The sequence below is a fragment of the Amycolatopsis sp. NPDC089917 genome (genome assembly GCF_040684635.1).
Lineage (GTDB): Bacteria > Actinomycetota > Actinomycetes > Mycobacteriales > Pseudonocardiaceae > Amycolatopsis.
The window spans coordinates 1-57,540 of sequence record NZ_JBFBGL010000024.1 but is presented as its reverse complement, the minus strand read 5'-3'; the positions used below and the strand labels follow the sequence as shown (position 1 = coordinate 57,540).

The 57,540-nt window shown below is 69.9% G+C and carries 52 protein-coding genes and 1 pseudogene (1 of these 53 only partly in view); 26 read left to right on the top strand and 27 right to left on the bottom strand.

Going from position 1 to position 57,540, the window contains the following annotated elements:
* Positions 1-722, top strand: the 3' portion of a protein-coding gene (gene thrC / locus AB0N89_RS19190) for a threonine synthase (RefSeq protein WP_364206089.1). 544 nt of this gene lie to the left of the window's left edge; the window shows 722 of its 1,266 coding nt (coding positions 545-1,266); the start codon falls outside the window, past its left edge; its stop codon occupies positions 720-722.
* 17 nt (positions 723-739) lie between these two features.
* On the opposite strand, the gene AB0N89_RS19185 is transcribed toward thrC, so the two are convergent.
* The 7 genes from AB0N89_RS19185 to nadD all read right to left on the bottom strand — a co-directional run bounded on the left by AB0N89_RS19185 (position 740) and on the right by nadD (position 7,266).
* The gene (locus AB0N89_RS19185; RefSeq protein WP_364206087.1) at positions 740-3,145 is read right to left on the bottom strand and encodes a ComEC/Rec2 family competence protein; all 2,406 of its coding nucleotides are present in this window, start codon (positions 3,143-3,145) and stop codon (positions 740-742) included.
* Entirely contained in the window at positions 3,142-3,864 is a 723-nt protein-coding gene (locus tag AB0N89_RS19180; protein WP_364206084.1) for a ComEA family DNA-binding protein, read from the bottom strand. Before AB0N89_RS19180 ends, AB0N89_RS19185 begins: the two co-directional genes overlap by 4 nt.
* Positions 3,865-4,008: 144 nt before the next feature.
* Complete coding sequence (locus tag AB0N89_RS19175; RefSeq protein WP_364206081.1) at positions 4,009-4,854, bottom strand: DegV family protein; 846 nt, start codon at positions 4,852-4,854, stop codon at positions 4,009-4,011.
* 10 nt (positions 4,855-4,864) lie between these two features.
* Positions 4,865-5,593: a diglucosylglycerate octanoyltransferase gene (gene octT / locus AB0N89_RS19170; RefSeq protein ID WP_364206078.1), complete on the bottom strand. Its 729-nt coding sequence runs from the start codon at positions 5,591-5,593 to the stop codon at positions 4,865-4,867.
* A gap of 3 nt (positions 5,594-5,596) precedes the next feature.
* Positions 5,597-6,211, bottom strand: a complete 615-nt coding sequence (locus tag AB0N89_RS19165; RefSeq protein WP_364206076.1) for a histidine phosphatase family protein — start codon at positions 6,209-6,211, stop codon at positions 5,597-5,599.
* A complete protein-coding gene (gene rsfS, locus AB0N89_RS19160) occupies positions 6,208-6,612 on the bottom strand; it encodes a ribosome silencing factor (RefSeq protein WP_364206074.1) in 405 nt (134 codons plus the stop codon). Before rsfS ends, AB0N89_RS19165 begins: the two co-directional genes overlap by 4 nt.
* A gap of 54 nt (positions 6,613-6,666) precedes the next feature.
* The gene (gene nadD / locus AB0N89_RS19155) at positions 6,667-7,266 is read right to left on the bottom strand and encodes a nicotinate-nucleotide adenylyltransferase (protein ID WP_364206072.1); all 600 of its coding nucleotides are present in this window, start codon (positions 7,264-7,266) and stop codon (positions 6,667-6,669) included.
* A gap of 161 nt (positions 7,267-7,427) precedes the next feature.
* Between nadD and AB0N89_RS19150 the strand changes: the two genes are divergently transcribed.
* The 3 genes and pseudogenes from AB0N89_RS19150 (at position 7,428) to argS (ending at position 12,210) form a co-directional block, all read left to right on the top strand.
* Complete coding sequence (locus AB0N89_RS19150) at positions 7,428-9,533, top strand: RecQ family ATP-dependent DNA helicase (protein ID WP_364206070.1); 2,106 nt, start codon at positions 7,428-7,430, stop codon at positions 9,531-9,533.
* A gap of 150 nt (positions 9,534-9,683) precedes the next feature.
* The gene (locus AB0N89_RS19145) at positions 9,684-10,970 is read left to right on the top strand and encodes an MFS transporter (RefSeq protein WP_364206069.1); all 1,287 of its coding nucleotides are present in this window, start codon (positions 9,684-9,686) and stop codon (positions 10,968-10,970) included.
* A gap of 72 nt (positions 10,971-11,042) precedes the next feature.
* Positions 11,043-12,210, top strand: a pseudogene (gene argS, locus AB0N89_RS19140) (arginine--tRNA ligase).
* Here the strand turns inward: argS and AB0N89_RS19135 are convergent.
* Positions 12,205-13,479, bottom strand: coding sequence for an NAD(P)/FAD-dependent oxidoreductase (locus tag AB0N89_RS19135; RefSeq protein ID WP_364206067.1), 1,275 nt, complete (start codon positions 13,477-13,479; stop codon positions 12,205-12,207). The pseudogene argS and the gene AB0N89_RS19135 overlap by 6 nt on opposite strands.
* Before the next feature lie 88 nt (positions 13,480-13,567).
* On the opposite strand from AB0N89_RS19135, the gene AB0N89_RS19130 reads away from it, so the two are divergent.
* On the top strand, positions 13,568-14,203 hold the full coding sequence (locus AB0N89_RS19130) for a TetR family transcriptional regulator (protein WP_364206065.1): 636 nt from the start codon (positions 13,568-13,570) through the stop codon (positions 14,201-14,203).
* 126 nt (positions 14,204-14,329) lie between these two features.
* On the opposite strand, the gene proB is transcribed toward AB0N89_RS19130, so the two are convergent.
* From proB to AB0N89_RS19105, 5 genes are all read right to left on the bottom strand, one after another.
* The gene (gene proB, locus AB0N89_RS19125; RefSeq protein WP_364206063.1) at positions 14,330-15,439 is read right to left on the bottom strand and encodes a glutamate 5-kinase; all 1,110 of its coding nucleotides are present in this window, start codon (positions 15,437-15,439) and stop codon (positions 14,330-14,332) included.
* Positions 15,436-16,899: a GTPase ObgE gene (obgE, locus tag AB0N89_RS19120; RefSeq protein WP_364206061.1), complete on the bottom strand. Its 1,464-nt coding sequence runs from the start codon at positions 16,897-16,899 to the stop codon at positions 15,436-15,438. Before obgE ends, proB begins: the two co-directional genes overlap by 4 nt.
* Positions 16,900-17,009: 110 nt before the next feature.
* On the bottom strand, positions 17,010-17,267 hold the full coding sequence (rpmA, locus tag AB0N89_RS19115) for a 50S ribosomal protein L27 (RefSeq protein ID WP_007034782.1): 258 nt from the start codon (positions 17,265-17,267) through the stop codon (positions 17,010-17,012).
* A gap of 38 nt (positions 17,268-17,305) precedes the next feature.
* Positions 17,306-17,620, bottom strand: a complete 315-nt coding sequence (rplU, locus tag AB0N89_RS19110; protein ID WP_005158538.1) for a 50S ribosomal protein L21 — start codon at positions 17,618-17,620, stop codon at positions 17,306-17,308.
* A gap of 169 nt (positions 17,621-17,789) precedes the next feature.
* On the bottom strand, positions 17,790-20,963 hold the full coding sequence (locus AB0N89_RS19105; RefSeq protein ID WP_364206059.1) for a translation initiation factor IF-2 N-terminal domain-containing protein: 3,174 nt from the start codon (positions 20,961-20,963) through the stop codon (positions 17,790-17,792).
* 537 nt (positions 20,964-21,500) lie between these two features.
* Here AB0N89_RS19105 and AB0N89_RS19100 point away from each other — a divergent pair.
* Entirely contained in the window at positions 21,501-22,931 is a 1,431-nt protein-coding gene (locus tag AB0N89_RS19100) for a S8 family serine peptidase (protein WP_364206057.1), read from the top strand.
* A gap of 1 nt (position 22,932) precedes the next feature.
* On the opposite strand, the gene AB0N89_RS19095 is transcribed toward AB0N89_RS19100, so the two are convergent.
* Genes AB0N89_RS19095 through AB0N89_RS19085 form a run of 3 tightly spaced genes read right to left on the bottom strand, consistent with a single transcriptional unit; the run spans position 22,933 to position 25,491 of the window.
* The gene (locus AB0N89_RS19095; protein ID WP_364206055.1) at positions 22,933-23,760 is read right to left on the bottom strand and encodes an ABC transporter permease; all 828 of its coding nucleotides are present in this window, start codon (positions 23,758-23,760) and stop codon (positions 22,933-22,935) included.
* A gap of 1 nt (position 23,761) precedes the next feature.
* Positions 23,762-24,577, bottom strand: a complete 816-nt coding sequence (locus tag AB0N89_RS19090) for an ABC transporter permease (protein WP_364206053.1) — start codon at positions 24,575-24,577, stop codon at positions 23,762-23,764.
* Positions 24,577-25,491: an ABC transporter ATP-binding protein gene (locus AB0N89_RS19085; protein ID WP_364206242.1), complete on the bottom strand. Its 915-nt coding sequence runs from the start codon at positions 25,489-25,491 to the stop codon at positions 24,577-24,579. Before AB0N89_RS19085 ends, AB0N89_RS19090 begins: the two co-directional genes overlap by 1 nt.
* Before the next feature lie 118 nt (positions 25,492-25,609).
* Here AB0N89_RS19085 and AB0N89_RS19080 point away from each other — a divergent pair, with 118 nt between their 5' ends.
* A complete protein-coding gene (locus tag AB0N89_RS19080; protein ID WP_364206051.1) occupies positions 25,610-26,626 on the top strand; it encodes a M14 family zinc carboxypeptidase in 1,017 nt (338 codons plus the stop codon).
* Positions 26,627-26,871: 245 nt separating this feature from the next.
* Here the strand turns inward: AB0N89_RS19080 and AB0N89_RS19075 are convergent, their stop codons facing one another.
* From AB0N89_RS19075 to AB0N89_RS19060, 4 genes are all read right to left on the bottom strand, one after another.
* Positions 26,872-30,216, bottom strand: coding sequence for a phosphodiester glycosidase family protein (locus AB0N89_RS19075; RefSeq protein WP_364206239.1), 3,345 nt, complete (start codon positions 30,214-30,216; stop codon positions 26,872-26,874).
* A 127-nt stretch (positions 30,217-30,343) separates the two neighbouring features.
* Positions 30,344-31,087, bottom strand: coding sequence for a maleylpyruvate isomerase family mycothiol-dependent enzyme (locus tag AB0N89_RS19070; RefSeq protein ID WP_364206049.1), 744 nt, complete (start codon positions 31,085-31,087; stop codon positions 30,344-30,346).
* A gap of 55 nt (positions 31,088-31,142) precedes the next feature.
* The gene (gene ndk, locus AB0N89_RS19065) at positions 31,143-31,553 is read right to left on the bottom strand and encodes a nucleoside-diphosphate kinase (protein ID WP_005158515.1); all 411 of its coding nucleotides are present in this window, start codon (positions 31,551-31,553) and stop codon (positions 31,143-31,145) included.
* 64 nt (positions 31,554-31,617) lie between these two features.
* Entirely contained in the window at positions 31,618-31,965 is a 348-nt protein-coding gene (locus AB0N89_RS19060) for a helix-turn-helix domain-containing protein (RefSeq protein ID WP_364206047.1), read from the bottom strand.
* Between the two features lie 112 nt (positions 31,966-32,077).
* Here AB0N89_RS19060 and AB0N89_RS19055 point away from each other — a divergent pair, with 112 nt between their 5' ends.
* Positions 32,078-32,938: an NAD(P)-binding domain-containing protein gene (locus AB0N89_RS19055; RefSeq protein ID WP_364206045.1), complete on the top strand. Its 861-nt coding sequence runs from the start codon at positions 32,078-32,080 to the stop codon at positions 32,936-32,938.
* On the opposite strand, the gene AB0N89_RS19050 is transcribed toward AB0N89_RS19055, so the two are convergent.
* Positions 32,939-34,495, bottom strand: a complete 1,557-nt coding sequence (locus AB0N89_RS19050; protein ID WP_364206043.1) for an alkaline phosphatase D family protein — start codon at positions 34,493-34,495, stop codon at positions 32,939-32,941. It abuts the gene before it with no gap.
* 371 nt (positions 34,496-34,866) lie between these two features.
* A complete protein-coding gene (locus AB0N89_RS19045; protein ID WP_364206042.1) occupies positions 34,867-35,970 on the bottom strand; it encodes a branched-chain amino acid aminotransferase in 1,104 nt (367 codons plus the stop codon).
* 116 nt (positions 35,971-36,086) lie between these two features.
* Between AB0N89_RS19045 and AB0N89_RS19040 the strand changes: the two genes are divergently transcribed.
* Positions 36,087-36,398, top strand: coding sequence for a hypothetical protein (locus tag AB0N89_RS19040; protein WP_364206041.1), 312 nt, complete (start codon positions 36,087-36,089; stop codon positions 36,396-36,398).
* Here AB0N89_RS19040 and AB0N89_RS19035 read toward each other — a convergent pair.
* Positions 36,395-37,021 (bottom strand): DUF402 domain-containing protein, encoded by a 627-nt coding sequence (locus AB0N89_RS19035; RefSeq protein ID WP_364206039.1) that lies wholly within the window; start codon positions 37,019-37,021, stop codon positions 36,395-36,397. The two genes, AB0N89_RS19040 and AB0N89_RS19035, sit on opposite strands and share 4 nt — an antisense overlap.
* A complete protein-coding gene (locus AB0N89_RS19030; protein ID WP_364206037.1) occupies positions 37,014-37,904 on the bottom strand; it encodes a hypothetical protein in 891 nt (296 codons plus the stop codon). Before AB0N89_RS19030 ends, AB0N89_RS19035 begins: the two co-directional genes overlap by 8 nt.
* A 111-nt stretch (positions 37,905-38,015) precedes the next feature.
* Between AB0N89_RS19030 and AB0N89_RS19025 the strand changes: the two genes are divergently transcribed.
* The 3 genes from AB0N89_RS19025 (at position 38,016) to AB0N89_RS19015 (ending at position 41,092) form a co-directional block, all read left to right on the top strand.
* Positions 38,016-39,518, top strand: coding sequence for a leucyl aminopeptidase (locus tag AB0N89_RS19025; protein WP_364206035.1), 1,503 nt, complete (start codon positions 38,016-38,018; stop codon positions 39,516-39,518).
* Positions 39,519-39,622: 104 nt separating this feature from the next.
* Complete coding sequence (locus AB0N89_RS19020) at positions 39,623-40,606, top strand: SMI1/KNR4 family protein (RefSeq protein WP_364206033.1); 984 nt, start codon at positions 39,623-39,625, stop codon at positions 40,604-40,606.
* A gap of 33 nt (positions 40,607-40,639) precedes the next feature.
* Positions 40,640-41,092 (top strand): GNAT family N-acetyltransferase, encoded by a 453-nt coding sequence (locus AB0N89_RS19015; RefSeq protein ID WP_364206031.1) that lies wholly within the window; start codon positions 40,640-40,642, stop codon positions 41,090-41,092.
* 5 nt (positions 41,093-41,097) lie between these two features.
* Here the strand turns inward: AB0N89_RS19015 and AB0N89_RS19010 are convergent, their stop codons facing one another.
* A complete protein-coding gene (locus tag AB0N89_RS19010) occupies positions 41,098-41,442 on the bottom strand; it encodes an oxidoreductase (protein WP_364206029.1) in 345 nt (114 codons plus the stop codon).
* A 214-nt stretch (positions 41,443-41,656) separates the two neighbouring features.
* On the opposite strand from AB0N89_RS19010, the gene lpdA reads away from it, so the two are divergent.
* The 7 genes from lpdA (at position 41,657) to lipB (ending at position 48,856) form a co-directional block, all read left to right on the top strand.
* Entirely contained in the window at positions 41,657-43,030 is a 1,374-nt protein-coding gene (lpdA, locus tag AB0N89_RS19005; RefSeq protein ID WP_364206027.1) for a dihydrolipoyl dehydrogenase, read from the top strand.
* 59 nt (positions 43,031-43,089) lie between these two features.
* Positions 43,090-44,856: a 2-oxoglutarate dehydrogenase, E2 component, dihydrolipoamide succinyltransferase gene (sucB, locus tag AB0N89_RS19000; protein WP_364206025.1), complete on the top strand. Its 1,767-nt coding sequence runs from the start codon at positions 43,090-43,092 to the stop codon at positions 44,854-44,856.
* A 131-nt stretch (positions 44,857-44,987) separates the two neighbouring features.
* On the top strand, positions 44,988-46,070 hold the full coding sequence (locus tag AB0N89_RS18995; RefSeq protein ID WP_364206023.1) for a serine hydrolase: 1,083 nt from the start codon (positions 44,988-44,990) through the stop codon (positions 46,068-46,070).
* A gap of 21 nt (positions 46,071-46,091) precedes the next feature.
* A complete protein-coding gene (locus AB0N89_RS18990; RefSeq protein WP_364206021.1) occupies positions 46,092-46,592 on the top strand; it encodes a helix-turn-helix domain-containing protein in 501 nt (166 codons plus the stop codon).
* Positions 46,593-46,606: 14 nt separating this feature from the next.
* Positions 46,607-47,491, top strand: a complete 885-nt coding sequence (locus tag AB0N89_RS18985) for a TIGR01777 family oxidoreductase (protein WP_364206019.1) — start codon at positions 46,607-46,609, stop codon at positions 47,489-47,491.
* A complete protein-coding gene (locus AB0N89_RS18980) occupies positions 47,488-48,102 on the top strand; it encodes a phosphatase PAP2 family protein (protein ID WP_364206018.1) in 615 nt (204 codons plus the stop codon). The genes AB0N89_RS18985 and AB0N89_RS18980 overlap by 4 nt, the downstream gene beginning before the upstream one ends.
* 10 nt (positions 48,103-48,112) lie before the next feature.
* Positions 48,113-48,856 carry a lipoyl(octanoyl) transferase LipB gene (gene lipB / locus AB0N89_RS18975; protein ID WP_364206016.1) on the top strand — a complete coding sequence of 248 codons (744 nt, stop codon included), beginning with the start codon at positions 48,113-48,115 and terminating at the stop codon, positions 48,854-48,856.
* A gap of 310 nt (positions 48,857-49,166) precedes the next feature.
* On the opposite strand, the gene AB0N89_RS18970 is transcribed toward lipB, so the two are convergent.
* Together AB0N89_RS18970 and AB0N89_RS18965 are read right to left on the bottom strand one after the other, a co-directional pair.
* Complete coding sequence (locus AB0N89_RS18970) at positions 49,167-50,102, bottom strand: LLM class F420-dependent oxidoreductase (RefSeq protein ID WP_364206014.1); 936 nt, start codon at positions 50,100-50,102, stop codon at positions 49,167-49,169.
* 24 nt (positions 50,103-50,126) lie between these two features.
* Positions 50,127-50,744: a TetR/AcrR family transcriptional regulator gene (locus tag AB0N89_RS18965; protein ID WP_181773782.1), complete on the bottom strand. Its 618-nt coding sequence runs from the start codon at positions 50,742-50,744 to the stop codon at positions 50,127-50,129.
* 132 nt (positions 50,745-50,876) lie between these two features.
* Here AB0N89_RS18965 and AB0N89_RS18960 point away from each other — a divergent pair, with 132 nt between their 5' ends.
* The 7 genes from AB0N89_RS18960 to AB0N89_RS18930 all read left to right on the top strand — a co-directional run bounded on the left by AB0N89_RS18960 (position 50,877) and on the right by AB0N89_RS18930 (position 57,131).
* Positions 50,877-51,407 (top strand): hypothetical protein, encoded by a 531-nt coding sequence (locus tag AB0N89_RS18960; protein ID WP_364206012.1) that lies wholly within the window; start codon positions 50,877-50,879, stop codon positions 51,405-51,407.
* A gap of 43 nt (positions 51,408-51,450) precedes the next feature.
* Positions 51,451-52,407 (top strand): oxidoreductase, encoded by a 957-nt coding sequence (locus tag AB0N89_RS18955; protein WP_364206010.1) that lies wholly within the window; start codon positions 51,451-51,453, stop codon positions 52,405-52,407.
* A gap of 37 nt (positions 52,408-52,444) precedes the next feature.
* A complete protein-coding gene (gene lipA / locus AB0N89_RS18950; RefSeq protein ID WP_364206008.1) occupies positions 52,445-53,446 on the top strand; it encodes a lipoyl synthase in 1,002 nt (333 codons plus the stop codon).
* A gap of 61 nt (positions 53,447-53,507) precedes the next feature.
* Positions 53,508-54,170, top strand: a complete 663-nt coding sequence (locus AB0N89_RS18945) for a DedA family protein (RefSeq protein ID WP_364206006.1) — start codon at positions 53,508-53,510, stop codon at positions 54,168-54,170.
* 9 nt (positions 54,171-54,179) lie between these two features.
* Positions 54,180-55,046, top strand: a complete 867-nt coding sequence (locus AB0N89_RS18940; RefSeq protein ID WP_364206004.1) for a patatin-like phospholipase family protein — start codon at positions 54,180-54,182, stop codon at positions 55,044-55,046.
* A gap of 92 nt (positions 55,047-55,138) precedes the next feature.
* Positions 55,139-56,344: an Ig-like domain-containing protein gene (locus AB0N89_RS18935; protein ID WP_364206002.1), complete on the top strand. Its 1,206-nt coding sequence runs from the start codon at positions 55,139-55,141 to the stop codon at positions 56,342-56,344.
* Positions 56,345-56,360: 16 nt separating this feature from the next.
* The gene (locus tag AB0N89_RS18930; protein ID WP_364206000.1) at positions 56,361-57,131 is read left to right on the top strand and encodes a Sir2 family NAD-dependent protein deacetylase; all 771 of its coding nucleotides are present in this window, start codon (positions 56,361-56,363) and stop codon (positions 57,129-57,131) included.
* Positions 57,132-57,540: the final 409 nt, after the last annotated feature.

The window sequence follows — 57,540 nt, the reverse complement described above, 5'->3', positions numbered from 1 at the left end:
TGTACGACGGCGACCTGATCGCGGTCGACGGCAACTACGACGACGTGAACCGGCTCGCCACCCAGCTCGCGGCCGAGCAGGAGACCTGGGCGTTCGTCAACGTGAACGTCCGGCCGTACTACTCCGAAGGCTCCAAGACGCTGGCCTTCGAGGTCGCCGAGCAGCTCGGCTGGCGGCTTCCCTCCCAGATCGTGGTGCCGATCGCCTCCGGTTCGCAGCTCACCAAGGTGGACAAGGGTTTCCGCGAGTTCGGGCAGCTCGGCCTCGTCGACGAAACGCCGTACAAGGTGTTCGGCGCGCAGGCCACCGGGTGTTCCCCCGTCTCGGCGGCCTTCCGCGCGGGTCACGACGTCGTCCAGCCGGTCAAGCCGGACACCATCGCCCGGTCGCTGGCGATCGGCAACCCGGCCGACGGCCCCTACGTCCTCGACGTGGTCAACCGCACCGGCGGCGCGATCGAAGACGTCACCGACGAAGAGGTCGTCGAGGGCATCCGGCTGCTCGCCCGCACCGAGGGCATCTTCACCGAGACCGCCGGCGGGGTCACCGTCGCGACGGCGAAGAAGCTCATCGAGACCGGCAAGCTCAACCCCGACGAGGAGATCGTTCTCCTGATCACCGGCGACGGCCTCAAGACCCTCGACGCCGTCGAGGACAAGATCGGCCCGAAGGCCACTGTCAGCGCCTCGGCCGACGCGGTCCGCGAGGCTCTCGGCCTCTGAGTTCCCGCCGGCCCGCCTCACGAACGAGGCGGGCCGCGGGGCTCACCCCGACGCACCAAGGCGAGGCCCCGCGCGTCGGTGACGACAGCCGTGTCGCCGTCCTTGTCCGTCCTGGCCACCGAAGCACCAACGGCCGCCAGAGTGTCCAAAGTGGACTTGTTCGGATGGCCGTAGGTGTTCCCGGCGCCGACACTCACCAGCGCGACACGTGGTGCGACGGCGTTGAGGAAATCCGGTGCCGTGTAGCGACTTCCGTGGTGCGGGACCTTCAAGATCTCGGCACGCAGGTCGGCGCCTTCCGCCATCAGGTCGGCCTGCGCGGCCAGTTCGACGTCGCCGGTCAACAGCAACCGGCCCGCCGGGGTCCCGGCACGCAGGACGACGGAACCGTTGTTGATCACCGTGCCGTCCTGTTCCCGAACCGACCGCCGGGTGACATAACGCGGCCCCAGCACGTCCAGTGAAAGACCCGGCCAGTCTAGCCGTTGTCCGATCCCCAGTTCCAGCAAGGGAATCCCGCGGCGCGCTGTCTCGTCCGCGACCTGCTGCCACGCCCAGGCGGGCGCTCTGCCCGGACCGACGGCGACAGCTCCGACCGACCGGCCCTCGAAGACGGATTCGAGGCCGCCGATGTGATCGGCGTGCAGATGGCTCAGCACGATCAGCGGAACGCGGTCGATCCCGAGTCTGCTCAGGCATTCGTCGACCGGTCCCGGTTCCGGCCCGGTGTCGACCAGGATCGCCCTCCCCGGCTCACCCGTGGCGAGAACGACAGCGTCACCCTGCCCGACGTCGCAGGCGACGGCACTCCACGACGCCGGTGGCCACGCCGGGGCCAGCACGCGAACCGGTACGAAGACGAGGAGCCCGCCCGCCAACGCGACCGCCAGCAGGATCCTGGCGTGACGCAGCCGGATGGCGACGAGCAGCACGACGAGCAGTGCGGCCGCCAGAAGCCCGCCCCACCAGCCATCCGGCCAGTCCACCACCGCTCCCGGCGCGCGGGCGCCGTGACGTGCCACGGTGATGAGCCAGCTCGCCTCGGGTTCGGTCAGCCGGACCAGCAGCCTGCCCGCCGACGGCCACCACGGTCCGACCACGGTGGCGAGCACGCCGAACACCGTGGCCGGGGCGACCACCGGCACGGCGAGCACGTTGGTCACCACCGAGACGAGACTGACCGATCCCGCCATGCCCGCGATGATCGGCGCCGTCATCACGAACGCGGCCAGCGGGATGGCCAGCCCCTCGGCGTAGCCGGCCGGCACACCGCGTCCGACCAGCCACTCGGCCCACCTCGGCGCGAGCAGGACGAGCCCGGCCGTGGCCAGCACCGACAGGGCGAACCCGAAGTCGGCGGCCATCGCGGGATCGGCCACGACGAGCCCCGACACCGCGAACGCCAGCGCGGGCAGCGCCGAACCCCGGCGTCCCAGGGCCAGCGCCAGCAACCCGACCGCTCCCATCACTCCGGCACGGAGCACACTGGGCGCGGGTCCGGCGAGGACCACAAACCCGGCGAGCCCCGCGGCGGCTGCGGCGGCGGAAGTCCGCGGCCCGACCCGGAGCACCCTCAACAGGAGAAGGATCGAGCCGCAGACGATCGCCACGTTCCCACCGCTCACGGCCATCAGGTGGGACATGCCGGAGTCGGTGAACTCGCGCTCGACTCTCGGGGACAGCGTGCTCGTGTCTCCCACGACCAGCCCGGGCACGAGACCGGCCTGCTCCTCGGGGAGGACGGAACACAGGCTCCGGAGCCCGGTGCGCAGCGATTCCGCGGCTCGCTGCCACCAGGGCGCCGATCCGAGAGCCGACGGCGGGCCTCGCACCGAGAGGACCGCGACCGTCAGTTCGGCCCCCTTCGCCGGTGCGAGCCGCCCGGAGGCGGTGACCTGCTGCCCGGGCAGCAGGTTGATCCACCCTTCGGCGGGGGCGAGCAGAAGGATCCGGCCGGCCGAATCCACCATCCGCTCACCCGTCACCACGGTGTCCACCGTCGCGGCGATGACCACCAGGCGGGTGCCTGCCTGCCGATCGGCGTAGCCGGCGCCGCGGACCGGACGTGGCCGCTCGGTGAGCACCACCCTCGCGGTGGCGTCGCTCCCCCGTGCGGCGGCGGCACGGAGGTCGTCGTGCTCGGCGGCCCGGATCCGCAGCGCCACCGGACCGGCGGTGAGCACACCGAGGACCGCGAGCGCACCCAGGCCCGCCACCCACCGGGACGCCGTCCGGCGGGCACGGACACCGGCGATGATCGCGAGCACCACGGCGGCCGCACCGCAGAGCATCGTGATCCACCAGCCGCCGAGCAGCCCGGAAAGAGTGCCGAGCCAGGCCGTCGCCGCGGCCGGTAACAGCCGCAGGTCTTGTCCTCGCCACGACGTGGTGTCCACTTCGGACGGATCGGCGGACGGGGTCATCCGACGGACACCAACTCCCGGACTTTCTTGAATTTGGATTCGCCGATCCCTTCTACGTCACGGAGTTGCTCGACCGTGGTGAACCCGCCGTGCCCGGACCGCCAGTCGACGATGCGTTCGGCCGTCACCTTGCCGACCCCGGGCAGAGTGTCGAGTTGCTCGGCCGTGGCCGAGTTCAGGTCGAGCTTTCCTGCCGGTGCCTCGGGTCCGGCCGCGGCCGGACCCGGGACACCGACGGCCACCTGCTCGCCGTCGGCGAGCCGCCGGGCCAGGTTCAACCCGGTCAGATCCGTTCCGGGCTGTGCCCCACCGGCCGCCGTGAGGGCATCGGCGACCCGTGCGCCCGGAGGGATGGTGACCAGACCGGGTTTCAGCACCCGGCCGACGACGCTGATCACCAGAGGCGCCTTGGCCGCCGCGGCGGGGACGTCTCCGGCGGCCTTCGCCGACGGCAGGGGCGGCGGGGTCTCCGCCCCCGGCCCGTGTCCGAACAAAGCGATCGCGCCGGTCACGATCGCGGCCACCGCGATCAGCGCGACCACCACGGTGATCCACCGCCTGCTCACCGGGATCCCGTCCGCCGTGAACCGGGCGGGCACCCAGCGGCGCACGAGCCTGCCCGCGGGCGGGCCCTGGGTGGGCTGCGACAGCTGCGCGGCCAGCCACGCCAGCCTGGCGTTGACGGAGGGACCCGGTGAACGGGCGGTTTGGTCGAACACGTGAACGACGCTACGGAGCGGGGGCGGCGGGCGGGAGTGGTGAATCCCGGACCTGTGGACAAGTGGGGTGTTGTGGACAACCTAGCCCCGGCCGGGATCCGATCGCCGGTTTCCGTCGGGGGCGTATGAGACGCTGGCGGGCTTCTAACCCGCCCGCTGGATCACGACGCCGAGGACCCCGGGACCGGTGTGCGCGCCGATGACGGCGCCGATCTCCGAGACCACACACCCCTCGGGGCAGCTGATGGACTCCTCCAGCCGGTTGGCCAGTTCGACTGCGCGTTCCGGTGAGGCAAGATGATGGACGGCGATGGCTGCGCGGCCACCTTCAGCCGCTTTCACGGCGAGTTCGACCAGCCGCGCCACCGCGCGATTCATCGTCCGCACCTTCTCCAGCGGCTGGATCCGGCCTTCGGACATGTGCAGCACCGGTTTCACCGCGAGTGCCGTGCCGAGCAAGGCGGCCGCCGGGCCGATCCGCCCGCCGCGGCGCAAATATTCGAGTGTCTCGACGGCGAACAGGGTCTCCGAGCGGCTCACCGCGTCGACCGCCGCGGCCTCCACCTCGGCCGGATCGGCCCCGTCCGCGGCGGCACTCGCCGCTCGCAGGGCGGCGAAACCCAGTCCCATGGCGGTGCTGCGGGAGTCGACCACACGCACCTTGTCCGGCCCGACCTCCTGGGCCGCGAGCACAGCCGCCTCCCAGGTCCCGGACAACTCACGGGACAGATGGACCGACACGACGGCGTCCGCGCCCTCGGCCAGCGCCGCGCGGAACTCCTTGACGAATTCCGCGGGCGTCGGCCTGGAAGTCGTCACCAGGCTGCGTTTGCCGAGCGCTTCGGCCAGGGCCGCGGGGCCCATTTCGACGCCGTCGAGGAAGACGACGCCGTCCACGAGGACATGCAACGGGACCACCCGGATCCCGTTCCGTTCGGCGAAGCCTTCCGGCAGGTGGGCGGTGGAATCCGTGACTACGGCGACCGACACGGCAGCCAGCCTACGTTGCCGCGGGGCGCAGCACCGGGGCCATCAGGCGGGCCATTTCTTCGCCAACGGCGGCATGTCCTTCCCAACCCCAGTGCATCCCGTCCGGATTGCCCCGGCCGCCCAGCACGTGATCGCCGACGACGGCTCCGAGATCCAGCAGCGGGACGTCCGCACGCCTCCCCCAGGCGGCGATGGCGGCGGCGGCACCGGCCCGGGCGGTGTGCACGCGGCCGTAGGCGTCGGAGCGGTGGACGGACGGCAGGATCCCGAAGATCGGCAGTTCCGGTCGCAGCACGCGCAGAGCTCCGACAGCGGTCTCGAGGTAGTGGACGGTCAGCTTCGACGGCAGGACCACCGGACGTCCTCGCAGCGCGATCGCGAGCCGCGGCTGAGCGGCGAGATACGTCTTGCGCACCACCCGCCGCAGCGGATCGGGTCGCAGGTAGCGCAGGCCGGTACGCAGATAGGTGGGCAACGGCGAAGGCAGCGTGTCCATGCTCCCGACGGCCAGCACGACGGCGTCGACGTGGTGGAGGTCGGCCCAGACACGCGGATCCCCGATCAACGACCACCAGGCGTCGCGGGCGGTCCAGCCGAATCCGGCGACGAGGTCCACCCCGCCACCGCCGAGCGCCTCGGCGGCGATGTTGGGCCACAGGCGCGCGTCGTCGGCGGCGAGCGGGCCGTCCGGGCCGTGGAAACTGAGGGAATCGCCGAACACCAGCAGGCGCGGGGCCATGGATCAGCCGGTGATTCCCGCGTTGTAGGCGGCCAGGCGCCAATTCCCGTCGCGCCGGGTCAGCTCGACCCAGTGGCAGTTCGCGATCCCGCCCAGCGTCGGCCAGGACGTGACCGGCAGGCCGAGCAGTTTCGCGGTCAGCGCGATGATCAGGCCACCGTGCGTCGCCAGCAGCACGGCTTCGCCGGCGTCGGAATTGGGCTGGTCCAGGTCCTCGACGACTTCCAGAGCGCGTTCGGCGACGTCCACCCGGGACTCGCCGCCCGGCGGTGCCCAGGTCGCGTCGACACGCCAGCGTGCGCGTTCGCCGGGGTAGGCCTCGTCGACCTGCTGGCCGGTGAAACCCTGCCATTCACCCAGGTGGGTTTCCCGGAGACGCTTGTCGATCCGCAGCGGGACGCCGATGGCCTCCGTGAGGACGGTGGCCGTGTCGGTCGCGCGGCGCAGATCCGAGGCGATCACTAGATCCGGGGAGAACCGGGCGAGCGCGGGTACGGCGAACCTGGCCTGGTTCCAGCCGACCGGCGTCAACGCGGAGTCCAGATGTCCCTGCATCCGGCCAGCCGCGTTGTAGTCGGTCTCGCCGTGGCGCCAGAGCACCAGCCGCCGCGGGCTCACGAGGCGCCTTGCGCGTCGGCGGGGTCCTCCTCGGCGGGTGTCTCCAAACCTTCGACCTCGATCCGCGGGCAGTCCTTCCAGAGCCGCTCGAGACCGTAGAAGGAGCGCTCCTCCTGGTGCTGGACGTGGATGACGACGTCGATGTAGTCCAGCAGGACCCAGCGGCCCTCGCGGGCGCCTTCACGTCGGACCGGCTTGTGCCCGCCGATCCGCAGCTGCTCTTCGACGTTGTCGACGATGGCGCCGACCTGGCGCTCGTTGGGTGCGGACGCGATGACGAAGGCGTCGGTGATGACAAGCTGGTCGGACACGTCCAGCACGACCACGTCGCTCGCCTTCTTGTCCGCCGCCGCATGGGCGGCCGCTACGGCCAGCTCTCGTGCCTCGGACGTGGCTGTCACAGTTCTCCTCAAACAGATGGCTTACTCGCGGGTGCGCCCGACGAGGGTACCCGGTCAGGCACCCCGGTCTTTGCGATAGAGGTCCTTTTTGGCGATGTAGCGCACCACACCGTCGGGGACGAGGTACCAGACGGGTTCCCCGCCCTCGACCCGCTCGCGGCAGGCGGTGGACGAGATCGCCATCGCGGTCACCTCGACCAGGCTCACCTTCCCGCTGGGCAGATGCTGGGAATTGAGGCGGTAGCCGGGCCTGGTGACACCGATGAAATGCGCCAGTTCGAACAGCTCGTCGGCATTGCGCCAGGTGAGGATCTGTTCGAGCGCGTCCGCGCCGGTGATGAAGAACAGCTGGTCGTCGGGATATTCCGCGCGGAGGTCGCGCAGGGTGTCGACTGTGTAGGTCTGCCCGACGCGGTCGATGTCGACGCGGCTCACCGAGAACACCGGGTTGGACGCCGTCGCGATCACCGTCATCAGGTAACGGTCCTCGGCACGCGTGACCACCCTGTCGGATTTCTGCCACGGCTGGCCGGTGGGCACGAAGATGACCTCGTCGAGCGCGAACCGCGACTGGACCTCACTGGCCGCGACGAGGTGCCCGTGGTGAATGGGGTCGAACGTGCCGCCCATGACCCCGATCCTGCGTGGTGACATGGGTCGTGAGCCTATACATCGCAGGTGGCTTCACGCGCGGGTCGCCGAACCCACCGATCAGTCGTGATCTGGATCACATTACGCTCCGTTCCATGGATGAACGGTCCGTTCACGACATGCCGATCGCGACTTCGTCGGTGGCATGGGGTAGAGGTGGGGACGTGGACACATCGACTCTCCGGGACCGCGCCGAGACCCTCCTCCAGTCGCTGGCCGGCGAAGGCGCCCGGCTGCGCGACGACCAGTGGACGGCCATCGAGGCGCTGGTCGCGCACCGCCGTCGCGCGCTCGTCGTGCAGCGCACCGGCTGGGGGAAGTCGGCGGTTTACTTCCTGGCCACGGCGCTGCTGCGGGAACGCGGCGAGGGCCCGACGGTGATCATCTCGCCGCTGCTGGCGCTGATGCGCAACCAGATCTCCGCGGCGGCGAGGGCGGGCATCCACGCGGCGACGATGAACTCCGCGAACCCGCAGGAGTGGGATCAGGTCCAGGCCGCGATCGCGGCGGGCGAGGTCGACGTCCTCCTGGTCAGCCCGGAGCGGCTGAACAACCCGGACTTCCGCGACACCGTCCTGCCGAAGCTGACCGCGAGTGCCGGCCTGCTCGTGGTCGACGAGGCGCACTGCATCTCGGACTGGGGTCACGACTTCCGACCGGACTACCGGCGGTTGCGGACTCTGCTGAAGGATCTGCCCGAAGGCGTTCCCGTGCTCGCCACCACCGCGACCGCGAACGACCGGGTGGCCACGGACGTCGCCGAGCAGCTCGGCATCGGCAACGGCGGCGACACCCTCGTCCTGCGCGGCACCCTGGACCGCGAAAGCCTCTATCTGTCGGTGGCCAAGCTGCCGACGTCGCAGGCCAGGCTCGCGTGGCTCGCCGAGCATCTGGAGGAGCTCCCCGGATCCGGGATCATCTACACGCTCACCGTCGCGGCCGCGCATGACGTGGCGGGCCTGCTGACCGAGCGCGGTTATCCCGTCGCCGCGTACACCGGGAAGACCGACCCGGCGGACAGGCAGGCGGCCGAAGACGATCTGCTGAACAACAACGTCAAGGCGCTGGTGGCCACTTCGGCGCTGGGCATGGGATTCGACAAGCCGGACCTGGGCTTCGTCGTCCACCTCGGCGCCCCGTCCTCTCCCATCGCCTACTACCAGCAGGTCGGCCGTGCCGGGCGTGGTGTCGATCGCGCCGAGGTGATCCTCTTGCCCGGCCACGAGGACAAGGACATCTGGGCGTACTTCGGCTCGCTGGCTTTCCCGGACGAACTGCGGGTGACCCAGGTGCTCAACGCGCTGGCGTACGCGGACCGTCCACTCTCGACACCCGCGCTGGAGCCGTTCGTCGAGTTGTCCCGTTCCCGGCTGGAGATGGTCCTCAAGGTGCTGGACGTCGACGGCGCGGTCCGCCGCGTGAAGGGCGGCTGGGAAGGCACCGGCGAGGAGTGGCAGTACGACAAGGAACGCTACGCGCGGGTGAGCGCGGCGCGGACCAACGAACAGAACGCCATGCTCGCGTACCTCGAAACCACCGGCTGCCGGATGGAGTACCTGCGGAAGCAGCTGGACGATCCCGAAGCGACCCCCTGCGGTCGATGCGACAACTGCACCGGAAAGCAGTGGGACACCACGATTTCCGACGACGTCGTCGATGCCACCCGGCAGCGGCTGCGCCGTCCCGGGGTCGAGGTCGCGCCGCGGAAGATGTGGCCGACGGGGATGGCCGGACTGGAGGTCCCGCTGTCCGGACGGCTGCCAGCGGGCGAGCAGGCCGAAACCGGCCAGGTCGTCGGCAGGGTGACCGACGTCGGCTGGGGCACGCGGCTGCGGGAACTCGTCGGCCCGGGCGCGGCGGACACCGAGCTCCCCGACCCGGTCTTCCAAGCCTGCATCGAGGTTCTCAAGGGCTGGCAGTGGACCGAGCGTCCGGTCGCGGTGGTGGAAGTGCCGTCCGCCACCCGGCCCCGGCTGGTCCACAGTCTGGCGACGAAGCTGGCGTCGATCGGACGGCTGGAGTATCTGGGCGCCATCGCCTCGGCAGGGCCGCCTCCGCGTCAGGCGAACAGCGCGCAACGGCTGGCCGACCTGTGGAAACGCCTCAGCCTGCCGGAAGAACTCGGCACGAGGGTCGCCGCGGTCGAGGGCCCGGTCCTGCTGGTGGACGACTTGATCGACACCGGATGGACGATGACGCTGTCCGCGCGCCTGCTGCGGCAGGCCGGTGCCCGCGCCGTGCTGCCGTTCGCTCTCGCCAGCACGTCGTGACCCGGAAGCCGTGAACTGAACGTCCGAAACCGCGCGTGGGCGGTCGAACACCCTCCGGTCACCACAGACTGATCTCGGCATCCGGCGGGTTCTTTCCCGCATGGGGACTTTCTGGCAAGGTTCCGTCCACGCGCGAGTACGGAGGTGCCGATGGCGGACTCAACGACGGAGCGGCTCCGGCATCGGCTCCCGGTGAAGAAACTGTTCGCCGCCAGTGTCGGGAACGCGCTGGAGTGGTTCGACTGGACCATCTACGCCACCTTCAGCATCTACTTCGCCAGCGAGTTCTTCCCGAAGGGCAACGAAGCCCTGGCGTTGATCAACACCTTCGCCACGTACGCCCTGGCGTTCTTCTTCCGGCCGCTCGGCGGGATGCTGCTCGGCCGCTTCGCCGACATCAGGGGCCGGAAGCCCGCGATGATCCTGACCATCGTGCTGATGGCGGGCGGTTCGGTGGCCATCGGCCTCCTGCCGACGTTCGACCAGGTCGGCTGGCTGGCCCCGATCCTGTTGCTGCTGGCGAGGGTCGCTCAAGGGCTGTCGCTCGGCGGCGAGGTCTCCAACGCGTCGGCGTACCTCGGTGAGATAGCGCCGCCTGCCCGGCGCGGGCGGTACTCCGCCTTCTTCTACATCTCGACCGGTTCCGCCGTCCTGCTCGCCTCGGTGCTCGGGTTCGTGCTCGCGCGGACGATGTCCAAAGCGGACTTGACGGCGTACGGCTGGCGGATCCCGTTCCTGCTCGGCGGTGTCCTCGGCATCATCGGCTTGTGGCTCCGGCGTAGTCTCGCCGAGACCGAGATCTTCGAGGAGAAGAAGTCGACCTCGAAGCGGGTCGAGCGGCCGCTGCGCACCACTCTTCGCGAGCACCCGCGCGCCGTCGTGCAGCTCGTGGGTTTCTCGATGCTGTCGACCCTTTGCTACTACACGTTCTTCAGCGCCCTGACCTCGTTCGCGGTCAAGACCCGCAAGGCCGACGACGTCGACGTGTTCCTCGCGTTGTCGATCGCGACGGCGCTGTTCGTCGCGCTGCAATACCCGATGGGCGCCCTGTCCGACCGCTACGGCCGCAAGCCACAGCTGCTCGTCTGGTCGGCGGCGACCGCGATCCTCATCGTCCCGCTGTCCACTTTGGTCCGGCCCGGGCTGCCGGGACTGATGGTCGTGTTCTGCGTCGGACTCTGCCTGTACACGGCGATGACCTCGATCGCGCCCGCGATCATGAGCGAGCTGTTCCCCACCGAACTGCGGGGCCTGGGCATCGGCGCCTGGTACAACCTGACCGTCGCGCTGTTCGGCGGCACCGCTCCCCTCGTGCTCACCGCGCTGTCCGACGCCGGATTGTCGACGCTGTTCTTCTGGTACGTGGCCGCCGGAGCGGTGATCGCGTTCTTCGTCATCCGGACCCTGCCCGAGACCAAAGGCAGCGACCTGCGCTGAAAACTCCGTCGCCGACAGCACGGCGAGGTGGCCCTCCTCGCGCTCCTACGACGAGCGCGAAGGAGGGACACCGTGTTGTTCGGCGATGTGAGCGAGGAATTGGCACGACGCGGGGCGGAAGCCCTTCGCCACGTCACCGACATCGAGCCACTGCCCGCCCTCGTGCGAGTCTCCGCCCAGAGCGGGGTCGACTATCAGTGCGATCTCGCGATGAGCCTGGGCAAACGCCGCGAGAGATCGCCGCCGCCATCGCGTCGTATCTCGACGTCGCCGATCTCGCCGAACCGCCGATGGTCGCCGGGCCGGGCTTTCTCAACTTCACACTGAACTCGTCGTGGCTGGAAGACCGGACGAGCGCGCTCAACGACGACCCACGGCTGGGCGCCGCCGTGACGCCGCGGCCACGGCGGATCGCCATCGACTACAGCAGCCCGAACGTGGCGAAGGAAATGCACGTCGGGCACCTTCCGGAGCTTCTACAACCCCTTTCTCGCCGCGGTCGTGGAGGAGCTGACCACGTCCGGGCTGACCGAGATCAGCGATGGCGCGGTCTGCGTCTTTCCCGGCGGTTTCCGTAATCGGGAGGGCGAGCCGCTGCCGCTCATCGTGCGGAAACGGGACGACGGTTACGGCTACGCGGCCACCGATCTCGCGACCGTGCGGTATTGGACGGCGCGACGCGGGGCGACCGACCTGCTCACCGAGGCGGTCTCCCATGCCGCCGAAGTGCTCGAAGGCCGGGACGACCTCTCCCCCGAGAACAGGGAACAGGTCGCCGAGGCGATCGGGATCGGCGCGGTCAAAGTACGCCGACCTTTCCGGCGATCGCGAGCGCGACTACGTCTTCTCCTGGGAACGGATGCTGTCCAAGAACGGGACCACGTCGGTCTATCTGCACTACGCCAACGCGCGGATCCGTTCCGTGCTGGCGAAGGCGGATCAGGACCTCACCGGTGCGCGAGTGCTGCTCGGCCATCCCGCCGAACGGGCACTGGCGCTCGCGCTGGTCCACTTCCCCGAGGCGGTCGACGCGGCGACCGCCGGACGTCTCCCCCACAAGCTGTGCACGTACCTCCACGAAACCGCGGTCGTGTTCTCGCGGTTCTACGAGCAGTGCCCGGTATCGGACGCGCGAGGTCCGGGCGTCCGTGACTCGCGCCTGTTGCTGGCCGGACTCACGTCGAAGACGCTGACGCTGGGTCTGTCCCTGCTGGGTATCTCCGCTCCGGCCCGGCTATGAGTCTCCGTGGTCGCTGAAGACCTTGCGCTTCAACGGAGGAACCGCCTGGAAAAAACGGAACATTCCGCGCGCCATCGTCCGGCCCGCGCGGTTCTCGGACACGAACTGGCGGGCGCTGCGTTCCGAATCGCGCACCGCCGCGAAGCCGTACTCCCGCATTCGCTGCTCGTAGTCGGCGATACCGGCGTGCACCGCGCCGGTTTTCCGTGCCTCGACGAGGTTGCGGCACAGCAGTTGCGCGTCCCGGAGCGCCGTGTTCGCGCCGATGCCGCGGAACGGCGTCATGCTGTGGATCGCGTCACCGAGCAGGGTGATGTTGCCCGTCGGCCAGGGCTCGACGGGTTTCGACGTGAAGATCGGCAGGCGGGACACCGATCCCGTGGGCGAGCCGGAGACCATCTCCTTGAACGCGGGATCCCAGCCGCCGATCAGGTCCAGCACCAGGGCCTGCAAAGCTGCACCGTCCATTGAGGACACAGTGTCCGGGTAACGCCGGTTGTCCGCCGCGAACGCCCACATGATGTAGCTCGACGTGTTGTCGAACAGGACAGGGTCGTAGTCGGCGGTCTCGTCGTTGACCGAGGAAGCGCCGTTCAGCTCGTGCGGCGCGGTGAACAAGCCCGCGCCGGCACGCGGCATCACCAGGCTCGGACCGTCGGTGAGCCTGGCGGGCAAACGCTTGCGGGTCTCATCGGTCAGCGGATGCTTGCCCGCGATCGCGACGATCCCGGTGTCCACCCGGCCGGCTTCGGGCAGCAACTGTTTGCGCACCCGGGAATTGGCGCCGTCCGCACCGATGACCAGGTCCGCCTCGACGGTGCTGCCGTCGGCGAACTCGCAGACGACCACCTCCCCCTCCCGGCGGTAACCGACGAACTCCTTGCCGTGGCGCAGAACCCCGTCGAGCCCGTCGGACAACACCTGATGCAGGCTGATCCGGCTGACCGAATGGTGGCTCGACGCGGGATCGGCGCTCGACGTCAGCTCACTGTCGATCACCATCAGGTCCCGCAAGCGCTCGGTCACGAACGTGAACGGGCCGCTCGTGGTGCCGGTGGTGGCCAGAAATCGTTGCCAGAGCTCGGGTGGCAGGCATTCGTGCAGCGCGGCTGAGCCGTGCGGGTTGATGTGCACCCGATAGCCCTGCAGGCGCTCGGTCCGGGTGCGGCTGCGCTCGTGGACGGACACGTCGATCCCCGCCTTGCGCAACCCTTGCGCCAGGCAGAGCCCACCTGTTCCGCCACCGATGATCGCGATTCTCGTGGTCATTGAGATCTCCTCTCCCGATTCCACTATCAACCAGATGAGTAATACTGTCAACCAAACGTTTGAGATAGTCCGTGACTAAGGTGATCTCATGTCCGACCCCGCACCGCGCAGTCCTCGCCGCGCCCCCGTCGAACGCCAACGCGATCCCGAACGCACCAAGGCGCAGCTCTTGGAGGCGGCGAAGACCGAGTTCGGTGCGAAGGGCTACGCGGCGGCACGCGTCAGCGAGATCGCCGCACGGGCGGGTGTGAACAAGCAGCTGATCTCGTACTACTTCGGCGGCAAGGAAGGGCTGTACAACGCGCTGACCGCGACGATGTACGACGACTACGTCGCCGCGACCGACCACGACAAGCCGTTCGCGGAGGTGGTCCGGTTCTTCGTCCAGTCGGGAATCAGGGACCACGATCTCGCCAAGCTGTTCATCTGGGAGAACCTGACCGACGGCGCTCCCGACGCGATGGGCGTCGAAGGCCAGCGCGGCTTCCTTCAGCGGCAGGTCGAGTACGTCCGCGCCCGCCAGGCCGCGGGCGATTTCCCCGCCGACCTCGACCCGGCGTTCCTGCTGGTGATCTTCATGGCCGCGTCCAGCGCCGCACTGGCGCTCCCCCGTGTCGTCCGTGCCGTCTCCGGTCAGGATCCGGAGTCGGCCGAGTTCGCCGATGCCTACGGCGAGCAGCTGGCACGCCTCATCGGCCACCTCGCCGATCCGGCAAAGCGCTAGCAAAGGTCCCCTGCTGTCGCTTGACCCGACCTCAGCGAGTACTTCGAGGCTCGCGTCCAGCGATCCCGCTGAACGCGTTCCTCACCGGACGGCGCAAACGATCGTGACCATGCCGGGGTCGGTGCCTTAGCGGCGAAGCGGGACGAGGTCGTCCGCGTGGACGACCTCACGCCGCTGTTCCGCGGGGAGGTCGTGACTGGAACGGCCGATGAGGTCGGGCAGCTCGCCCGAGTCGAAGGCCACGACACCCCGCGCCACGGTCCGCTGCCGGAGGTCGACCAGGTCGACGACGTCGCCAGCCTGGAAGTCACCGTCGACGCCGGTGATCCCGGCGGCGAGCAGGGAGCGGCGACGGCGGACGACGGCCGCGACCGCGCCGTCGTCGAGGTGCAGTTTCCCGGAGGCGCCCGCGGCGTAGCCCAGCCAGAACCGGCGGGCCGACAGACGGGAGTCCGCGGCGGCGAACGCGGTGCCGACCTCGGCGGTGGTGAGCGCGCGTGCGGCCTCGGAAGCGGCGGCGAGAAGGACCGGGATCCCGGCTCCGGCGGCGGTGCGGGCGGCGGCGAGCTTCGAGACCATGCCGCCGGTACCGAGCCCGGAGCTCGACATGCCGACCGTGATGCCGTCCACATCGGACTCACCGGCGACTTCGGCGATCTTGCGAGTCGCGCCGTCACGGGGATCCCCGTCGTACAGACCGTCCACATCGGACAGAAGCACGAGCGCGTCGGCGCCGATCAGGTGGGCCACCAACGCGGCCAGCCGGTCGTTGTCGCCGAACCGGATCTCTTCGGTGGCCACGGTGTCGTTCTCGTTGACCACGGGAACCGCGCCGAGGGCCAGCAGCCGGGTGAACGTGTTCTGCGCGTTGCGGTAGTGCGCCCGGCGCACGACGTCGTCCGACGTCAGCAGAACCTGGCCCACGGTCAGGGAAAACCGGCCGAACGACTCGGCGTACGCGTGAGCCAGCGCCAGCTGCCCGACGCTGGCCGCGGCCTGCTGGGTGGCGAGGTCACGCGGTCGCTTGCCGAGCGAGAGCGGCGCGAGTCCCGCGCCGATCGCGCCCGAGGACACCAGCACGATCTGCGTGCCGCGGGCGACCCGGTCGGCGATCGCGTCCACCAGCGCGTCCAGCCTGGTCACGTCGAGACCGTCGCCGGCGGTGGTCAGTGCGGAGGAACCGACCTTGACGACCACACGCTTCGCGTCGGCGATCGCCACCCGGGTTGAACTCACTCGTCGTCCATCTCGTCTTCGTCTTCGACGCCGTCCGGACCGTCACGACGGATCCGGCGGGCTTCTTTACGCTCGGCGGCACCGATACGGCTGGTGTTCTCCAGCCGCACGTCCGTGCCCCGGCCCGACAGGTGCACCGCGACCCCGGCCGGGGTCGACGGCTCCCACTCGAACTGGACGTCGCCGATGGTGACGGGGCTGCCGGGTACGGCGCCCTTGCGTGCCAGTACTTCCTCGACGCCCAGCCGGTTGAGCCGGTCCGCGAGGTAACCCACCGCTTCGTCGTTGCCGAAGTTGGTCTGCCGGATCCACCGCTCCGGACGGGAGCCGCGAATGATGAACGCGCCTTCCTCCTCCGGGTCGAGCTCGACGGTGAAGCCGGCGTCGTCGACGGCCAGCGGCCGGAGCACGACCTTCGCCGGTTCCGGAGCGGGCTGGTCGGCGCGGTACTTCTCGACGACGGCGGCAAGCGCGTAGGTCAATTCCTTCAGGCCCTGCCGCGACGCTGTGGAGATCTCGAACACACTGAGCCCGCGGGCTTCCAGTTCCGGGCGCACGAACTCGGCCAATTCGGCGGCGTCCGGGATGTCGATCTTGTTGAGCACCACCACACGCGGCCGGTCGGCGAGGTCGCCGCCGAGACTCGGGGTGTAGCGGGCGAGTTCCTCTTCGAGAGCGTCCATATCGGACAGTGGGTCGCGCCCGGGCTCGAAGGTGGCGCAGTCGATGACGTGCACCAGCACCGCGCAGCGTTCGATGTGGCGCAGGAAGTCGAGGCCGAGGCCCTTGCCCTCGCTGGCGCCGGGGATCAGCCCAGGCACGTCGGCCATGGTGAACACCGTCGACCCGGCGGTGATCACGCCCAGGTTCGGCACCAGCGTGGTGAACGGGTAGTCGGCGATCTTCGGCTTGGCCGCGGACAGCACCGAGATCAGCGACGACTTGCCCGCGGACGGGAAGCCGAGCAGGCCGACGTCGGCGACCGAACGCAGTTCCAGGACGAGGTCGCGGGTCTCCCCCGGCTCGCCCAGCAGCGCGAACCCGGGCGCCCGGCGGGCCTTCGAGGCCAGCGCCGCGTTCCCGAGGCCGCCACGGCCGCCCTGAGCGGCGACGAAGGTGGTGCCGGGGCCGACCAGGTCGGCCAGGATCTCGCCGTCCTCGGTCATCACGACGGTGCCGGACGGGACGCGCATCTCCAGCGTCTCCCCGGCCGCACCGGCGCGGTTGCCGCCCTGGCCCAGCTTGCCGTTGCCGGCGCGGGCGTGCGGGCGGAAGTGGAAGTCGAGCAGCGTGTGGACATTAGGGTCGACGATCAGCAGCACGTCGCCGCCGTTGCCGCCGTTGCCGCCATCCGGGCCGCCGAGCGGTTTGAACTTCTCGCGGTGCACCGAGGCGCAGCCGTTCCCACCGTCGCCGGCGGCCAGATGGATCACCGCGCGGTCCACGAACCGGGAAGCCATGACTTGCCTCTATTCACTCGCGAAAAAAGGGGATACACAAAACAAACGAGGGGTGGGCCCGGATATTCCGGCCCCACCCCTCGTCGGAGGTTCTGTCTCGAAGCCGAAAATCAGGCTTCGGTCGGCACGATGTTGACCGTCTTGCGGCCACGCTTCTCGCCGAACTGGACCGCACCGGCGGCCAGCGCGAACAGCGTGTCGTCGCCGCCACGGCCGACGTTCACGCCCGGGTGGAACTTGGTGCCACGCTGGCGGATCAAGATCTCGCCCGCGTTCACCTCCTGGCCGCCGTAACGCTTGACGCCCAGTCGCTGCGCGTTCGAATCGCGACCGTTGCGGGAGCTGGACGCACCCTTCTTGTGAGCCATGGCTCAATCCTCTTTCTGACGAAGATCCGGAGAAAGTTCTACTTGGAGATGCCGGTGACCTCGACGCGGGTCAGCTTCTGCCGGTGACCCTGGCGCTTGTGGTAGCCGGTCTTGTTCTTGAACTTGTGGATCCGGATCTTCGGACCCTTGGTCTGCTCGACGACCTTGCCGGTGACCGAGACCTTCGCCAGCGCGTCGGCGTCCGTGGTGACGTCGCCACCATCCACAAAAAGGACCGCGGGGAAGGTGTGCTCGGTGCCCGGCTCGCCTTCGAGCTTCTCGACCTCGACGACGTCGCCGACGGCCACCTTGTACTGCTTGCCGCCAGTCTTGACGATCGCGTACGCCGACACGGAAGTCTCCTGCTTACTCGACAACGGGTGGGGGCTTGCGTGACCGGCCCACCGGGAAGTCTCGGTGGTCCAGGTTCTGCGCAAGGTGCCCGCCGCTAGGTGGCGGGCCGTTCTATAGGTTACGTGGGGCTCCCCGATGCGATCACACCGGGGTGCCCCACGGTGTTCACTAGCTCTTTTCCGACGCCTTGACCGGCGGACCGGCCGGCCGTGAGGCCGCCCGTCGCGGACGACGGCGGGTGGTGGAGCGCCCGGCCGGGGCCGGGACGTCCACCTCGGGTTCGGCCTCCTCCGGAGCCGCAGGGGCTTCGGGCTCGGAAACCTCTTCCGTCACAACGACCTCAGGAGTCACCGGAACCTCGGGAGCCTCGGGCTCCGGGCCCGATTCCCCGACGACGGCGATCTCTTCCTCACGCGCGGCCGGAGCTTCGTCGTCCGGCGTCGTCACCGGTTCGCCGGCGATCTCGGTCGCGGGCGCCTCGGCGACCGGCTCCGAAACCGGCTCGGCCGCCGCCTCGGCGGCCTGCTCGACGGTTGCGTCGGCAACGGGCTCCGGGACCGGGACCGCCTCCGTGACCGGCTGAGCGGGCTGCTCAGTGGCCTGTTCCGGGGCCTGCGGGGCGTGCCCGTTGAGAGCGGCGCCCTCGACGTTCTCGGTGACCTCGTGCGTGTGCTCGCCCTTGGCCGCCTTGGAGGCGTTGGCCACGGCCTGGACCGCCGAAACCACCGACTCGCGCTGACCGGACGCCTGCGGAGCCTCGGTCTTGGCCGCGGCGGGCTCGTTCTGACCCTGGCCCTGGTTCTGGTCCTCGCCCTTGCCCCGGCCGCGGGACCGGCGGGAGCCCTGCTCCTTGCCGCCGTTGCCGCCATTGCCCCCGTTGCCGTGGTTGTGGCCGTTGCCACCGCCACCGGTGCGCTGCGGCTCGGTCGAGACGACCACGCCGCGGCCCTTGCAGTGCTCACACGGCGTCGAGAACGCCTCGAGCAGCCCGGTGCCGATCTTCTTGCGGGTCATCTGCACGAGGCCGAGCGAGGTGACCTCGGCGACCTGGTGCCGGGTGCGGTCGCGGCCGAGGCATTCGGTCAGACGGCGCAGCACCAGCTCACGGTTGGATTCGAGCACCATGTCGATGAAGTCGATGACGATGATGCCGCCGATGTCCCGGAGCCGGAGCTGGCGGACGATCTCCTCCGCCGACTCCAGGTTGTTCCTGGTCACCGTCTCTTCGAGGTTGCCACCCGATCCGGTGAACTTACCGGTGTTGACGTCGATGACGGTCATCGCTTCGGTGCGGTCGATGACCAGGTAACCACCCGAGGGCAGCCAGACCTTGCGGTCCAGCGCCTTGGTGATCTGCTCGTCGATCCGGTGATCGGCGAAGGCCGAACCGGTGCCCGTGTACCGCTTGACCCGGTCTGCCAGGTCCGGCGCCACGTGCTGCACGTAGTTGTAGATGGTGTCCCAGGCCTTGTCGCCCTGGATCTCCAGCTTCGCGAAGTCCTCGGTGAACAGGTCGCGCACGACCTTGACCAGCAGGTCCGGCTCTTCGTAGAGCATGACCGGCGCGCTGTTCTTCTTGCCGCCGTTGCCGGCTTCGGCCTTCTCCTTGATGACGTCCCACTGCGCCTTGAGGCGGCGGACGTCGCGGTCCAGCTCCTCCTCGCTGATGCCCTCGGACGCGGTGCGGATGATCACACCGGCGTCCTCGGGGACGATGCGCTTGAGGATGTCCTTCAGGCGGCGGCGCTCGTTCTCCGGGAGCTTCCGGGAGATGCCGGTGGCGCCGCCCGCGGGCACGTAGACCAGGAAGCGGCCCGGAAGCGAGATCTGCGTGGTCAGCCGGGCGCCCTTGTGCCCGACCGGGTCCTTGGTGACCTGGACCAGCACGGAGTCACCGGTGGAGAGCGCCTGCTCGATCTTTCGGGCCTTGCCCTCGAGACCGGCGGCGTCCCAGTCGACCTCACCGGCGTAGAGCACGGCGTTGCGGCCGCGGCCGATGTCGATGAAGGCGGCCTCCATCGACGGCAGCACGTTCTGTACGCGGCCGAGGTACACGTTGCCGACGATCGAGCCGGTGCCCGACGAGGTCACGAAGTGCTCGCACAGGACACCGTCCTCGAGCACGCCGATCTGCGTGGACTCGCCCTTCTCGGCGACGACCATGGTGCGCTCGACCGACTCGCGGCGGGCGAGGAACTCGGCCTCGGACAGGATCGGCGCGCGACGGCGGCCCGCCTCGCGGCCGTCCCGGCGGCGCTGGCGCTTGGCTTCGAGCCTGGTCGAGCCGCGCACGCTGCGGACCTCGTCCCGGGCCGGGCGCTCGGTCTCGGCGGCCTTGGCCTGCCGCACGTGGGTGACCGTGTTGGGCGGGTCGTCGCTGGTGGACTCGGTGCTGTCGTCGTCCCCGCCCTTGCGGCGGCGGCGACGGCGGCGGCGCTTGCTGCCGTTGTCGGAATCGGCCTCGTTGTCCGCATCGGACTCCGCCGAATCGGACGCGGCCGAATCAGACGCGGCCGACGCCTCTTCGGCGTTCTCGGTCCCGGCCTCTTCGGCGTCGGCGTCCTTGTCCTTCGCGCGCTGCTGACGGCCGCGCGGAGCTCGCGGCTCTTCGGGCTGCTCGTCCTCGTTCTCGGACTCGGCCGAGTTCTCGTCGCCGCCCTTGCCCCGGCCGCGGCCACGACGGCCGCGACGACGACGGCGACGGCCGTTGGCGTCGTCACCGTCTTCGTCGGTGCCGTGCCCCTCGGCCTGCTCGGACTGCGTCTCGTCCTCGTCCGAGGCGGTCTCTTCGGCCGGGGTGAAGGCCGGCTCCGGCTTGCGGACGGGCTTCGCCGCGACGGGCTCCGGCGGCAGGAACACCGGCGACGGCGCGGCGAACACCGGGACGTGCACGGCGGCCTTCGCGGGCCTGGTCGTCAGCTGCGGCGGCTCCGGGGTCACCGGGGCGGCCAGCGCGGGCGGAACCCGCCGCGAAGGCGCTTCCACCTGCGGAGCGGGCTCCGGCTTGGTCTCCGGCTTCGGCTCGGCCTTGACCTCGGGCTTCGGCTCGGCGGCCTTCGGGGTCTCGACGGCGGGCGCCTCGGCCGCCGGAGTCGCTTCGGGCTCGTCTCCGCCGGCGAGGGCCTCGGCGAGCTTGAGGGCCACATCCCGGGTGACGCTGGACTGCGCGCTGCGGACGGTCTCGCCGAGCTCACCGAGCTTGGCCATCAGTTCACGGCTGTTGGATCCCAGGAGCTTCGCCAGCGCGTGCACCCGGATCCGGGGCGGCAGTTCGGCCAGCTGGCCTGCGATGGGTGTGGCGGTATTCCCGCCGGTGACGGCGGGTGTGTCCGCGTTCGACATATATCTCCTCCGCCCCCGGGCGCGTCGGCTGGCTCACACCGGCTCGACGCGGCCGCGCAGGGGCCCCTTTCTGTTCGTTCCGCCGTGGTGGTCACCAGCAGCGGGAATCCTTGCCCGGCACCGCGACGGCGCCGGGATTGTCCGGGCGCCGCGTACGGCAAAAGGTCTGCTCGGCGGAGCGCTGGCCACGTTCGCGACATCGGGCCGCCCGCCACGTCGTCGAGCCGCAAGCAGCGGCGACGCGTGTGGAGGATGTGCAGCACACCACCGGGCCCCAGGACCGCGAGCGCCACCTCTCACGTGTGCCCGTCGGCCAGCGGCCACCGCGAGTATCCCACACCCGGGCCCCACTACGGTGTACTCGGTGCCACAGACCTGGCTCCCGGGCGCGCCGCGGCCACCGGCCGAGGGAACTTCCCGGAAGAGCTTGTCGGCCCGGCCGAGGGTGGCTAGCGTGCCGCTCGGGGGTACCGAGATCCAGCCCGGCCCAGGCCGCGGTGCCCTCGTTGTCCCCCTGTTTCTCCGGTGGGAGGTCCGGTGTCCCTGCTGGGACGGTCCCTGCGAGCGGCCGTATGCGCCTTCCTGGTGCTCTGCGGCTCGGTCGCCGCTGTCCCGACCGCGGGCGCGGACCCGTCCTGCCATCCCGAGGGACGGGCGCTGCGCTACGTCGTCGCCTTCGACCGGGGCACCTCCGAAGCCGAGGCCAGGGCTGCCATCACCAGCGGCTGCGGCAGCACGACGATCTACTATCCGCAGATCGCGGTGGCCGTGGCGACCTCGGCCGACCGGGCCTTCACCGAGCTGGTCCGGCCCGCCGCCGCGTTCAGCGCGCAGGCGGAACGGCTCGCGGTGCAGCGGGCCAAGGGCACCCCGTCCACCAAGGCCGCACCCGCGCGCGCCGAGCTGGAACCGACGGATCCCGCGAAGGTGGACGCCACCGACCGCACCGGCGAACAGTGGGACATGCGCGCGATCGGCGCCGACAAGGCCCACGCGATCGAACCGGGCAGCCCGGACGTCGTCGTCGGCGTCCTCGACTCCGGCGTCGACGCCACCCACCCCGACCTCGCGGCGGCTCTCGACCCCGGCAAGTCCGCGGGCTGCCTGACCGGCGCGCCCGACCGGAACTGGGCCGCGACGACGTCGGTGCACGGCACCCATGTGGCGGGGATCATCGCCGCGGCCGACGACGGCAAGGGCGTCACCGGGGTGGCGCCCGGGGTGCGGATCGCGTCGGTGAAGGTGATCGACGACCGCGGGTACGCCGACCCGGAGGCCGCCGTCTGCGGCCTGATGTGGGCCGTTTCACAGGGCATGGCCGTGACCAACAGCAGCTACTTCGTCGAGCCGTGGTCGCTCTCATGCGCCCACGCCGACGAACGGGGCGTGGTGAACGAGGTCATGGCCCGTGCCGTCGAGTACGCGACCTCGGCGGGCACGCTCAACGTCGCGGCGGCGACCAACGAAGCCGTCGGGCTCGTGCCGTCGCCGCATTCGGGCGCCCGGAAACAGGCCGAAGGCTGCCAGGCGCTGCCCGCCGGGCTGCGGGACGTCGTCGCGGTGTCGTCCGTGAGCGCGGAACGGGTCAAGGCCGGCTACAGCTCGTACGGGCTCGGCGTGATCGACGTGACGGCTCCCGGCGGCGAGACCGGCGAGTGCGTCCTTTCGACCGTCCCTGGCGGATACGCTCCGCTGTGCGGGACGTCGATGGCGGCGCCGCACGTCGCCGGTGTCGTGGCGTTGCTCGCTTCGAAGCACCCCGGCTACGGCGCCCGCCAGCTGAGGCGGTCGCTCGACGCCCAGGCGACCCCGATCGCGTGCCCCGCCGACTACGACCTGACCGGCGACGGCACGCAGGACGCGTACTGCACCGGGTACGCCGGGTTCAACGGCTTCTACGGGCACGGGATGGTCGACGCGCTGGCCGCGGTGGCGCCCCGGCGGACGGGCTCGAACCCGGCCCGGTGAGTCAGCGCAGCAGGAGCTTGCCGAATCGCTTCGACGACGCGTAGATCCCGACCGCCGCCAGCGCCAGCAGGTACGCCACGTTCCCGATCATGCCCCACGACAGGACACCGATCGAGAGGCCGCGCATCAGCTCGATCCCGTGGTACAGCGGGAAGATCCGCACGATCCACTGGATCGTCTCGGGGTAGACCGAAAGCGGGTAGAACGTCGTGGAGAACAGGAACAGCGGCATCAGCACGAGGTTGATGTAGTCGAACTGCGAGACCGAGCGCAGGAAGGTCACCAGCACGATGCCGATGGCCGAGAACGCCATCGCGATCAGCAGCGCCGCCGGGATCATCAGCACGGCCCACCAGGACGCGGGCAGCCCCATCGCGGTCATCACGCCGAGGAAGGTCACCGAGTAGATCCCGCCGCGCAGCACCGACCAGCCGACCTCGCCGAGCGCGATGTCCAGCGGCCCGATCGGGGTGGCGAGCATCGCGTCGTACAGCTTGGCGTACTTCAGTTTGAAGAACAGGTTGTACGTCGAGTCGAGGATCGCGCCGTTCATCGCCGACGCCGCGAGCAGACCGGGCGCGACGAAGGCGACGTAACTCATCACCTGCCCGCCGGGCCCGACGACCTCACCGACGAGTTTGCCGAAGCCGAGCTGGAAGGCCATCAGGTAGAACAGCGGCTCGAAGACGCCGGACACGAACAGCATCCAGGCGTGCGAGTAGGTCAGGAAGGTCCGCTCCAGCACCGCCTTCGACCGGCCGCTGTACAGCGCGGACGGCAGGATGCGCAGCAGCACTCCGCGCCGCGGGGCGTTGGTGAGCACTGCCATTTCAGACCACCAGCCGTCGGTAGAAGTACTTGTGCGCCAACGCCCAGCCCGCCCCGGCCAGCACGACCAGGAAGGCGAGGTGGCCCAGCGTGGCGAGCGGGCCGACAGTGCCGAGACTGACCGCCCTGGCGGCCTCGTTGCCGTGCCACAGCGGGGAAAGCCAGGCGATCCACCTCAGCGGGGCCGGCAGTTCGGCGATCGGGAAGAACGTGCCGGAGAACAGCGTCATCGGGATCAGGACGAAGCGGAACACCAGGCCGAACCGGGTGCCTTCGTCGTAGGTGGTCGCGGCGAGCGCCATCACCGGGGTGCCGCAGGCGATACCGGTGAGCGTCCCGATCAGGATGACGGCGAGCACGCCGAAACTCGTCCAGGAGCCGAAAAGCGCCGCGATGACGGCGTAGATCGTGCCGGCCAGGGTCAGCCGGAGGCTCACCCACATGATCTGGCTGCCGAGCACCTGTCCCGGGGTGATCGGGGTGGCGGTGACGGCGAGGTAGTCCTGCTGCCACTTGAAACCCGACAGCACCGGATAGCTCGATTCGCCGACCGCCAGCTGCGCCGCGCCGGCGACGAGCAGTGCGGGGGCGACGTACTGCAGGTACACGAACCCGCCCGTCGCCGGGCCCGCCTGGACCTGGGAGCCGAACCCGAGGCCCATCGCGGCCAGGAACAACACCGGCTGGAGGCCCGTCGAGTACAGGGTGGACACCCAGTAGCGGCGGTACCACATCCAATGGCCTTCGACCCGCAACCAGGCCCCCGCCCAGCGCGAGACCACGCGGCCCGTCGACGCCTTCGTCTGTGCCGTGGTCATCAGTCGACCAGCGTCCGGCCGGTGAGGCGGAGGAAGACGTCCTCCAGCGAGCTTCGGCGGACCAGGCTCGACAGTGGACGCAACCCGCGCGCGTGGGCCTGTTCGAGGGTGGCCTCGCCGGTCATCGTGTAGAGCAGGACGCGGTCCGGCAGCACCTCGACGCGGTCCGCGAGGCCTTCGACCTGCTTCGCGGCGGCCTCTTGTTCGCCGTTCGGGAAGCGCAGCTCGACGACCTCGCGGGTGGAGTACCGGCTGATCAGGTCGGCGGGCGAGCCTTCGGCGGCGATGCGGCCGTTGTCCATCACGACGAGCCTGTCGCAGAGCTGCTCGGCTTCGTCCATGTAGTGGGTGGTGATGATCAGCGTGGTCCCGCCGGCCTTGAGCCGGAACAGCCTGTCCCACAACAGGTGGCGGGCCTGCGGGTCGAGCCCCGTGGTCGGCTCGTCGAGCAGCAGCAGCTCCGGGTCGTTGACCAGGGACCGCGCGATGGTCAGCCGCCGCTTCATGCCGCCGGAGAGCGAATCGACCTCGGCGTTCGCGCGATCGGTGAGCTGGGCGAACTCCATCAGCTCCTCGGCCTTGCTCCGCACGTGCGCGCGGGAGAGCCCGAAGTAGCGGCCGTAGATCTGCAGGTTCTGCCGGACGGTCAGCTCGGTGTCGAGGTTGTCCTGCTGCGGCACCACGCCGAGCCGGGCGCGGATCTTCGGCCCCTCGACGTCCGGGTCCATGCCGAGGACCCGCAGGTCGCCGTCGGTACGCGGGGACACGCTCGCGATCATCCGCATGGTGGAGGATTTGCCCGCGCCGTTGGGCCCGAGGAAGCCGAACGCCTCCCCCGGGCGGACCTCGACGTCGATCCCGCGTACGGCCTCGAAGTCGCCGAAACGCTTGACCAGCGCCTTCGCCTGGACCATCGCCGATTCGTGCTCTGAGTCACCCACGCTAGGCACCCTAGAACCTGCCACCGACAAAATTCGACCGGTTTATCCGGACCCTTGTCGGTCGCTGTCCGCTCGTCGATACTCACCGACCATGAGTCTCAAGTCCAGAATCGCCCTGTTGTCCGTTTTTGTCAGCGCCGGGCTCCTGGTGGCGCCCGCCGCCCAAGCGGTCGAGACCACTGTGGACGGTCGGACCGTCGACCCGCGGCCCTCCACCGCCAAGCTGGCCTTCGAACTGCACAAGCTGGCCGCGCTCAGCCACGGCAAGATCCGGGTGGACAAGATCGGCCGCAGCAACGAGGGACGTCCGGTATGGGCGGCCCGGGTCGGCCACGGCAAGACGCGGATCCAGTACGTCACCCAGCAGCACGGCGACGAACCGCTCGGCACTCCGGCCGCGCTCGAGTTCCTGCGCAAGGTCGGGGTGGAACACAGCGTGTGGGCGCGGAAACTGCTGGCGAAGGTGACCGTCGACATCGTCGTGCGCGCCAACCCCGACGGCCACGAACGCGACTGGCGCTACAACTACGCCCCGGACGCCACTCCCGTGTACGGCGAGAAGGGCAAGGGCTACGACATCAACCGGTACCACGATCCGGCCGTGGCCCCGAAGGACAACCCGGCGACCGAAGCGGGCCTGATCCAGCGGCGGAACGCGTCGTTCGAGCCGGACATCATGGTCGACTACCACATGCAGGGCCGCTACCGGGACGCCGACGGCAAGGAGATCACCGCTTCGACGCTGTGGCCGACGAACGCGGGCGTCGAACCGTCCGATGTGGACTTCGCGAAGCAGATCGCGGTCGTGGTGCAGCGGTCGATCGACGGCAACGGCGGCTACGTCTCGCAATATCCCGGCGGCGACTACCAGGGCATCGCGCGCAACGGGTACGGACTGCTCGGCAACGGCAGCGTGCTGATCGAGCTCAGCCTCATCCCGGAGCGGGAGCAGCAGCAGATCCGGGACGCGCTGGCCTCGATGATCGCGATCGCGCAGAGCGCGGCCGACGGTTCGGTGCGGAAGGTCGATCCGGCCGCCGCGGACGCGATCCCGCCGCGGGGTCCGGCGCTGCCCGGGTCGGCCGAAGAGGCGCACGAAGCCGCCTGACGCTCGTGGACTGAAGGACCTTCGGTACAGGGGGTCCTGAGTGGCGTTCCGAGTTCCATTGGGCCGAAAGCCAAGGTGTCAGGCGGATGGCAAAGTCCGTGAAGGCCTCCTTCCCTGCTTTCAGGGTAGGGAAGGAGGCCTTCACGGACTGGGGTAGGTCATCGCCTTCCGCCGGGACGGCTTTCTCCGGTCCCTGTTCCCGATGTCACCGAGACCACGCCACCCTTTGCCTTACCCCCAGTGGCTCAGCGCACCGCGACCGACAGGGTCCGCGTCACGCCGTTGACGGTGACCGAAAGGTTCGCCGTCCCCGGCCGCAGCGCGGTCAGCGCCCCGGTCGCCGGGTCGAACGACGCGACGTCCCACGGCATCGCGGGCAGGAAGCCGTCGGCGACGTGCGTGCCCCAGCCGCCCTTCCAGTCCGCGCTGACCGGGTACGAAACCGGCACCTGACGCGCTCCCTGCGTCACCACGGCCCGGATGTCCGCCTTCTCGCCACGCGCCAGCGACGAGGGCCCGGAGATCGCCAGCGAGTCCACGTTCGGCCGTGTCTCGAACCGCACCGGCTGCGCCTTGTCCCCCGGCTCGAACCGGACCATCGTCCAGCCGACGAACCCGCCGTCACCGGGCGCCGCGGCGGGCGACTTCCCGGAGTTGCCGTTCACCAGGTACGGCACGCCGTCGACGCGCGACAGGTTGAACACGCCGGCGTGCGAGGCGATCGCGGCCGCCTGCTTGCCGGACTCGCGTTCGAAGGCGGTCAGCCAGCCGGTCAGCATGGCGGCTTCCTTGCGGTCGGCCAGCTGGGAGTTCCCGGTGGGACTGGGGTCCTTGACCGGATGGTGCATCGCGACGACCACACCGCGGACGCGCCGGTCGGCCTTGGCGCCGTCCAGCGCCTCGCGCAGCATCCGGATCTGGTCGAACCCGCCCGCGCGCAGCGAACCGCGCGAGGAGTCCATCAGCACCAGCCTGATCCCGGCGACGTCGACGACGCGATGCGTCTCCCCGAACGCCGCCTGGAACTCCGTGATCCCGTGTCCGCCGTCGGCCTCGTGGTTGCCCGGAACGTAGTACCAGGGCGCCTTGCCTGCCAGTTCCTGGTCGATGACCGACTTCGCGAGCACGAAATCGGCGGCCGTGCCGCGGTCGACGAAGTCGCCGTTGATCAGCACGAGATCCGGTTTCGCCGCGACCGCCTCGCGCAGCGCGCGCCGGGCCTGGGCGACCAGCGGGCCGTCCGGCTGGTCGGCGGTGAACTGCGCGTCGCTGACCACGGCGATCCGCAGGCCGCCGGTCGCGACGCCGTCGGTGATCAGCGCCGGGTCGCGCGGGGCGGGATCGGCCGGGACGGAGGCCGCGGGAGCGACCTCGAAGGTGAGGTCGTCGAAGACCAGCCGCCCTTCGTACTGCTGGTCCGGGACGTTCTCGACGGCGTAGAACTTCGTCAGCCGCTGCCCGTCCGGGAGCCCGGCCGGGATCGCGGCGCGGACATAGCGCCAGCCCGTCCAGTCGACGCTCAGCGAAAGGTCCACAATGGACGGAACGTTGGCGGCGTCGCGGAGTTCCGCCCGCAGCCAGGCGCCCTTGGCGTCGCCGTTGACCCACAGGCCGACGCGCTGGGTGCCGGGCGGCACCGCGATCGGCGCCGCCGAGTTGATGTACGCCGCGCGCGTGGCGTTGGTCCCGGTCAGCCGGTAGTCCAGCGCCAGACCGCGTCCGCCGTCCCGGCCGGGCGCCTCGGAAAGCGCGGCGCCGACGACGGCCGGGAAGACGCTGGCGGACCAGCCCGCCGGACCGTCCAAAGACGCCGCCACGCGGGATTCCGTGCCGACCGACGCCGCCAGATGCGTCACCTTCCCGCCGGCCGTGGCGGTGATCGCCGAAGCGCCGGAGGCCTTCAGCGCGGTGACCGCGAACCCGTCGCCGGACGGCTCGATCCGCACCACCGCGTGGTCGTAATCGAGTTTCACGTCGTCGGGCTCGACCCACGTGCCGTAACCGTCGGCGTCGTACCCGAAGACCTTGAAGGTGCTCTTCGCGCCTTCGCCGGACAGCGCGACCTGCTCGGTGCTGGTGCCCAGCCGGACCGGCGAGCCGAGGACGTTCAGCGTCGTCTTGCCCAGGACGCCGCCGTGCCGCGCCAGGACGTCGACGTTCGCGGGCGCGTCCGGCCGGAACCGGTCGGTGTGCGCGGTGAAGACGCCGTCGGTCACGGTGCCGCGGAAGGGATTGGTGCTGAGCCACTGGGCCTTGCCGTCGACGGCGGCGCCGGTCTCGTCGTGGCCCCCGGCGACGAGTTTCCGCGTCAGCCCGGAAAGCACGCGCGTCGCGTCGGTGGTGTTCCGCGCCGGACGCGGCGAGAACCCGGTCAAGCGTCCGCTGCCGGGCACGGTCGCGACGCCGAGCCCGTTGGGCACCAGGCGTTCCCCGCCGTCCGACGGCGAGTTGCGCACCAGCGGCGCCTTCTCGCCCTCCTCGCGGGCGAGCATGGTCGAGGAGCCGCCGCCGTCGAGGTTGATGGCGTCGTCCGCGCCGAGCGACTTCATGTGGCGGGCGAGTTCGAGTTCGGTCATGCCGCGGCTGTCCGCCTGGCGGCCGTCGACCGTCGCCAGCCACATCTTCGTGCCGTCGGCGGAGAACCCGACCGCTGTCCGCGGGTGCATGGCGACGTTGTCGACCGGCTGGATCGCGCCGTCGCGCAGCAGGACGACGTTGCCGCCGACCGAGACGGACAGCTTGCCCGCGTCGCTCTTCGGCGCGTACGCGACGCCGACCCGGTCGCCGGTCTTCAGGCCGGACAGCGTGTCCACGCCGCCGTCACGAGCGAGCAGGACCGTGCTCCCGGCGGCGATCGGGCCGTCCGCGGGCTGCGGCCGCACCTGCGTGACGACCCCGTCGCGAAGCTCGATCTCGACGACACGCTGCGCGCCGGCGACCGAGGTCCGCCGTGAAGCCGCGCCCCACAGCGGCGTGTAGACGCCGATCGCGCCGCCGCTCAGCACGGGGCTGTTGAAGTTCGTCGCGGGCGCGACCTTGCCGTCGGGCAAGGTGATCGACGCGTCGAGGAACACCTCCGCGAGCCGCGCCTTGCCTTCTTCGGTGATCGACGCGGTCAGGTTGTGGCCGCGCGCGGGCGCCGTCTGGAGTTTCCCGGCGTCGACGCCGACGCCGATCGGCGCGCCGCTGGCGTTGATGTCGAAGAAGTCCCCGTTGACCCCGGCGACCGCGCCCGCCTTGGCGACCTGCTGCGAGAGCGGCGTCCGCGCGGAAACCGTGCCGGGGCTGAGGTAGGTCGGCTTGAGCGTCTTGCTGGTCAGGTCGACGGCGAGGGTGTCGCCGCGGATCCAGCCCGCCGGGTCGTATCGGTCGAACTCGGTCAGGCTCAGCCCCGGTGCCACGCGCGAAGTCGCGCTGGTGGTGACGAGACCGTCGTCGGGCGCGGCCACGGCGTACGCGGACGGGCCCTCCTTCGCCGACGAGCCCTCAGGGGCGGCTTCGACGGGCGCCGGACCGAGCGGAGCGGTCAGCGGATCGGCGTGCACCGGCGCGGCGACGACCAGTCCGGGCAGCAGGGCAGCGAGCAACAACAAGCGTGATCTTCTCACGAAAAACCCCACGATCGAGTGACAGACGGCTCAGCTCAGCACAGCGGACGCGAACCGCCAGGAGAAGACCCGGAGGTGAACGTGAACCGAACGGCGTAGGGCGCGAAGGTCAGGGAGTGAAAGGCCCCGCGAGGAAGGTTTCCGCAGCGGCGACGTCACCGGTGATCCCGAGACCCGATCCGTCGAGCTCGATCCGTTGCCACAGCAGCAAGTCCAGCGCTTCCGCGGGCCCTTCGACGACGGCGCCCGCCGCTTCGGCGGGATCCGCCTGCCGCGAGCCGGGAACGTCGTTTTCGCCCGGCGGTGTGATCAACCAGGCGTGTCCGGTGTCGGATGTCTTCAGCAGCAACGGAACGGTGACGGCGGGCGGGGTGTGCCAGCGTTTCACCTTCGGCAGCATGCCGACGAGGACCTCGTCCACGCCGTCGGCGGCGACGAACGGGTCGAGGGAGTGCCCGGTTCCCGCCGCGCGGTGCGCGTCGAGCAGATGCACCGCGGTCTCGTGGACCTGGCGGCGGAACCAGAAGGCCTTGGTCTTGGCGGCGGCGGTGAAGTTCCAGGCGCCGTCTTCGGGGGACGCCGCGCGCATAGCCTCGACGAGGCCGTCCGCGCATTCGGCGTACCAGGCGGCGAGATCCGCGCCCGGTTCGACGGCGAAGTCCTGCGGCGCGGGTTCCCCGGTCCGGACGATCTCCGTCGCCCAGCGGTGGACGTTGCCGAGATGGACGACCAGGTCACGCAGACACCAGTCGCCGCAGCACGGGACGGGCGCGGCGTGGTCCCCGGTGCGCGCGACCCGCGCGAAACCGGTGGTGAGTTCCCGCAGTCGTGCCAGGTACTCGTCCGGTGTCATCGACAACCCCCAGATCCGTGGGTGACGCGGTCTTCCCGCGCCACCCACGAGTGTGTCAGACCTCGGGGAACCAGAGCTTGAGCTCGCGCTCGGCCGACTCCGGGGAGTCCGAACCGTGCACCAGGTTGTACTGGGTCTCCAGCGCGAAGTCGCCGCGCAGGGTGCCCGGGGTGGCCTTCTCGACCGGGTCGGTGCCGCCGGCGAGCTGGCGGAACGCGGCGATGGCGCGCGGGCCTTCGACGGCGATAGCGACCAGCGGGCCCGAGGTGATGAACTCGAGGAGGTCACCGAAGAACGGGCGCTCCTTGTGCTCGGCGTAGTGCTCCTCGGCGACCGAGCGTTCGACGGTGCGCAGTTCGAGGGCGGCGAGCTTCAGGCCCTTGCGCTCGATGCGAGCGATGACCTCGCCGACGAGGCCGCGCGCGACGCCATCGGGCTTGACGAGGACCAGCGTGCGTTCAGTCACGGCGGTATTTCTCCTTGGGTGGGATTCGTGCTATTCGCCCGGAGCCTACTGGGTGCTTCACCGCTCACTTCACGTCGGACCAGGGAATGGCCTCGATGCGCTCGAGGTGCTCCTCGCCCCACTCCCCCAGCGCGGCCATCGCGGTGTTGAGCGAGTCGCCGAATTCCGTCAGCGAGTACTCCACCTTCGGCGGGACCTGGTGGTACACCTCGCGATGCAGCAGTCCGGTGGTCTCCATCTCGCGCAGTTGCAGGATCAGCACCCGTTCGCTGATACCGGGGACCGCGCGCCGCAGCTCCCCGAAACGCACGGGCCCGTCCTGGAGGGCGAACAGGATGAGACCTTTCCACTTGCCGCCCATGACGGCGATCGCGGCGTCGAGGCCGCAGGTGAACGTGCGATTCCTGACCATCGGATCACTGACCTTTTTGTCGGTACCCGGCAAAATAGTAGGTACTTGATCGAATGTACGCGACGTCCCAGCATGGAGTCATCCCGAAGATTTCCTTTGACTGGAGCGAAAAATGCCGAAAAAGCCGGTGACCGTCGTCGGACTCGGTTCGATGGGCGCGGCCCTGGCACGGGCCTTCCTCGCGGCCGGGCATCCGACCACGGTGTGGAACAGGACGGCTTCGAAGGCCGATCCCCTTGTCGCGCTGGGGGCGCGCCGGGCCGCGACGGCCGATGAAGCCGTGCGGGCGAGTCCGTTGACCATCGCCTGCCTGACCACCTACGAGGACACACGCGCGGCCTTGGGACCCGCCTCCCTGACCGGACGCGCTTTGGTCACCTTGAACAGCGGTTCCCCGGTGGGAGCGCGCCGGATGACGGAATGGGCGACCGGTCGCGGCGCGCGGTTCCTCGACGGCGCGGTCAAGAACGTGCCGTCGGCCGTCGGCGCGCCGGACACGCTGCTGTACTACGGCGGCGACAAGACGGTGTTCGACGAACACCGGGACACGTTGCGGGTGCTCGGCAGCGACACCGTCCATCTCGGTGAGGAGGCCGATCTCGCGGCGCTGTACGAAATGGCCGTCGGCGGCACCCTGTTGCCCGCACTGGTCGGGTTCTTCCAAGGTGCCGCCGCGCTGCGGTCGCGCGGACTCGAAGCCGAAACGCTCCTGCCGTACGCGACCAAGTGGTTCGAGATGATCATCTCGGTGCTTCCGGTGTACGCCAAGGAGATCGACAGCGGCGACTACTCCGACCCCGCCGCCTCGGTGGACATCTTCCACGCCGGCGCCGCCGCCGACCTCGAACTGGCCGAGGAAGGCGTCGACGTCGAGTGGCAACGGCCGATGCACGACCTCGTGCGGCGGGCCGCCGAGGCCGGGCACGGCGATCGCAGCATCGCGGTCCTGACCGAACTGCTCAGCCGGCCTTGATCAGCGCTGGGGCTGAAGGGTCTTCGACCACAGCGAGGCGCCCGTAGCGTCCCGCAAGTCGACCGTGAGCGCGCCGCTCCGCCCGTCGATGTTCACCTCGCCGAAGTGCTGGAAGCCGTCGGCGGGCGAGGTGTTCGCGGCGGGCGGGGCGTGCACGAACACCGCTTCCGGCCCGAAGGTCGGGTCGAGCGTGTTCGGGCCGAACGCGCCGGCGTTGAGCGGACCGGAGACGAACTCCCAGAACGGGTCGAAGTCGGTGAAGGAAGCGCGATCCGGCGAGTAGTGGTGCGCCGCGGTGTAGTGCACGTCGGCGGTCAGCCAGACGACGTTGCGCACCCGGCGCCGCGAGATCTCCCGCAGCACCCAGGCGAGTTCGGTCTCGCGGCCGCCGGGCGCGCCGGGCAGGCCGTTGGCGACGCCTTCGATGCCCTTGCCGTCTGGGACGGTGAGGCCGATCGGGAGGTCGGCCTGGACGATCTTCCAGGTGGCGGTGCTGCGGTCGAGCGCGTCGACGAGCCAGCGCGCCTGACGGTCGCCCAGGATGCGGCCGGGTTTGGTCTGGTCCGCGGTGTTGGCGTCCTTGTAGGTCCGCATGTCCAGCACGAAGACCTCGGCGCGGGAGCCGTACCGGAAAGTGCGGTGGACGCGGCCGTCGACGGCCTGGCGCCGGTCGATCGGGTGCCATTCGTGGAACGCCTGGAACGCCCGCGCGGCGAGCACGTCGACGCGCTTCTCCGTGTATTCGGGGCGGTCGTCGAGGATCTCCCCCGGGTACCAGTTGTTGACGACCTCGTGGTCGTCCCACTGGACATAGGCGGGCACGTTCGCGGTGAAGCGCTTGAGGTTTTCGTCGAGGAGGTTGTAGGCGAACTGGCCGCGGTACTCGTCGAGCGTCTCGGCGACCTTCGACTTCTCCGGCGTGACGATGTTGCGCCACACTCGGCCGCCGGGCAGCGCGACGGTCTCGGTGAGCGGCGCGTCGGCGTAGACCGTGTCTCCACAGTGGAGGAACAGGTCGGGACGGCGATCGGCCATCGCGCGGTAGATCGTCATCCCGCCGAGTTCGGGATTGATGCCCCAGTTCTGCCCGGCGACGTCACCGGACCACACCAGACGGACGTCCGAACGGCCGACCGGCGCCGTGGCGAACCGGCCGGTGACGGCCTCGCTGGACGTCCGGCCGTCGAGGGATTCGGCGGTCACGCGGTAGTGGACCTCGGTGCCCGGCAGCAGACCGGCGACGCGGACCTTGCCGGTCCCGCCGGTCTCCGGGCTCATCACCGGCCCGCGCACGCGGCGCGCGTGCCGGAACGAGGGGTCCCTGGAGACCTCCACGATCAGCCGCGAAGGCCGGTCGGCGCGCGACCAGACGATGCCGGAGCCGGGGGTCACGTCGCCGGACTGGACACCGTGGGTGAGCACCGGACGGTCGCGGCGGATCAGCGGGGCCGGGTTCGCGGTCGCGATCCCGGGGAGGAGCAGCCCGCCCGCGACGGCTCCGGCACCGGTCAATCCGGCTTTGAGCAGCGTGCGGCGGTTGTGGTGGGAAGCGGTCATGGCGCGGTTCTATCCCGCGGCCACGGCCGGTGGGCCAACGGCGGTTGACCTGGTGATGAACGAACACGGCGTCCGCTCACCACCACTCAGTGTCGCGTCTCGCGAGGGCGGTTCTTGAGAGGTAGGGCACAGGTGGCGTGTCAGGTGCCAAGTCCGTGAAGGCCTCCTTGAGGGACTCTGGGTCCCTCAAGGAGGCCTTCACGGACTTTGCCGGGCGGCTCGGGCGTCCTTCGGTCTGGCCGGGACTCGAGTGACGACCGAGGCGACGCGACCTGGTGCCTCCCTCCGGCTGCGCAGCTCTCGCCACTCGAACGTCCTGAAGGCCCCCTTGCTTGCGTCTGGCGCGAGCAAGGGGGCCTTCAGGTACGAACTCAGCTCAGCGGGTACATCCAGCCTTCCGGAGCGGGCCGGGTGCCCTCCTGGATCCCGGTCAGCGCGCCGCGCAGCTTCATCGTCAGCTCACCCGGCTGCCCGCCGGCGACGGAGAACTCGCCGCCCGCGTGCTTCACGTGCCCGACCGGGGTGATGACCGCCGCGGTCCCGCAGGCGAACACCTCGGTCAGCTCGCCCGAAGCCGCCGACTTCTCCCACTCGTCGGTGGAGATGCGCCGCTCCTCGACCTGGTGCCCGAACGACTTCGCCAGTTCCAGCAGCGACTTGCGGGTCACGCCCGGCAGCAGCGACCCGGTCAGCTCCGGGGTCACGACGCGGGCCTCGTCACCGGAACCGAAGACGAAGAACAGGTTCATCCCGCCCATCTCTTCGATCCAGCGCCGCTCGACCGCGTCGAGCCACACGACCTGGTCGCAGCCCTTGTCCACGGCCTGCGCCTGCGCGAGGAACGACGCCGCGTAGTTACCGGCGCACTTCGCCTCGCCGGTGCCGCCGGGGACCGCCCGCACGTACTCGGTCGAGAGCCACACCTTGACCGGCTTGACGCCGCCGGAGAAGTACGAGCCGGCGGGCGAGCCGATCAGCGCGTAGAGGTACTCGTTGGCGGGCCGGTTGACGCCGAGCCCGGCTTCGGTGGAGATCATGAACGGCCGCAGGTACAGCGACTCGCCCGGCTTCGTCGGCACCCAGCGGCTGTCGACCGCGAGGAGCTCGCGGATCGAGTCGAGGAAGACCTCGACCGGCAGCTGCGGCATGGCGAGGCGCTCGGCCGAGTTGCGGAACCGGATCGCGTTCGCGTCGGGCCGGAACGCCGCGATCGTGCCGTCGGGCTGGCGGTAGGCTTTGAGGCCCTCGAAGATCGCCTGGCCGTAGTGCAGCACAGAGGTCGCCGGGTCGAGCGTCAACGGCGCGTACGGCCCGACGGTCGCGTCGTGCCAGCCCTTCTCGGCGCTCCACTTCACGGTCACCATGTGATCGGTGAAGTGCAGCCCGAAACCGGGTGCGGCCAATACGTCCGCGACGCGTTCCGGGCTCGCGGGGCTCGGGTGCGGGAGGTGGGTGAACTGCGTCGAGGTCGTCATGGTTAGACGATAACGCTTGGTCGGACCCACGTTAGTCGGACGTCCGCATATCTTTACCGCCTTCGAACTGTCCGTCACGACGAACACGCGGGGCCTCGCGCCCCTAGGATGGCGGCGTGACGTACAACCAGATGCAGCCCGCCCATCCGGCCCAGCCCGCCACCCCCGGCGCGGGGGCCGACGTCAAGACCTTCCTGACGGCGGTACTGCTGACCTTCGGCGTCGGCCTGCTGATGATGGACGGCTGGGCGCTGCTGAGCAGCGGCTTCGGCGCGTTCCTCGGTCTGGTCGGCGGCGGCTTCGGCGTCTTCTGGTGGCGCCACATCCACGGCAAGGTTTTCCCGCGCGAGCTGTCCACCAAGTCGGTGGTCGTCCTCGCGGTGATCAACATCGCGCTCGCGCTGCTGCTGTTCCTCGTCGCGGGCTAGAGCAACCCGTCGGGAAGGCCGGGCGCGGGCCAGTCCGGGTCCGGCCGGAAGTCGGTCCACGTGCCGTCGAAGGGGAACCGCCCGGCCGCCGCGAGCGCGCCGATCCGCTCCCCCTCCGCACGCAATCGTTCGAGCTGGCCGGCGGTGATGCGGCCCGCCAGGACGGCCTCTTCTGCCTCGTCCTCGTCCTTCCACTGCCAGCGTCCGCCGGGCTCGACGGCGACGTCGAGGATGCCGTCGATCCGGTCCGGCCCCGATAGCGTGCGCCCGAGCGGGACCTCGAGGTTGACGTACCAGTTCAGGAAGCGGCCGGCGGCATCGAAGAACCACCAGACCGACGACCATTCGTCGTCGGCGATCCGGCGCAGCGTCGAGGTGTCGCGCCAGAAATCGGCCACCCGCACCCGCGGCACCCGGAACCGCTCCTGGAGCGGCGCCTCGCGGAAGAGCCGCCCGTCGGCGAGCCTGCTGCCGATGATCGGGGTGTCCGCGGGGAGCCAGCCGAGCAGCACGGTGCCGTCGTCGGCGATGACACGCAGCGGGTGATGCTGGCCGATCGAGCCGTCCGGTCGCAGGAACCGCTCGACGACCGTGTCGCCCGGGGTCCAGAGAGGATCATGCACGCCTTGAACGGTCACTCCTCGAACGGTACCGACGGGCGCGGACCCGCAGAACCAGTTCGGCGAGCGTTCCCACTCCCGCGAGCCCGAGGGCCACGACCGGCCCAGCGAAGGCGGCGGCGACGGCCACGATCAGTCCACAAGCGAGTGTCGTCTTCGGACGTTCCGGGGAAAGCCGCTCCCGGCCGTCGGTGAAGGCGTCGACCGCGACGGGCACGGTCGCCACGGCGACCACCACGGGCAGCACCGGGAGCAGCGAGACCGCGTCGGCCGCGGCCAGCAGCTCGCGGAACGACGTCGCCGAAAGCCCCAGCCGGATCGGTCCCAGCTGGTAGAGGGCGACGGCGATGATCGCCACGGCCACCGCGCCCACCATGGCCGCGCGGCCCGCGCCGGGACGCCGGGGCAGCAGGAACGGCAGCAGTACCAGCACGGCGAGGCCGAGACCGGGCACGGACGGCGGATCCGGCGCGATGAACTGGGCCAGAGGCGGGATGCCGACGCAGATCGCGATCAGGGACGCGGCCGCGACCAGCAGCAGGCCGGTGACCCAGCGGGCGGCGTAGTCACCGAGACGGACCCCGGCCAGGTCGGCGACGGCCGCCACCACGGCGAACACCGCGGCGGCGGCACCCGGCGCGGAGGGGAAGACGTACTGCCCGAACGTCGTCACGAAGACCACGACCAGGCCCAACCGCGAAACGGCACCCGCGATCCGCTCGGGCCGGGTGTCCCCCACCGGCGGCAGCAATGCCTCGGCCGCGACGGCGAGGACGACCGCGACCACGGCGGCGAGGAGTACCCAATAGTCCGCTCCGGAGGTGCCCACCGCGAGTGCGATGAGCAGACCGCCCGCCAGCCGCACGCCGTCTCCCTTCCTGTACACCGAGTGACCCGGTCGGCCCCGCTGTTCCCCCAGGTCCCGCTGTCATTAGCATGGCTCACGATCCAACCGGGCGGCCGCCCGGTACCACCGCGAACGCGCGAGGAGCCAGAAGTGACCGTGCCGAAGCTTGCCCTGACCGAGAACGCCGAAGCGGCGCTGGCCAAGACGCGCGCCGACGTCGTCGTCATCGGAACTCTGCAGGGCGAAGACGGCCTGGCGCTCGCCGCCGGCTCCTCCGTCGCCGATGCCGCCTTCGACGGCAAGCTCGCCGAGGTCCTCGGCACCCTCGGCGCCTCCGGCAAGGCCGACGAGGTCGTCAAGGTACCGACGCTGGGCAAGCTGTCCGCCGGTGTGGTCCTGGCCGTCGGCCTCGGCAAGGCGGGCGCGGACGGCGTCACCGCCGAGCAGGTCCGCCGGGGCGCCGGTGCCGCCGCGCGGGCGCTGAGCGGAACCGACCGCGCGTTCGTCACGCTGTCGGCGATCGACCTGCAGGCCGCCGTCGAGGGCACCGCGCTCGGCGCCTACGACTTCACCGAGTACCGCTCGGAGAAGGGCGACGGCCCGGTCGCGAAGGTCGACTTCGTGAGCCCCGAAGAGGGCACCGCCAAGGACCACAAGGCGACGCTGAAGGCCGCCACCTTCATCGCGGAGTCGGTCATCATCGCCCGCGACCTGATCAACACCCCGCCGAACGACCTGTTCCCGGCCTCCTTCGCCGACCGCGCGAAGACGCTGGCCGAGGCGAGCGGCCTCGACTTCGAGGTCCTCGACGAGAAGGCCCTCAAGCGCAAGGGCTTCGGCGGCATCCTCGGCGTCGGCGGCGGTTCGTCGCGGCAGCCGCGCCTGCTGCGCGTCGCCTACAAGCCGGCGAAGGCGTCGAAGAAGGTCGCGCTGGTCGGCAAGGGCATCACCTTCGACTCGGGCGGCATTTCGATCAAGCCCGCCGCGAACATGGACCACATGACCTCGGACATGTCGGGCGCGGCCGCCGTGCTCGCCTCCGTGGTGCTGGCCGCGAAGCTGAAGTACCCGCTCGAGGTCGTCGCGCACATCCCGCTGGCGGAGAACCTGCCCTCGGCCACCTCGTACCGGCCGGGCGACGTGCTCAGCATGTACGGCGGCAAGACCGTCGAGGTGCTCAACACCGACGCCGAAGGCCGTCTCGTGCTGGCCGACGCGATGGTGCGCGCGGGCGAGGAGAACCCCGACTACCTGATCGAGACCTCGACCCTGACCGGCGCGCAGGTCGTCGCGCTCGGCAACCGCACCGCGGGCGTCATGGGCTCGGACGAGTTCCGCGATCGTGTCGCGTCGATCGCGCAGGCGACCGGTGAGGGCGGCTGGGCCATGCCGCTGCCGGAGGAGCTGCGCGCCGACCTCGACTCGCGTCTCGCCGACCTCGCGAACGTGACCGGGCACCGCTGGGGCGGCATGCTCGCCGCGGGCATCTTCCTGCGCGAGTTCGTCGCGGAGGGCCTGCCCTGGGCGCACATCGACATCGCGGGCCCGTCGTTCAACACCGCCGGACCGTGGGGCTACACCGGCAAGGGCGGCACCGGCGTCCCGGTCCGCACCATCGCCGCGCTCCTCGCGGACATCGCCGCCAACGGCTGATCTCTTTCGCGCGTGAAGGCCCCCTTCCCTCGGCTGAGCCGAGGGAAGGGGGCCTTCACGCGCTTCACGGCCGCCGGGTCGCCCGGTATGGCAGGGTCGGTGCCGTGGACAAGGACGCGTATCTCGAAGACGCGATCAAGGACGTGCTCAGCGGCGACGAGGCGACGCTCGACGACCGGATCGGGCACGCGGCGCTGCTGTTCGCCGCGTCCGGCGACCTGGCCGAAGCCGACAGGCTGGTCACGCATTGGCACGCGCTCACCGAGCGTCCCGTCACGACGCTGGTCCCGGGCGCGGTGCGGGCCCGCGCGTGGGCGATGCTCTTCGAAGCGCGAGGGGCGCATCCGGAGTGGGCCGCGGCGATGATCCCGCTCGATCTCGACGCCGAGGAACGCGCCCACGACGAGTACCTCGCCCGGCGGGTGTCCGATCTCGACGGCCTGCTCGGCGACTCCCCGATCGGCGAGGTCGTCTCGCACCTCGGGCCGTCGCGGCCCGATCGGTTGCGCGAGGCCGTCGCGCGGGGCGATCTGGAGGCCTGGGCCGAAATCGCGTCGCGACAGAGCCGTCCGGACGTCGCCGTGCTGGCGGCGACCCGGCGGCTCGCGCCGAGGCTCGCCGGCGGCGCGGACCCGCTCGGGCTCGGCGCTTGGTCCGGCTTGTGCGCCGGGGCGCTGGTCGCGGCACTTTACGAGCGCTACCCGCCCGACACCGGCTCTTGGCGCGACATCGTCGACGGCGTCCTCCGGCTTCGCGGTGGTGGCACCGCGCCCCCGGCGGCGTCCCCCCGCACCATCGGCGCGGCCGAGGCGCGGCTCGGGCTCCGGCTGCCCGACGACTACCGCGAGTTCCTCCGGACCTGCGACGGCCTGCCCGCCGACGTCGTCTTCCCCCGGCTGCTCGGAACGGCGGAACTCCGCGCGGAAGGCGGTGTCGTCGTGATCTCGGATCCGGCCGTCGTGCTGCTGACGGCCGCCGGAGAGCGGTGGCGGACGGTCGAGATCGACCCCGCGCTCGGCACGACCGTCCATCCGACGTTCCGCGCGCTGCTGGAGCGCCACTTGCTCCTTTTGGCCCAATCCGCGTGAAATCCGTCGGGGCGCGTCGCTAGCTTCGCGACCATGACCGATCTCACGCTCGCGAAGATCACCCGGGACAACGTCGGCGCCGCCTGCTCGATCACCGTCGAACCGCATCAGGAGTCCTACGTGGCTCCCGTGGCCCGGTCACTCGCCGAGGCCTACGCGCAGCCCGAAGTCGCCTGGCCGCGCCTGATCCTCGACGACGGCGAACCGGTCGGGTTCGTGATGGGCGCGTTCGACCCGGACTGCCCGATCGACTACTTCCGCTGCGGGATCTGGCGGCTCAATGTCGCGGCCGGACGGCAAGGCAAGGGCTACGGCCGTTTCGCCGTCGAGACCGTCCTGGACGAGGCGCGGCGCCGCGGCCGACACCGGGCCACGACCCTCTGGGTCCCGGGCGAGCACAGCCCGGAGGCGTTCTACCTGCGGCTCGGCTTCCGCGACACCGGCACCGTCCACGACGGACAGCACGTCGGCGAGATCGACCTCTGACCGCCTCAGGCTTCGCCGCGCTTCTTCCGCTCGGTGTACTCGCGCATCCGCTTCGGGTAACCGACCCTCGCGACCTCGTACACGGGGATCGACCGTTTGTGACCGAACTGCTGCGCCGCGTCCAGGCTCTCGATCCGGCGCCGCGTCCACTCACCGTCATGGGCGATGAGGACGACCGTGGTCTCGGTGACGTTGGTCTTCGGCTCCACATAGGCCTCGACACCGGTCCGTGAGGCGGCCCACTCCTCGAGATGCTTGAAGTCGGTTGAAGAGGCTTTCCGCAGCGTACCGGGCTTTTGCCCGCCTTTAGAGCGCCGGCGCAGCGAGTCGAACAGACCCACTCCGACCACCTCACTTCCCATTCGCGTCCGATGTCCATTATCCCGACGCGGGCGTGTGCTCAGCGTGGCGGTCCGCGCGGGCCGTGTCCCGTGGGTCACAGGACGCGGCCTAGGTCGCAGGCTCTCCACACGTAGTGACAAGATGGCAAGTGTCCGCGCGCGCGTATACCGCGCGGAGCGGCGCCAGAGCACCACCCCTACCGCTTGCCGAGGAGTTATTGAAGTGACCGACACCTCCGCCGACCTTGTGATCCTGGGTGGCGGATCGGGCGGCTACGCCGCCGCGTTCCGCGCGGCCGAGCTGGGCCTTTCCGTCACCCTGATCGAAAAGGACAAGCTTGGCGGGACGTGCCTCCACCGAGGCTGCATCCCGACCAAGGCCCTCCTGCACGCGGCGGAGGTCGCCGACGAGACCCGCGACGCCGAGACCTTCGGCGTCAAGGCCGTGCTGGAAGGCATCGACATCGCCGGGGTCAACAAGTACAAGGACGGGATCGTCTCCCGCCTGTACAAGGGCCTCCAGGGCCTGGCCAAGGCGCACAAGGTGAACCTCGTCGAGGGCACCGGGACGTTCGTCGGCGGCACGACCGTCGAGGTCGACGGCACCCGCTACACCGGCAAGAACGTCATCCTCGCCACCGGCTCGTACTCGAAGACGCTGCCCGGCCTGGAGCTGGGCGGCCGCATCATCGCGAGCGAGCAGGCGCTTTCGCTGGACTACATCCCGAAGAAGGCCATCGTTCTCGGCGGTGGTGTCATCGGTGTCGAATTCGCGTCCGTCTGGGCGTCCTTCGGCGTCGACGTCACCATCGTGGAGGCGCTGCCCCGCCTGGTCCCGAACGAGGACGAGTACGCGTCCAAGCAGCTCGAACGCGCTTTCCGTCGTCGCAAGATCGCCTTCAAGACCGGCGTCCGGTTCACCGGCGCCAAGCAGGACGACAACGGCGTGAGCGTGTCGCTGGAGTCCGGCGAGACGCTGGAAGCCGACCTGCTGCTGGTCGCCGTGGGCCGCGGCCCGAACTCGGCGGGCCACGGGTACGAGGAGGCCGGCGTCAAGATGGAGCGCGGCTTCGTCCTCACCGACGACCGCCTGCGCACCAACCTGCCGAACGTCTACGCCGTCGGTGACATCGTCCCGGGTCTGCAGCTCGCGCACCGCGGGTTCCAGCAGGGCATCTTCGTCGCGGAAGAGATCGCCGGCCAGGAGCCGCGCGTGATCGACGAGAGCGGCATCCCGCGCGTCACCTACTCGCACCCCGAGGTCGCTTCGGTCGGCCTGACCGAGTCGCAGGCGAAGGAGAAGTACGGCTCCGACGTCACCACCTTCACCTACGACCTCGGCGGCAACGGCAAGAGCCAGATTCTCAAGACCTCCGGTGGGGTCAAGCTGATCAAGGCTCCGGAAGGGCCGGTCGTGGGCGTGCACATGGTGGGCGACCGGGTCGGCGAGCTGATCGGCGAAGCGCAGCTGATCTACAGCTGGGAGGCGTTCCCCGAGGACGTGGCCCCGCTCATCCACGCGCACCCCACTCAGACCGAGGCCCTCGGTGAGGCGTTCCTCGCCCTGGCGGGCAAGCCGCTGCACGTCCACAGCTGACGTCTCACCGTCGAAGAACCAGAAGACCAAGCAAGACATATCAAGGGAGTCAGCGAACGATGGCCTACTCCGTCACGTTGCCGGAGCTCGGTGAGAGCGTCACCGAGGGCACCGTCACCCGGTGGTTGAAGCAGGAGGGCGACACCGTCGAGGTCGACGAGCCGTTGCTCGAGATCTCCACGGACAAGGTCGACACCGAGGTCCCGTCCCCGGTCGCCGGCAAGGTCGTGAAGATCAGCGCCCAGGAAGACGAGACCGTCGAGGTCGGCGGCGAGCTCGCCGTCATCGACGACGGGACCGGCGGGGTGCCGGAGTCCTCCGGTTCCGCCGAGCCCGCCGCCGAAGAGGCGCAGCCCGAGCCGGAGCCGGAGCCCGCGAAGGAAGAGGCCGCCGCGCCGTCCCAGCCGGACACCGCGCCCGCCTCCGGCGGCGAAGGCACCGAGGTGAAGCTGCCCGAGCTGGGCGAGAGCGTCACCGAGGGCACCGTCACCCGGTGGCTCAAGCAGGTCGGCGACAGCGTCGAGGTCGACGAGCCGCTGCTCGAGATCTCCACGGACAAGGTCGACACCGAGGTCCCGTCGCCGGTCGCCGGCACCGTGCTGGAGATCCGCGCCGGTGAGGACGAGACCGTCGAGGTCGGCGGTGTGCTCGCGGTGATCGGTGCCGCCGGTTCCGCCCCGGCCCCGAAGGCCGCCGAGCCGAAGCCGGAACCCAAGCCCGAGCCGAAGCCGGAGCCCAAGCCGGAACCGAAGCCCGAGCCCAAGGTCGAAGCGGCTCCCGCGCCGGCTCCCAAGGCAGAGGCGCCGAAGCCGGCCGCCCAGCCCGCGCCGAAGCCCGCCGCGGCCAGCACCGACAACGGCTCGGACAACGCGCCGTACGTCACGCCGCTGGTCCGCAAGCTCGCTTCGGAGCACGGCATCGACCTGTCGTCGCTGACCGGCAGCGGTGTCGGTGGCCGCATCCGCAAGCAGGACGTGCTCGCGGCCGCCGAAGCCAAGCAGAAGGCCGCCCCGGCTCCCGCCGCGCAGCCCGCTGCCGCCGCCCCGGCCGCCGCCGCCCCGTCGGCTCCGCGCAAGGCCGCGGTTTCGCCGGAGCTCGCGGCCCTGCGCGGCACCGTGCAGAAGGCCAGCCGGATCCGTCAGATCACCGCCACGAAGACCCGCGAGTCGCTGCAGCTTTCCGCGCAGCTCACGCAGGTCCACGAGGTGGACGTCACGAAGATCGCCAAGCTCCGCCAGCGGGCGAAGGCGGCCTTCAAGGAGCGCGAGGGCGTCAACCTGACGTTCCTGCCGTTCTTCGCGAAGGCCACCGTCGAGGCGCTCAAGCAGCACCCGAACGTCAACGCGTCCTACAACGAGGACACGAAGGAGATCACCTACCACGGTGCGGTGCACCTGGGGATCGCGGTGGACACCGAAAAGGGTCTGCTGTCGGTGGTCATCCACGACGCGGGCGAGCTGAGCCTCGCCGGTCTCGCGCACCGCATCGCCGACCTGGCGGGCCGCGCGCGTTCGGGCCAGATCAAGCCGGACGAGCTGTCGGGCGGCACCTTCACGATCACGAACATCGGCTCCAACGGCGCCCTGTTCGACACGCCGATCATCGTGCAGCCGCAGTCCGGCATGCTCGGTACCGGCGCGGTCGTGAAGCGTCCGGTCGTGATCGCGGACGCCGACGGCAACGACACGATCGCCGTCCGGTCGATGGCGTTCCTGCCGCTGACCTACGACCACCGCCTGGTGGACGGGGCCGACGCGGGCCGCTTCGTCACGACGATCAAGCAGCGTCTGGAAGAGGGCAACTTCGAGGACGAGCTCGGTCTCTGATCCTCCGGTAGTCCGTGAAGGCCCTCGTCCCGCTTCGGCGGGGCGGGGGCCTTCACCTTTCCCCGCGGTTGACACCCACCCTCGACTCTAGTATTCCGGAATTACGGAAAACAAGAGGGAGGGTGTTGCCCATGCTGACCAGACGCCATCTGCTGGCGGGCGCGGCCGCCGGATCGGCCGCGCTGCTGCTGCCGGGAACGGCGAGCGCGGCCCAGCCGGACACGACGACACAACAGGGCTGGCTCGACTGGATCGCCGCGCACCGGCGCGACGTCTCCGTCCTGATCGACGACGGCGCGGGCCGCCGTGCCGCCCGCGACGCCGACGTCCGGCGCGTCATGGCCTCGTCGATCAAGGTCGTGCACCTCAGCGCGTACGCCGTCGCCGTCGCCGAGGGCAGGCTCGATCCGAAGGAACGGATCCGCGTCGGCGACTGGGACGCCCACCACCCGTTCGTCGGCGACGGCCGCGCGCATTTCCAGGCACTCACCCAGCTGGGCATCCCCTGCGACGACTACGGCATCGCCAAGGATCCCGAGCAGCGTGTCCCCCTGGCCAGGCTCGCCGAAGCGATGATCTTCTACAGCGACAACGCCGCCACGGACTACCTCCGCACCCGGCTCGGCGACCCCGCCCTCCAGCGCGCCGCGGCACGGGGTGGCTGGATACGGCCCGACACCCGCTCCCTCGGCGGCGAGATCTTGATGCTGATCTTGCCGGAGTACGCTCCTCCGCCCGGCAGTCCCGCAGCAGTCCGCCGGGCGATGGGCGACGCGGTCGCGCGCCGGTTCGTCCGCGATCCGGCGTTCCGCGCCGAAGTGTTCCGACGCTGGCCGGAGATGCCGAGCGACCCCGAAACCGTGTGGCGGTGGTTCAAGGGTCATGGCCAGGGGTCGGCTTCGGACCTGTTCGCACTTCACCGCAGCATCGCGAAGGGCCTGTACGCGCCCGCACGCGAGATACTCGCGGGACCACTGGCCGACCGCGTGCCCGCCGGGGCGAGTGAAGTGCTCTTCAAGGCCGGAAGCCTGCCCCGCTCACTGACCGTCGGGCTTTCGGTCCGCTGGCCGGGTGGACGTTCGGGCACGGCGGCCGTCCTGCTCACCGGCGTGAGCGACCAGGACACGGCGAACGCCTCAGCGCTCATCGACGCGGTGATCGCCGCACTGGCCGACCCGGCGCGGTTCGCCGCCCTGGAGCGAGCGCTCTGCTGACCGAAGGTATAGATATCCGGTATGGACGCTGAGCTCGCCGACCGGATCGCCGCCCTCGAAGCACGGGTCGCCGCGCTCGAAAGTCAGCACAGTCAGCACCAGGCCGAGTCCGCGGCGAGCCCCGGCGGCCTGGTCGGCTATCACGGCGAGCTGACCGACCCCCTCGAAGTGAACTGGGCGATCACCGTCACGCCCGGTCCGATGCTGGCGTTCGCGGACGGGCCGCGGGTCGAGGTGCTCGCGGCCCTGTCCAGCACCGCGCGGGTGGCGCTCGTGCGGACGCTGGCCGAGAAGGGCGCGCAGACCGCCCCCGCCCTGCAAGAGGCCGCCGAACTCGGCTCGCCGGGCCAGCTGTACCACCATCTCAAGGCGCTGACCGGCGCCGGGATCGTCGAGCAGGACAAGCGTGGCAGCTACCGGCTCCGGCCTACCGCGACGATCCCGGTGCTGGTGCTGCTCACCGCCGCGTCCGACGTCGCCGGGCAACTGAAGAACCTGAGCGTGCGGCCGGATCGCGGATAGGCAACGATCGGATCATGCGAGTTCTGATCGCGGGTTCGAGCGGACTGATCGGCACCTCCCTGACGAAGCGGTTGCGCGGCTCCGGACACGAAGTGGTCCGCCTGGTGCGCCGGGAGGAGCGAAGCAGCGACGAACGCCGCTGGGACCCTCCCGCCGGGGAGATCGCGGACGGCGCGCTCGACGGAGTCGACGCCGTGGTAAACCTCGCGGGCGCGCCGCTGCTGCCCGGACGCTGGAGCGCGGCCCGCAAACAGGTCCTGCTCGACAGCCGGGTCGAACCGACGGAAGTCCTCGCGGAAGCCGTCGCCGAACACGGAATCCCCTTGCTGGTCAACGCTTCCGCTGTCGGCTACTACGGCGACCCCGGACCGTCCCTTGTGGACGAATCGAGTCCGGCGGGGCGCGGTTTCCTCGCCGAGCTCTGCACCGCTTGGGAAGGCGCCACCGAGACCGCGGCCACCGCGGGCGCTCGTGTCGTGCGCATCCGCACCGGGCTGGTGCTCGCGCGCAAGGGCGGTCTCCTCGACGTCCTGCGCCCACTGTTCCGCCTGGGACTCGGCGGGAAGCTCGGCGACGGCAAGCAGTACATGCCGTGGATCTCCCTCGACGACGAGGTCGGCGCGATCGTCTTCGCGCTGGAGAACGAATCCTTGTCCGGCGCGGTGAACCTCTCCGGACCCCAGCCCGCCACGAACGCGGCCTTCACCAAGGCTTTGGGCCACGCCGTGCACCGGCCGGCGTTCTGGCAGGTTCCCGGGTTCGCCATGAAGATCGCCCTCGGCCAGGCAGCCGAGGAGATGGCGCTGTTCGGGCAGCGCGCCATGCCCAAGGCACTGGAGGAAGCAGGGTACGAGTTCCACCACCCGACCCTGGAGGACGCGCTGGCCGCCGCGACATGACCGCGCGGCGCGGCCTGTACACCCTCGCCGGAACCGTTCTGCTGATCGGTTTCGTCGTCCTCGGGCTGTCCGTCGACCGGCGGCCGCCGCCGGTGGACGTCGCCCTCGCCGACACGTTCCGCGGGCAGTACGCCCGGCCCCTCGGGCACGTCGCCGACCTGGTCACGAACGTGCTCGGCCCGGTCCTGCCGTTCGCGCTGGGCGCGGTGCTGGTGGTGCTCGCCCTGCGCCGCCGGGAGCTGACCGCGTTGTGCGTCAAACTGGCCGTCGTGCTGGTGCTGTGCCGCCTGACCAGCCTGATCGCCAAACCGCTGTTCTATCGGGACCGGCCCCGCGAATTCCCCGATCCCAGCTATCCGAGCGGGCACGTCGTCGCCGTCGCCTGCACGGGATTCGTGGCGGTATTGCTGTGCGCTTGGACACGCCCGCATCTGACGCGTCTCGCGATCACCATCGCCGTCGCGGCGACGCTCGTGGGCGCGTTTTGCCGCATCGTGCTGGGTGTGCACTGGCTGACCGACACGGCGGGATCCGTGCTCGCGGTGGGGGGTGTGGGCCTGATTTCGGCGGCCGGGCTGGGGCTGCTGCCCCGGCCGGAAGACCCGGCGTAGTGTCGCTCAGGTGAGCTCTTCGACCACGTCATGCCGTGCCGCCACCGAGCCCGTCGACGTCCGCGAGATCGGGACGATCGACTACACCGAAGCCTGGGAACTCCAGCGCCGCCACGTGACCGCCCGTGCCGACGGCGAAGGCCCCGACACCATGCTTCTGCTGGAGCACCCGTCGGTGTACACCGCGGGCAAGCGCACCGAGGCCGAGGACAGGCCGACGGACGGCACCCCGGTGATCGACGTCGACCGCGGCGGGAAGATCACCTGGCACGGTCCCGGCCAGCTGGTCGGCTACCCGATCGTCAAACTCGCCGACCCGATCGACGTCGTGCACTACGTGCGGCGTCTCGAAGAAGCCCTGATCACCGTCTGCGACCAGCTCGGCGTGCACACCGGCCGGGTCGAGGGCCGCAGTGGCGTGTGGATCCCCGCCGACGACCGCGGCGTGGAGCGGAAGATCGCCGCGATCGGCATCCGCGTGCAGCGCGGCGTGACCATGCACGGTTTCGAACTGAACTGCAACGCCGACCTGGGCGCCTTCGACAAGATCGTCCCGTGCGGCATCAGGGACGCGGGCGTGACGTCGCTGTCCTACGAGCTCGACCGCGAGGTCACCGTGGCGTCGGTGCTGCCGATGGCGCGCGACGCCGTGCTCGCGGCGCTGGAAGGCGACCTCCCGGTGAACGACGAGCGCTGGTTGCCGCGTCCCGAGGCACCCGCCGCCCCCGGCGTCACTTTCGCCTTGCAGAACTGAGATCTGCGAAGATCACCGGTACGGCCGCCGGAAACGCCGGAGGTCGTACTGGGAGGAAGTCATGCGCAAGTTTCGCGCGTTCTGGCGGCGGCCGGTATCGCGGTCGCCGCTTCGGTGAGCCGGCGGCCACGGCGGGGCGAAGTACGCCTGGGCGAGCTGCACCGCGTATCCCGGCCACAGGTGCGGAGTCCTACCGCACCACCTCCTGGCCCGCGAAGATCCTGGGCATCGGCGTCGAGATCCAGTGACCCCGAGTACATGAAGGCCCCCTTCCTTGCGCCTGGCGCAAGGAAGGGGGCCTTCATGTACTTCAGTCCAGCTGAGGCGCGACCTCGGAGGCGATCAGCTCGACCTGGTCCAGATCCGAGAGGTCCAGCAGCTGCAGGTAGAGCCGGGTGATCCCGGTCTTCTCGCGCCAGTCCCCGATCTTCTCGACGATCTCCGACGGCGTCCCCGCCAGGCCGTTCTCCCGCAGTTCGCCCACCTCGCGCCCGAGGACACCGGCGCGCTTGGCGACCTCGGCCTCGTCGCGTCCCACGGCGACGACGAGCGCGGCCGAGCGGATGATCTCCTTGGGGTCGCGCCCGATCTCGCGCGCGGCGTCGTCGACGCGGCCGAACTGCTCGGCGGCGGCTTCCGCGGACGCGAACGGCAGGTTGAACTCGTCGGCGTAGCGGGCGGCGAGCGCCGGAGTGCGCTTCTTGCCGCCACCACCGATGATCACCGGAGGCCGGGGCTGTTGCGCCGGCTTGGGCAGGCCGGGCGAGTCGACGAGCTTGTAGTGCTCGCCGTCGAAGGAGAACGTCTCCCCTTCCGGCGTCTCCCACAGCCCGGTGACCACCGCGAGCTGCTCGGCATAACGGTCGAAGCGCTCCTTCAGCGGCGGCAGGTCGAGGCCGTACGCGGTGTGCTCGTCGTCGTACCAGCCCGAACCGAGGCCGAGTTCGACGCGGCCACCGGACATCTGGTCCACCTGCGCGACCGAGATCGCGAGCACCGACGGATGCCGGAAGGTGGCGGCGGTGACGAGCGTGCCCAGCCGCACCCTGCTGGTCTCACGGGCGAGACCCGCGAGGGTGATCCACGCGTCGGTCGGCCCCGGAAGCCCGGTCGCCGACCCCATCTTCAGGTAGTGATCGCTGCGGAAGAAGGCGTCGTAACCCGCGTCCTCGGTGGCCTTGGCCACCCGGAGCAGGTCTTCGTAGCTGGCCCCCTGCTGGGGCTCGGTAAAGATCCTGAGGTCCACGCCGTCACCCTATAGACGGAGTGCTCAGCTCGCTTTCCCGTGCTCGGCGGACGGAACACGGCGGAAGCCGACGAGCAGCCGCACCAGGACCTCTTCGACCTGGGCGCTGACCTTCTTCGGCTCGGGAGACGAAGCGATCTCGATCGCGGCGCTCGACAGCGCGCCGAACAGCAGCCGCGCGGTGACGTCGACCGGGACGTCGTCGACCTCGCCGACCTCGATGAGCGACTGGATCCCGGTGCGGACCAGGCCGAAGCTGCATCGCTCCTCCGCCTCGCGCCAGCGCTCCCAGCCCATCACCACCGGCGCCTCGTGGATCGCGATCCGCTGATATGCCGGGTCGAGACAGCTCTGCAGGAAGCCGCGCAGCCCGGCGAGCGCTCGTTCCCACGGCGAGTCCGGCCCGTTCATGATCTTTTCGAGCCTGTCGAACACCTGGCTCTCGACCGTGTCGAAGGCGGCCTCGAAGAGCGCCTGCTTCCCACTGAAATGGTGGTACAGCGCGCCTTTCGTCACCCTGGCCCGCTTGGCGATCTCGTCGAGAGACGTGCCGGCGTATCCGCGTTTGGTGAACAGCTCCACGGCACTCTCGACGAGCGCCGACCGGGTGGACTCGGAATAGTCCAGCCGCCTTGACCTCATTGTCGCCACCTTCACAACTTTACGCCGCCGGTCCCGCTCCATACCCATGGTATGTTGACTGCTGTCAGGTCCGTACCGGGAGTATGCCGCAAACCTGCGGTATGAACCGGGTCACGGAGGGGAGCCCACATCATGAGCTGGAACGACTTCTACCAGCGGCGCGACATCCTCGAAGCCGCACTGCGCCAGGCGGGTCACCACCCGTCCGACGCCATCTCACTCGAAGAAATCCCTGGCGCCACCAAGTACTTCGCGACCGAAGAAGAGCTCCTGCTCGCGCTTCGGTACAAGTGGAACCAGGTGTTCGCCGGTCGCCTCCGCGCCGAGATGACCGATCCGGACTACGCCGACCAGGACCTCGCGCTCGACCGCGTCGAAGCCGTCACCCGTGCCTGGAACAGCGCCACGGCCGAACACGAGACCCTCCGCGCCGTTCTCGACGCGGGCCTCGAGCGGAGCCCGGCGCTGATCCCGTCGCACGAAGCCGAACTGCGCACCCTCGCGCTGACGGCGGGACTGGCCGACGGCGACGAACCGGCCGAAGAGATCACCAAGGTCGGCAGCGCGTTCGCCACCCTGCTCCGGCACGGCAGGCACGCGAAGCCCGCCCGCCGCCGCAGCCCGATGGGTCACCTGCTCCGGCTGCTCGCGCCGAGCGCCTGACCTGCTGTAGCGGCACCGTCGACGATGTAGTTAGGTGACCGGCATGGCTGCTCACGCGCGCTGGACCGAGGCCGACATCCCGGATCAAACCGGCCGCACCGTGTTGATCACGGGCGCGAACTCGGGGCTCGGGCTGCGCATGTCCGAGGTGCTCGCGGGCAAGGGGGCCCGCGTGCTGCTCGGCTGCCGGTCGCCGGAGCGCGGCGCCAAGGCGCTGGAACAGGTGCGCGCGGCCGCGACCGGGGAAGCGCCCGAACTCGTCCGCCTGGATCTCGCCGACCTCGATTCGGTGCGCGAAGCCGCGAAGAAGGTCGAGGAGCTGTCGGGCGGCAAGCTCGACGTCCTGGTCAACAACGCGGGTGTGATGGCGACGCCGCGCGGCCACACCAAGGACGGCTTCGAAACCCAGTTCGGCACGAACCATCTCGGGCACGCGGTGCTGACCTGGCTGCTGATGCCGTCCCTGCGCAACGGTTCGAAAGCGCGCGTCGTCACCTTGTCGAGCGTCGCCGCGACAGGCGCGCGCATCGACATCGCCGACCCGAACTTCGAACGCCGGATGTACAACCCGGGTTCGGCCTACGGCCAGTCGAAACTCGCCAATCAGGTGTTCGCGCTCGAACTCGACCGCAGGCTGCGCGCCGCGGGCGAGGACGTCGTCAGTGTGGCGGCGCACCCCGGCTACACGTGGACCGGTCTCGGTTCGGGGATGGCCCGTTCCTATCGCAACCCGGTGGTGCGCGCGCTCGTCGGCGCGGGCAACCGGATCGGCGAGCTCCTCATCGCGCAGAACGCCCGCCAGGGCACGCTTCCGCAGCTGTTCGCGGCGACCTCCCCCGAGGTCGAAGGCGGCGACTATCTCGGGCCGCGCGGGCTCGGCGGACTTCGCGGCGCCCCGGTCAAGGTGCGGCCGCTGACCCCCGCGAGGAGCGAATCGCTCGGCGCCGCGTTGTGGGACGTGACCACCAGGTTGACGGGCGTCACCCCCGACCCCGCGTGAACGGCGGCCACTACTCCGGCGGGCGTAGGGTGGCGGTGTGAGTGCTGCCCCAGATGGCCGCAAACTGTTGCGGCTCGAGGTCCGGAATTCCCAGACTCCCATCGAAAAGAAGCCGTCGTGGATCAAGACGCGCGCCCGGATGGGACCGGAGTTCACCGAACTCAAAGGCCTGGTGCGCCGCGAAGGCCTCCACACCGTCTGCGAAGAAGCCGGTTGTCCCAACATCTACGAATGCTGGGAAGACCGTGAGGCCACCTTCCTGATCGGCGGGGACCAGTGCACGCGGCGGTGTGACTTCTGTCAGATCGACACGGGCAAGCCCGCCGAGCTGGACCGCACGGAGCCTCGCAAGGTCGCCGAGAGCGTCCAGGCGATGGGCCTGCGCTATTCGACGGTGACCGGTGTGGCGCGTGATGATCTGGAGGACGGTGGCGCGTGGTTGTACGCGGAGACCGTGCGTCAGATTCACGCGTTGAACCCGGGTACCGGCGTGGAGCTGTTGATCCCGGACTTCAACGCCGATCCCGACCAGCTGGCCGAGGTGTTCGGCTCCCGCCCCGAGGTGCTCGCGCACAACGTGGAGACGGTGCCGCGGATCTTCAAGCGGATCCGTCCCGGGTTCCGGTACGCGCGGTCACTGGAAGTCATCACCAAGGCCCGCGAAGCCGGCCTGGTGACGAAGTCGAACCTGATCCTCGGCATGGGCGAGACCCCCGACGAGGTCGCGCCCGCGATGCAGGACCTCGTCGACGCGGGCTGCGAAATCCTGACGATCACCCAGTACCTGCGGCCTTCGCCTCGGCACCACCCGGTGGACCGCTGGGTCAAGCCCGAGGAGTTCGTCGAGCACTCCGACGCCGCCGAGGCCATGGGCTTCGCCGGCGTCATGGCCGGGCCGCTGGTCCGGTCCTCGTACCGCGCCGGACGTCTCTTCGCGCAGACGAAGGCCCGCCGCGGCGAACCGCTGTCGGAGAACCTGGCGCACCTCGCCGCCGAAGGGACCGCGGCCCAGGAAGCCAGCTCGCTGCTGGCCCGGTGACTCCGGTCACCCTGTCCTCGACATCGCCACCCACCAGGTCACGAATCAGTAAAGTGACCTGGTGGCGTTGGTAACGGATCTTCTGAACTGGCTGCAGGGACTCCCGGAACCGGGACTGGTCGCGGCGACCGGCGGACTGGTGTTCGCCGAATGCACCATCGGGCTCGGCTTCATCGCGCCCGGCGAATCGGGGCTGCTGGTCGCGGCCACGACGGCGACGTCGGTCTCTCGTTTCCTGACCCTGTGGGCGGTCGTGACGGTCTGCGCCGCGCTGGGCGACTCGCTCGGCTACGCGATCGGCAAACGCTTCGGTCCACGCCTGCGCGAAACGAAACTGATCCGCAAGTACGGCCTCGACGCCTGGGACAAGGCGACGGGCGTGCTCGAACGGCGAGGCGCGTGGGCGGTGTTCTTCGCACGGTTCCTCCCGGTGATCCGCACGCTGACCCCGGCCGCGTCCGGGACCTCGGGCCTGCCGTTCCGCAAGTTCCTGCCCGCGGCCGCGGCGGGAGCCGCCTGCTGGTCGGCCATCCACATCGGCATCGGCGCCGCCCTCGGTGAGGCGGCGAAGAAGGTCGAAGGCGCGCTCAACACCGGCGGCCTGGTCGTCGTCGGCGTGCTCGTCGGCGTGGCCGTGTTCTTCCTGCTGCGCTACAAGAAGAAGAAAGCGCTCGCCGTCACAGCCGAAGAAGCCACCCCGGCGAAGATCGGCTCCGAAGGCTAGATTCCGGGCATGGCCGCCTTGAACCTGCCCCAGCCGATCGGTTTCGTCCTCGGCGGTGGCGGCAGCCTCGGCGCCATGCAGGTCGGGATGCTGCGGGCCCTCACGGAAGCGGGGATCACGCCCGACCTCGTCGTCGGCACGTCGGTGGGTTCGCTGAACGCCGCCGTCCTCGCCCTCGGGGGTGAATCGGGCGACCGGCTGGACCGGATCTGGTCAAGGATGACGCGGCACGAGGCGTTCCCCGGTGGCGTGCTCAGCCAGGTGCGCACCCTGCGGCACAGCAAGACCAACCTGTTCCCCAACTCGGGACTCGCCGCGATCGTCGACGAGCACATCGGCGAGGGCGTCCGGTTCGAGGATCTCGCGCTGCCGCTCGGCGTCGTCGCGACGGACGTCGACACCGCCGAGCCGCTGCTGATCCGCTCAGGGCCCGTTCTGGCGCCCCTGCTGGCCAGTTGCGCGATTCCGGGGATCTATCCGCCGGTGCCGTTCGGGGAGCGGATGCTCTACGACGGCGGCCTGGTCGCCAACGTGCCGATGCGCCAGGCGCTCGCGATGGGCGCGAAGTCGCTCGTCGTCCTCGACTGCGCCTTCCCCGGCAAGATGCCGGGAACCCCGCAGACCTTCGCCGAGGTGATGATGTTCACCGCGATGATCAGCATGCGGAACCAGGCCGTGCTGGAAGCTCCGATCGCCGCGGCGGAGGTACCCGTGGTCTACGTGCCGGGGCCGAAGCCCGTGCGGGTCAGCCCGCTGGACTTCAGCCACACCACGGCACTGACCGCCGAAGCCTACGACGCCGCGAAGACCTATTTGGGTGAATTGAGCGTCAATGGCCCAGGTCTTTACGGCGCACCGGGCCTTGTCGTGGCGTGACGAGCAACCATCCGCCATCGTTCACGTCTTCTTGGTCGCGTACTTTTGAAAGAGAACTTTCCGCTGATCGAGCGAAGTAAAAAGAGACCTACATGTTTCCCAAGAAGACATTACTTTCGACTGCCGGAATACTCGCCGCGGTACTGCTGATCTCGGCGTGCTCGTCCTCGGGTGAAACCGGAAACGGCACTCCCAATTCGACCGGCGGCAACGCCGGATCGGACGAGACCCCGGTTTCGGTGACCATCGATCCGGCGGGCGGGACGAACGTCAATCCGGCGACCCCGGTCGTGGTCAAGGCCGAGCACGGCAAGCTGACCGACGTCACGGTCAGCAACGCCGACAAGGGCAACCAGGTGAAGGGCGAGCTGGCGAGCGACAGCCTCAGCTGGAAGACCGTCGAGCCGCTCGGCTACGGCAGTACGTACAAGATCGTGGCGCATGCCCAGGGTGCCAACGGAAAGCCTGTCGAGCAGCAGAGCAGGGTCTCCACTCTGAGCCCCAAGCAGCAGGCGAACCCGAACCTGATCCCGGCACCCGCGGCGGTCGCGTCCGGTGGCGTCGGCGTCGGACAGCCGATCGTGTTCGCCTTCGGCCAGCCGGTGAAGAACAAGGCCGACGTGGAGAAGAAGCTGTCGGTCGAGTCCACGCCGAAGCAGGAGGGCTCCTGGTACTGGATCGACGACAAGAACGTCCATTACCGGCCCAAGACGTACTGGAAGGCCGGGACGACGCTCAAGGTGTCGGCGATGATCTACGGCGTCGATTTCGGCAATGGCGTCTTCGGCGCGACCGACCGCACCGAAACCTACAAGGTGCACGATTCCTGGGTCGCAAAGGCCGACGGCAACACCGAGCAGATGCAGATCTTCCACAACGGACAGATGGTGAAGTCGATGCCCATTTCCATGGGCAAGGACGCCACGCCGACGCATTTGGGCGCGCACGTCATTTCGGACAAACACGAGAATTACACGATGGACTCGTGCACCTACGGCGTCTGTCAGGGCCAGCCGGGGTACTACAAGTCGAACGAGAAGTGGTCGCTCCGCATCTCCAACGACGGTGAGTTCGTCCACGAGAACCCGAACAGCGTCGGCTCGCAGGGCAGCGCGAACGTGTCGCACGGCTGCATCAACCTCAACGCGGCCAACGCGCAGTGGTTCTTCCAGAACATGGGACTCGGCGACGTCGTCGAGGTGACCAACTCCGGTGGCCCGCAGCTGCCGGTCTGGGACCTCTACGGCGACTGGTCGAAGTCCTGGGCGGACTGGCAGGCGGGCAGCGCGGTCAAGTAGCGGTCATCATGGGACGGTGACCACCGACCCCGATGCCGAACTGGGCAAGGCCCGCTCGCTCGTCACCGGCGCCGGCCGGATCGTCGCACTGACCGGCGCCGGTATCTCCACCGATTCGGGGATCCCCGATTTCCGCGGCCCGCAGGGCCTGTGGACCCGCGATCCGGCCGCGGAACAGATGTCCAACCTCCGGGCGTACCGAGAAAGCCGTGAGGTCCGGGAACGGACTTGGCAGGCGCGGCTGGTGCATCCCGGCTGGGATGCGTCGCCGAACGCCGCGCACCAGGCTCTCGTGCGTCTGGAGGAGTCCGGAACGCTGACGCACATCGTCACGCAGAACATCGACCGGCTGCACCAGAAGGCGGGTTCCTCGCCTGAGCGGGTGCTGGAACTGCACGGGACGATGTTCGAGTCCGTCTGCCTGTCCTGTGACGACCACCGGGACATGCGCTCGACTCTGGAGCGCGTCCGCGCCGGCGAGACCGACCCGCCCTGTCAGGTGTGTGGCGGCATCCTGAAGTCGGCCACCGTCTCTTTCGGCCAGCACCTGGACCGGAACCTGCTCCGGGCCGCTCGCGCCGCCGTCTCCGAAAGCGATCTGCTGCTCGTGGCCGGATCCTCGCTGAGCGTCCAGCCGGCCGCCTCGCTGGTGAGCGTGGCCTCGCGCGCCGGAGCCGACGTCGTGATCTGCAACGGCTCCGAAACGCCCTACGACGCCATGGCGACCGCTGTCGTCCGCGGCCCCCTCGGCGAGACCCTGCCGGCCCTCACCACTCCCCGCGTTTAGTCCTCTAGATGGGCTGTGACGTCGACCGGCTCTCGGGTCCGGTCGCTACCCGTCCCCTCCCGCCCGCCCTGCTCCGCACGCCCTAAGGCGGACCTCGCGTGATCGAACCCGTGTTTCGCGTGTCGGGGGCCGTCACTGGCGTGTTTGGGGGCGGATCTCGCGTGATCAGACGGACGACACGGGTGATCAGGCGGACGACACGGGCACCGGATGCCGGTGCTGTCGTGTCGTCCGTCTGATCACGTGTGTTCCGTCTCTGGTCACGCGTGTCACGCAGGTTGGGGTGTGTGTTGAGTTCCTTGAATGCAGAAAAAGGTCTGGGACCTGGGAGAACCTTGCGGGTTCTCGACCAGGTCCCAGACCTTTATCAATGTTAGTCCGGCGGTGTCCTACTCTCCCACAACCCTTC

Bases quoted from the DNA above. Each gene is read 5' to 3' on its own strand.
- AB0N89_RS19105 (WP_364206059.1), bottom strand. From the start codon at position 20,963: ATGTCGAACGCGGACACACCCGCCGTCACCGGCGGGAATACCGCCACA.
- octT (WP_364206078.1), bottom strand. From the start codon at position 5,593: ATGGCCCCGCGCCTGCTGGTGTTCGGCGATTCCCTCAGTTTCCACGGC.
- AB0N89_RS18990 (WP_364206021.1), top strand. From the start codon at position 46,092: ATGGACGCTGAGCTCGCCGACCGGATCGCCGCCCTCGAAGCACGGGTC.
- AB0N89_RS19015 (WP_364206031.1), top strand. From the start codon at position 40,640: ATGACCGATCTCACGCTCGCGAAGATCACCCGGGACAACGTCGGCGCC.
- AB0N89_RS19085 (WP_364206242.1), bottom strand. From the start codon at position 25,491: ATGGTCCAGGCGAAGGCGCTGGTCAAGCGTTTCGGCGACTTCGAGGCC.
- AB0N89_RS19130 (WP_364206065.1), top strand. From the start codon at position 13,568: ATGTCCGACCCCGCACCGCGCAGTCCTCGCCGCGCCCCCGTCGAACGC.
- rpmA (WP_007034782.1), bottom strand. From the start codon at position 17,267: ATGGCTCACAAGAAGGGTGCGTCCAGCTCCCGCAACGGTCGCGATTCG.
- AB0N89_RS19050 (WP_364206043.1), bottom strand. From the start codon at position 34,495: ATGACCGCTTCCCACCACAACCGCCGCACGCTGCTCAAAGCCGGATTG.
- obgE (WP_364206061.1), bottom strand. From the start codon at position 16,899: ATGGCTTCCCGGTTCGTGGACCGCGCGGTGATCCATCTGGCCGCCGGC.
- AB0N89_RS19090 (WP_364206053.1), bottom strand. From the start codon at position 24,577: ATGACCACGGCACAGACGAAGGCGTCGACGGGCCGCGTGGTCTCGCGC.
- AB0N89_RS19135 (WP_364206067.1), bottom strand. From the start codon at position 13,479: ATGACCACGAGAATCGCGATCATCGGTGGCGGAACAGGTGGGCTCTGC.
- AB0N89_RS19185 (WP_364206087.1), bottom strand. From the start codon at position 3,145: ATGACCCCGTCCGCCGATCCGTCCGAAGTGGACACCACGTCGTGGCGA.
- AB0N89_RS18935 (WP_364206002.1), top strand. From the start codon at position 55,139: ATGTTTCCCAAGAAGACATTACTTTCGACTGCCGGAATACTCGCCGCG.
- AB0N89_RS19045 (WP_364206042.1), bottom strand. From the start codon at position 35,970: ATGACGACCTCGACGCAGTTCACCCACCTCCCGCACCCGAGCCCCGCG.
- AB0N89_RS18965 (WP_181773782.1), bottom strand. From the start codon at position 50,744: ATGAGGTCAAGGCGGCTGGACTATTCCGAGTCCACCCGGTCGGCGCTC.
- AB0N89_RS18980 (WP_364206018.1), top strand. From the start codon at position 47,488: ATGACCGCGCGGCGCGGCCTGTACACCCTCGCCGGAACCGTTCTGCTG.
- AB0N89_RS19055 (WP_364206045.1), top strand. From the start codon at position 32,078: ATGCCGAAAAAGCCGGTGACCGTCGTCGGACTCGGTTCGATGGGCGCG.
- AB0N89_RS19095 (WP_364206055.1), bottom strand. From the start codon at position 23,760: ATGGCAGTGCTCACCAACGCCCCGCGGCGCGGAGTGCTGCTGCGCATC.
- sucB (WP_364206025.1), top strand. From the start codon at position 43,090: ATGGCCTACTCCGTCACGTTGCCGGAGCTCGGTGAGAGCGTCACCGAG.
- AB0N89_RS18940 (WP_364206004.1), top strand. From the start codon at position 54,180: ATGGCCGCCTTGAACCTGCCCCAGCCGATCGGTTTCGTCCTCGGCGGT.
- AB0N89_RS19060 (WP_364206047.1), bottom strand. From the start codon at position 31,965: ATGGTCAGGAATCGCACGTTCACCTGCGGCCTCGACGCCGCGATCGCC.
- AB0N89_RS18995 (WP_364206023.1), top strand. From the start codon at position 44,988: ATGCTGACCAGACGCCATCTGCTGGCGGGCGCGGCCGCCGGATCGGCC.
- AB0N89_RS19145 (WP_364206069.1), top strand. From the start codon at position 9,684: ATGGCGGACTCAACGACGGAGCGGCTCCGGCATCGGCTCCCGGTGAAG.
- AB0N89_RS18955 (WP_364206010.1), top strand. From the start codon at position 51,451: ATGGCTGCTCACGCGCGCTGGACCGAGGCCGACATCCCGGATCAAACC.
- AB0N89_RS18960 (WP_364206012.1), top strand. From the start codon at position 50,877: ATGAGCTGGAACGACTTCTACCAGCGGCGCGACATCCTCGAAGCCGCA.
- AB0N89_RS19080 (WP_364206051.1), top strand. From the start codon at position 25,610: ATGAGTCTCAAGTCCAGAATCGCCCTGTTGTCCGTTTTTGTCAGCGCC.
- AB0N89_RS19070 (WP_364206049.1), bottom strand. From the start codon at position 31,087: ATGACACCGGACGAGTACCTGGCACGACTGCGGGAACTCACCACCGGT.
- AB0N89_RS18985 (WP_364206019.1), top strand. From the start codon at position 46,607: ATGCGAGTTCTGATCGCGGGTTCGAGCGGACTGATCGGCACCTCCCTG.
- nadD (WP_364206072.1), bottom strand. From the start codon at position 7,266: ATGTCACCACGCAGGATCGGGGTCATGGGCGGCACGTTCGACCCCATT.